Consider the following 55,284-nt stretch of genomic DNA (forward strand, 5'->3'; position numbering starts at 1 on the left):
TCGGATGACCTCGAGGTCGGCGGGCTCGCCGCCGCAGTCTCGGGCGACGGAGGCCACGAACTCGGCCGGGCGCTCGGTGCGCGACTCGCGCCGAGTGCCGTCGGGGTCGGTCCAGCGGACGATGGGCACCCGCGCCTCGGCACCGCCGAGCTCGTGCACGCGGCCGACGTCGACGAGCTTCCCGCCGATGATGATGCCCGCCCGGTCCCCGAGCTGCTCGGCCTCGTCGAGGTAGTGGGTCGTGAGCAGGATGGTCGTGCCATCGCGCTTCAGCGACCGGATCAGGTCCCAGAACTCGCGCCGGGCCTCGGGGTCGAACCCGGTCGTCGGCTCGTCGAGGAACAGCAGTTCGGGTTGTCCGATGATGCCGAGGGCGACGTCGAGGCGTCGCCGCTGACCGCCCGAGAGCTTCGCGACGCGCGTGCGCGCCTTCTCCTCGAGCCCGACCGCGGCGACCACCTCGTCGACGTCGCGTGGGCGCGGGTAGAGGCCCGCGAAGTGGGCGAGCTGCTCGCGCACGGTCATCGCGCCGCTCTCGGTCCCCGACTGCAGCACGATGCCGAGGCGCGACTTCCAGTCGAGGCCGCCCCGGGCGGGATCGACGCCGAGGACGCTGACCTCGCCCGCAGTGCGGAGGCGGTAGCCCTCGAGGATCTCGATCGTGGTCGACTTGCCCGCGCCGTTGGGGCCGAGCAGCGCGAACGTCTCGCCGTACGGGATGTCGAGGTCGATGCCGTCGACGGCGGCGACGCGGGCGTACTGCTTGCGGAGTCCGCGGATGCGCACGGCGGGCGCTTCGCGGGGGCTGCTGGTGTCCATGCCCTCGATGCTCCTCCTCGACGGGGCGAAGCGACAGCCGTGGAGCGGTCGATCTTCGCCTCCACCGATCGGTGGAGGGTGAGGTCATGGCTCGCGGAGCTCCGCGAGGCGGCGCTCGAGGAAGCGGCGCTCCGGCGCCGTGCGGGCGAGCGCGATCGCGTCGCGGTAGCGCGAGGCCGCGGCATCCGCCTCGCCCTGCCGGCGCAGCAGGTCGGCCTGGGCCGCCGGCAGGAGGTGGTAGCCGTCGAGCCGGCCGGATGCCTCGAGCAGGGCGAGATCGTCGAGGCCCGCCTGCGGCCCGAACGCCATGCCGCGTGCGATCGCGCGGTTGAGCGTCACGAAGGGCGAGTCGGCGAACATCGCCAGTGCGTCGTAGCGGGCGACGATCGCGAGCCAGTCCGTCTCGTCGGCGGTGCGCGCCTGCGCGTGGACCGCCTGGATCTCGGCCTGCAGGCGGTACGGCCCGGCGGGGGCGGGACCTGCGCCCCCCGCCGGGGTCGCGGTCGCGAGCAGCGCGAGGCCCTCGCGGATCTCGGCGGCGTCCCACGTCGCGCGATCCTGTTCGGGCAGCGGCACGAGGTCGCCGTCGGCGTCGATGCGCGCCGCGGAGCGCGCGTGCTGGAGCAGCATGAGCGCGAGCAGCGCCTGCGCCTCGTCGGCGTCGGGCAGCAGCCCCACGAGGAGCCGGGCGAGCCGGATGGCCTCGGCGGCGAGGTCGAGGCGCTGGAGGTCGTCGCCGTGCGAGGCGAGGTAGCCCTCGTTGGCGATCAGGTAGAGCACCGCCAGCACCCCGTCGAGGCGCTCGGGGAGCAGGTCGGCGGTCGGCACGCGGTACGGGATGCCGGCGTTCCGGATCTTGCGCTTCGCGCGCGAGATGCGCTGCCCCATGGTCGCCTCGGGCACGTGGAACGCGCGCGCGATCTCACCGGTGTCGAGGCCGCCGACCGCGCGGAGCGTCAGCGCGACGCGCGACTCCATGGGGAGCGAGGGGTGCGCGCACGTGAACACGAGGCGCAGCCGGTCGTCCCAGGCGGGCCCGTCGTCGGCGACGACGTCCGCCGGGTCGGGCGGGCCGTCGGCACCCCCGGAGGCCTCCTGCATCGCGATCCACTCCCTGACCTTGTCCGCCTCGACGCCGCGCCGACGCAGCCGATCGAGCGCGAGGTTGCGGGCCGCGGTCGTGAGCCACGCACCCGGGTTCCGCGGCACGCCGTCGCGCGGCCAGGTCAGCGCCGCGCGTTCGAACGCGCCCGCCGCGGCCTCCTCGGCGACGTCCCAGTCGCCCGTGACGCGGATCAGCGTCGCCACCACGCGCGCCCAGTCGGACCGGTACGCGTCGCGCAGGCCCGCGGAGACCCCGGGCGCGAGCGGGTCGGCCCCACCCGCGCCCGGCAGCGTCGGGCGGTCGTCGCCCGCGTGGCCCGCGTCGCCTGCCCGATCCGTCAGCGCGCGACCCCCGCGAGTGCATCGGCCGCGGCCGGCTCGAGTCGGAGGTCGCGCTCCGAGGCCTCTCGTTCGGCCCGGGCGACGTGGTCCTCGTGCACGTCGAACGGCCACAGCGGCCGGAGCTCGATCGCCCCGCCGCGCGCCATCGGATGCTTCGACGCGACCTCGATCGCCTCGGCGAGTCCGCCCTGCACCTCGATGAGGTCGAAGCCCGCGACCCACTCCTTCGCCTCGGCGAAGCCGCCGTCGGTCACGAGGACCTCGCCGTGACGACGGCGCACGAACGTGGCATCCGCCGGCGGGCGCAGCACCTCGCCGAAGAGCCGCACGCCGCGGCCGTCCATCTCGCCGACCCACGCCTCGGGACCGTCGTCCTCGGCCGAGCCGCCATCGGCCGCGGCGCGCTCGCCGCCGGGCTCGACGACGACGAGCATGAGGTACCGGCGCCCCTGCGCAGGTCGCTCGGCGAACCCGGCCGGCACGATGCGCGCGTCGGGGTCGGCGTCGGGCCACCGCACGAACGGGCGGATCTCGACGCGCCCGAACGAGGCCACGGGATGCCTCGACGCGATCTCGATCGCCTCGTCGAGGTCGCGCGCGTCGATGACGTCGAAACCCCCGATCGACTCCTTCGACTCGCTGAACGGCCCGTCGGCCACGAGCAGCTCGCCACCGCGCACGCGCACGGTCGTGGCATCCTGCTCGGGGCGCAGCCGTTCGCCGTACTCCGAGACGCCGCGCGCCTCGACGTCGTCCACCCACTCGCCCACGTTGTCGTCGGCGGGCACGTAGGGGAGCGCGTCGGCGCCCTCGGCGTAGAACAGTGCGTACTCCATGGCGGAATCCCTTCTCTCGGTCACGCTACGCACGTACGACGAACGGCGGAACCCGTGTTCGACACGGTGAGTGTCCGATTCCGGCGGGTCCGTTGCTGCACCACCGACATCGATCGGACACACGCGTGGCTCAGGCCCGCGAACGAGCGTGGTCGCGGAGGCGCTCGACCACCTGCTCGAGCGTCGGCAGGCCGGCGGGCCCGTCGGGCGTGGCGAAGACGCGGCAGGCGAGCTCGGTCACCGGCACCTCGGTCGGGAACAGGTCGTCGCCGTCGACGCTGATCGTCGGCGAGCCGGCGAACGCGGTGCCGGCGGCCTGTTCGGGCGACTCGATCAGGCGCGCGGAGACCGGCTCGGAACGCCCCAGGACCTCGAGCGCGTCCTGCACCAGGCGACCGGCGCCGCGCCAGTTGGGGCAGTCGTCGATGTGCAGGACCTCGATGCGCATCTCCCCATCATCCCGCGGTGCGGCGTCGCGCGGGCGGTCAGACCCCGACGAGCAGGCGCGGGTGCTGCGCCTCGACCACGTTCGGGTGCGCGCGCAGTCGGCTCTTCAGCCAGTTCTCGCCGAAGACCGCGTGCAGCGGGTTCGCCGGGTCGTCGGTGACGCCGGGCGCCTCGGCGGCGAGGGCCGGGGGCAGCTCGATCGTCGGGATCGTCGCGTCGAGCGAGGGACCGTGGAAGTAGGGGATCGAGATGCGCTCGGTGCCGGGCTCGGGCGAGACCACGCGGTGCAGCGTCGCCTTGAGGTAGCCGCCGGTGGCGATCTCGAGGAGCTCGCCGATGTTCACGACGAACGAGCCGGCCGGCGGGGTGACGTCGATCCACTGGCCGTCCTTCTCGACCTGGAGGCCGGCCTTGCCCTCCTCGACCGAGAGCAGCGTGAGCACGCCGAGGTCCTTGTGCGCGCCGACGCCCTGCGCCGGCTGCTCGGCCTCGACGCCCGGGTAGCGCACGACCTTCATGTACGGCGACGGCGTCGCGAACGCGGCATCGAACGCGTCGGACGGCGCGCCGAGCGCTTCGGCCCAGGCGCGGAGCAGTCGCGTGCCGACCTCGTCGAGGCGGGCGATCCACTCCTCGGCGACCTCGCGCAGCTCGGGCAGCGACTCGGGCCAGAGGTTCGGGCCCTGCAGGACCCAGTAGTCCGAGGTGTCCGGTCCGACGGGCACCGCGGGCCGCTCGGCGCCGATGTCGACCTGCTCCCGGATGTCGACGCGGCCGAGCGTGCGCTCGCCGCCCATGCGCGTGTAGCCGCGGAAGTGCGGGCTCTTCACGTTCTCGATGGCGAGCTTGTGCGACTCGGGCAGCGCGAAGAACGCGCGCGCGACCTCGTACGCGCGGTCGATGAGCTCGGCCGGCACGCCGTGGCCGACGAGCGAGAAGAAGCCGACCTCGTGGGTCGCGCGGCGCAGGTCGTCGCGGAAGGCCGCCTGCTGCTCGGGCGTGCCGTTCAGCAGGGAGAGGTCGAGGACGGGGATGCCGGACATGTGCTGGTCCTTTCGAGGGTGCCGGGAGGGTGGTGCGCCGACGATGCGGCCCCGGCATCCTTCGACGTCGGCCCGTGGCATCCGGTTCGGGTCCGGCCCCGGTGGTCGGGGGGCCTTCGAGACGGATGCCGCTGGGCTGACGCGGACGCGTCGGATGCGGCGTGAGCTGGGCTGCGGTCGGCGGCGCGTGAGGAATCGCGCCCTGGGATCGTCGGGGAGGACGATCGCCTAGCGGCGACAGCAGCGACAGGTGTGGGTGCTCACGATGGCGGACACGCTAGCACGGGTGGGGCCGTGATCCGCAATCCCCCGATCGGGAGGGAGGTCAGGCGGGGAGCACGAGCGAGACCGCGATCGCGAGCATCACGAGCGCGATGATCCCGTCGAGGACGCGCCAGGCGCGTGGGCTCGCGAGCAGGCCGCCGAGGAGTCGAGCGCCGTAGGCCAGGCCGAAGAACCAGGCGGCGCTCGCGATCGCGGCGCCGAGCGCGAACGTCCAGCGGGCGTCGCCGTGCGTGGCGCCGACGGAGCCGAGGAGCACGACCGTGTCGAGGTACACGTGGGGGTTCAGCCAGGTGAGCGCGAGGCACGTCAGCACGACGGGGAGCAGGGCGGTGCGGGCGGATGGCGTGGTGGCCGTCGTCAGGCTGCCGCCCGGGCGGGCCGGGCCGCCCGCGGTGGCGGCCGCGGGTGCGGTGCCGCCACGGGCTCCCACCTCGGCCTCCTCGACCACGAGCCCCTCGTCGGTGCCGCGCAGTGCGCGCCGGGCGGCGAGCACCGCGTACCCGAGGAGGAAGATCGCACCCGCCCACCGCGCGACGCCCACGAGCCACGGCATGGCCTGCAGCACCGCGCCCATGCCGCCGACGCCCGCGACGATGAGCAGCGCATCGGAGACGGCGCAGATCGCCGCGACGACGAACACGTGCTCGCGCCGGATGCCCTGGCGCAGCACGAACACGTTCTGGGCGCCGATCGCGACGATGAGGGAGAAGCCGAGGCCGAGGCCGGCGGCGAGCACGGAGAGGTCCACGTCCTCGAAGCTAGATCGAGGCAAGTCTGAAATCCAGCTCAGGATTCTTCATCGGCATTAGCATTCCTTCATGCAGATCCCGCTCGATCTCGCCCGGACGCTCGCGGCGGTCGTCGACCAGGGCACCTTCGAGTCGGCCGCCGCCGAGCTGCGCGTGACACCGTCGGCGGTGTCGCAACGCGTGAAGCAGCTCGAGCAGCGACTCGGTCGCGTGCTCGTCGTGCGCTCGAAGCCCGTCCGCCCCACCGAGGCGGGGGCCGCCGTGGTGCGCCTCGCTCGCCAGCTCGCGCTGCTCGAGCACGACGCGCTGGCCGCCTTCGGCGGCGACGACGCGGCATCCGCCCGCCCGACGACCGTGCCGCTCGCCGTGAACGCCGACTCGCTCGCCACTTGGTTCCTGCCCGCGCTCGCGCGCATCGCAGAGGACCACCCGGTCGTCTTCGACCTGCACCGGGACGACCAGGACTTCACTGCGGGCCTGCTCGAGTCCGGCGCCGTCATGGGCGCGGTGACCTCGCAGGCGACACCGGTCGCCGGATGCCTCGTCCGCCCGCTCGGCGTCATGCGGTACACGGCGGTCGCGACGCCGGCGTGGGTCGCCCGCTGGTGTCCCGGCGGAGCGGATGCCGCCTCGCTCGCCGCGGCGCCGCGCGTCGACTTCGACCGGCGCGACGACCTGCAGGGCGAGTACCTCCGGCTCGTCGGGGCGGATGCCGCGGACCCGCCGCGGCACTTCGTGCCCGCGTCGAACGACTTCGCGACCGCGATCAAGCTCGGACTCGGCTGGGGGCTCCTGCCGGGCTTCCAGGCCGACGACGAGCTCGCCGACGGGCGGCTCGTGGCGCTCGGCGGACCTCCCGTCGACGTGCCGCTGCACTGGCAGCAGTGGAACCTCGGGTCGCCCCTGCTCGACGCCATCGCCGACGGCCTGACGCGCGAGGCGCGACGCGCCCTCGAGCCGGCCGCCGCTGATCAGAGGTTCTGGCCGATGTCCCACAGCCGGTCGGGCCGGCCGTCGATCGCCTCGGAGACCGCGAGCGCCTGGTCGTCGGAGAGCGAGGCGACGTAGTCGACGACGCCGCGGCCCACGCCGAGCGCCCTGACCTCGGACGCATCCGGCACGGGCACGCCGGCGGGTCGCGTCGTGCGCAGCTGCGCGTACCCGTCCGTCGCGATCTCGACGAGCTCGCGGAGGCGCAGCGGCACCCGATCGCGGTCGTCCTCGTCGCGGAGCCATGCGGTGAGGCCCTTCACCGCGCGCGCGATCACGCGGCTGAGGCCGCGCTGGTACATCACGATGTCGGACCGGTCGAGGATGAAGTGCCGGTGCACGAACTTCAGGATCTCGACCTCGTGCCACGCACGCTCGTCGAGCGTCACGAGCCCGGCCCGGACGACGCCCTCGGGCGCCGGGACGACGGAGGACTGCAGGTGGTCGATCCACCGGTTCGTGAACGACGAGAGCGCCCGCTCGGCCGCGATCGAGCCGTCGAACGGGCTGGCGAGCAGGCCGTCGACGAGATCGTCGGCGACCACGCCGACCGCGGCGCGGAACGCCTCGTCGCCGGCGATCCACGGGTCGGAGGTGTGGAGCTTGCGGCGCAGCGCCTCGAGCGCGCTGCCCGGCGGCGCACTGCGCCGGGCGAGTTCCTCGTCGTCGAGGTCGCGCAGCTGCAGGCCCGACTCGATCCAGCCCCGGAACTCGCGCGCGACGGCGCCCTGCCCGAGCAGGCCGGCGCGGTGGAAGTCGTCGACGTCGTGGATCGAGTACGCGATGTCGTCGGCGATGTCCATGATCGAGCACTCGAGCGACTGCCGGAACGGCGGATGGCCGTCGCGCGCCTCGGACAGGTCGGCCGCGTCGATCCCGTACGCCGAGAACTTCAGCACCTCGACGCCGCGATCGGTGCGGCGGAACCCCCGCGGCAGCGGCCCGTCGCCGAGGACCGCGACGTCGACGTGGCGGGTCCAGGGGTACTTCGCCACGGCGCTCCGCACCGCGGCCGTGAGGTTGAGCCCACGCGGCGCGACCTCGCTCACGTCCAGCGTCGTGATGATCCGGTAGGTCTGCGCGTTGCCCTCGAACCCGTCGGGCAGGCCGAGCGTGTCGCGAGCGAGACGGTCGAGCACGCGTTCGCCGAGGTGCCCGAACGGCGGATGGCCGAGGTCGTGCGCGCTCGCCGCGGCCTGCACCACGACCGCGTCGCAGCCGTGCGCGAGCGCGAAGTCGCGCGTCGGCGACGTGGCATCCGTCATCTTCACCGAGATCGCACGCGCCACGGCCGTGACCTTGATCGAGTGCGTCAGCCGGTTGTGGATCAGCGGCCCCGCGCCCGGCTGGCCGATCACCTGGGTCACGGCCGAGAGCCGCGAGAAGTACGGCGAGAACCGGACCCGCTCGAGGTCGAGTCGGTACTGCGAGTGCTCGCCGACGACGTCCGCGCTGCTCCGGGGTTCGTGCGCGTGGCGCGCCGCGCGATCCATCGACGGGATCCCGGTCAGGAGAACAGCTCCTGCAGGCGCTGCACGCCCTCGAGGAGCGGTGCGTCGCCCAGCGCGTAGCTGAATCGGAGGAAGCCGCTCGGGCCGAACGCCTCGCCGGGGACCGCCGCGACCTCCGCGCGCTCGAGCATGAGGTCGGCGAGCTCGAGCGAGGTGGTCGGCGTCACGCCCGCCCACTCGCGGCCGAGCAGGCCCGAGACGTCGGGATAGACGTAGAAGGCGCCCTCGGGCACCGGGACCGACATCCCCTCGATCTTCGACAGCTCGGCGACGATGGTGCGCCGGCGCCGATCGAACGCCCGGCGCATCTCCTCCACGGGCTCCTGCGGGCCGGTCAGCGCCGCGATCGCGGCGCGCTGCGAGATGTTCGACACGTTCGACGTGAGGTGGGACTGCAGGTTGGCGGCGCCCTTCATGACGTCGGCGGGGCCGACCATCCAGCCGAGGCGCCATCCCGTCATCGCGTACGTCTTCGCGACGCCGTTGACGAGGATCGCCTGCTCGGCCAGGCCCGGCACGGCCTCGACGATCGAGATCGCGCGCGGGGGCACCGCCTCGGGGTCCTCCGCGTACGTGAGGTTCTGGTAGATCTCGTCGGTGACCACCCAGATGCCGTGCTCGAGCGCCCACTCGCCGATCGCGGCGACCTGCTCGGGCGGGTACACCGCACCGGTCGGATTCGACGGCGACACGAACAGCAGCGCGCGCGTGCGCTCGGTGCGCGCGGCCTCGAGCTGCTCGACCGTGACGAGGTAGCCCTGCTCCGAGCCGGCGAACACGTCGACCTGCCGGCCGCCGGCGAGCTTGATCGCCTCGGGGTAGGTGGTCCAGTAGGGCGTCGGGACGAGGACCTCGTCGCCCTCGTCGAGCAGCACCTGGAAGGCCTGGTAGACGGCCTGCTTGCCGCCGTTGGTGATCACGACCTGGTTCGCGCCGGCCTCGAGCCCGGAGTCGCGCCGGGTCTTCTCGGCGACGGCGGCGCGCAGGTCGGGCAGGCCGGCCGCCGGCGTGTACCGGTGGTTGCGCGGGTCGCGGACCGCCTCGAGCGCGGCCTCGACGATGTGCGGCGGCGTCGGGAAGTCGGGTTCGCCCGCCGCGTAGGAGATCACGGGCCGTCCCTCGGCCTGGAGGGCCTTGGCCTTGGCATCGACCTTGAGGGTCGCGGACTCGGCGATGGCGGAGATGCGGGCGGAGAGACGGCGCTGATCGGTCACGCCCCAAGCCTACGGCGCGGGCCCGCGCGCGTCAGCGGGGTAGCGGATGCTCGCGGACGCGCGTCCGGACGGATCGTCCGGATGCCGCCGATCGTCCGGCCCGGTGGCCGCGGTTCGACCGCGGCGCCCCAAGGCGACGCACGGAAGGGACGCCGCGGCGGTGTTCCCCCGAGCCGCGGCGTCCGGCGCCTGCCCCCACAGGCGCGCTCCCCGAAACCTGTCTGCACCCGCCGGAGCGGTTGCACCTGCCACGATACGCCGGTCCCGCGCGGAACGCTCGGGACGTACGTCCCGTGTCCTCCGGGTGCCGTTCGGCCACGGTTTGGCGCACCTTCCCGCGTCGCATACACTTGGTGAGGTTGTTGAAGTCAGCCAAGATCGAACGCGCCTTCGCAGCGGGTGAATCGCCCGTCGCGAACGCAGGTCGAGGCGGCTTCGACCCGAGGTGATCCGGTCAGACGGATCGCTTAGGGCGGTGGCTCAATTGGTAGAGCAGCGGTCTCCAAAACCGCAGGTTGCAGGTTCGAGTCCTGTCCGCCCTGCGAGCCGGCCGGCGAAGGCCGGCCCATGAAAGGTGTACGAGGTGGCCCGGAAAGTACTCGACGAACCCAGCGAGGATGTCGTCGCCAATGCCAGGCGCGAGAGCGCGGCGCGGCGCAACCCCTTCGCACGGATCGCCCTGTTCATCCGACAGGTCATCGGCGAACTGAAGAAGGTCGTCACCCCGACGCGCAAGGAGCTTGCGAGCTTCACCGCGGTGGTGCTGGTCTTCGTGGCCATCATGATGGCGATCGTCTGGGGGCTCGACCAGGTCTTCTCATGGCTGGTCGTGTTCGTCTTCGGAACGCCGGGGGTCTGATCGGGCCGTCGGCCCGACACCTGCCCGCCGGTACCCGGCGGCACGGCAGAAAGAAGGATTGAGGAAGTGTCGAAGAACGAGCGACAGGACGTCGACTGGGCGACCGCCGCCGAGCAGTCCTCCGAAGAGGACGAGGCGCAGGAGGGCAACTCGCTCGAGCGCGACGAGGATTCCGTCGAGCCCGCCGAGCACCGCGCCGTGCACGTGGTCGACGACGAGGGCAACGACGTCGACCTCGACGCCGTCCTCGACGCGATCGCCGAGGCGACCGACCCCGAGGCCGACGCGGTCGTCGACGACGCCCTCGAGATCGACTCCGCCGACGAGGCGGAGGCGGCGCTCGACGCCGTCACCGAGGAGGACGAGGACCACGACCCGTACGAGGCGTTCCGCAACGAGCTCCGCTTCCTGCCGGGCAAGTGGTACGTCGTGCACTCCTACGCGGGCTTCGAGCGCCGCGTGAAGGCGAACGTCGAGCAGCGCCGCGAGACCATGGCGATGGCCGACTACATCCACCAGGTCGAGGTGCCGATGGAGGATGTCGTCGAGATCAAGAACGGCCAGCGCAAGATGGTCACGCGCGTGCGCGTGCCCGGCTACGTGCTCGTCCGCATGGAGCTCAACGAGGAGAGCTGGTCGGTCATCCGTCACACTCCGGGCGTCACCGGATTCGTGGGCAACGCCCACAACCCGACCCCCCTCCGCTTTGAGGAGGCCTTCAACATGCTGAAGAGCCTCGTCGACATCAAGGACGTCGCGCCCGCCAAGGGTGCGAAGGGTGCCGCCAGCGGCGGCGCCGCGCGCCAGATCCCCGCCGAGGTCGACTTCGAGGTCGGCGAGACCATCACGATCAAGGACGGCTCGTTCGCGGGCCTGCCCGGCACGATCAGCGAGATCAAGCCCGAGAGCGGCAAGCTCACGGTCCTCGTCTCGCTCTTCGAGCGCGAGACCCCGGTCGAGCTCAGCTTCGACCAGGTCACCAAGCTCTAGGGGCTTTCAGGGCCCCCGCAGCAACCCTCCGGTATCATCGGAGGGTTGTGCTGCGTCACGGACACACCGCACACCGACCACCGCGACCGGAACCGCCGGAATCGCGGGAGAGTGCCCCGCTCGGGGCGTTCGAACAGAAAGAGAGAAATCATGGCACCGAAGAAGAAGGTCACTGGTCTGATCAAGCTTCAGATCAAGGCCGGCGCCGCCAACCCGGCCCCGCCGATCGGCCCGGCCCTGGGTCAGCACGGCGTGAACATCATGGAGTTCTGCAAGGCCTACAACGCGGCCACCGAGGCTCAGCGGGGCAACGTCATCCCCGTCGAGATCACGGTCTACGAGGACCGCTCGTTCACCTTCATCCTGAAGACCCCGCCCGCCGCCGAGCTCATCAAGAAGGCCGCCGGCGTCCCCAAGGGCTCGGGCGTCCCGCACACGACCAAGGTCGGCAAGATCACGCCCGCCCAGGTCCGCGAGATCGCCGAGACGAAGATGGCCGACCTCAACGCCAACGACCTCGACGCCGCGTCGAAGATCATCGCGGGCACCGCTCGCTCGATGGGCATCACGGTCGAATAAGGCCTTCCCACGGCTCGCCCGGCCGCCTCGTGCACCGGGTCCGGACCGTGACGGATGCCGCGCGGCATCCGTTCACCAGAACTCTCATTCGTGGCAGCGCCCGCCAGGCGCGATGACCACACTCTCGCAAGGAGAACCAACATGGCACAGAAGTCCAAGGCCTACCGGGCCGCGGCCGAGAAGATCGAGGCCGGCAAGTACTACACCCCGACCGACGCCGTCGCGCTCGCGAAGGCGACCGGCTCGGCGAAGTTCGACTCGACCGTCGAGGTCGCGCTGAAGCTCGGCGTCGACCCGCGCAAGGCCGACCAGATGGTGCGCGGCACCGTCATCCTCCCGCACGGCACCGGCAAGACCGCGCGCGTCATCGTGTTCGCGACCGGCGCGGCCGCCGAGGCCGCCATCGCCGCGGGCGCCGACGAGGTCGGCGGCGCCGAGCTCATCGAGAAGGTCTCCGGCGGCTACACCGCGTTCGACGCGGCCGTCGCCACCCCCGAGCTCATGGGCCAGGTCGGCCGTCTCGGCAAGGTCCTCGGCCCGCGCGGCCTCATGCCGAACCCCAAGACCGGCACCGTGACCCCCAACCCGGCCAAGGCCGTCGAGGACATCAAGGGCGGCAAGATCGAGTTCCGCGTCGACAAGCACGCCAACGTGCACTTCGTCGTCGGCAAGGCCTCGTTCACGCAGGAGCAGCTGAACGACAACATCTCCGCCGCGCTCGAGGAGGTCGTGCGCCTCAAGCCGTCGAGCGCCAAGGGCCGCTACATCCAGAAGGGCGCCGTGTCGACCACGTTCGGCCCCGGCATCCCGCTGGACGTCAACGCCATCTGAGTCGCCTGACTCGTCACGAGGGGCCCGCCGGTTCGCCGGCGGGCCCCTCGTCGTTCGCCCGGGCTTCCTTGCGGCCGCCACGAGTGCGGCGCTAGCTTGTGGCTCGGCGGTCGCATCGGACCGGACGGCTCACGGGGTCGGCCGCGAAGGAGCACGATGACGTCGCCGAGCGCGCTCGAGGCAGGCCGGATCGCGGCCCGGGAGTCGCGCTGGGCGGATGCGGTCGAGTACCTCGCGCGGGCCGACGCGAGCGGTGAGCTGGCGGCATCCGACCTCGAGCTGCTCTCGACCGCGGCGATCCTCCGCGGCGACCGGAGCTCGGCGTTCGACGCCGGGGGGCGCGCGTACGCCGGGTACCTCGAGGCATCCGACGGTGCCTCCGCGGCGAGGTGGGCGGGCTGGATGGCGCTCGAACTCGTCGAGGTCGGCGACTTCTCCGAATCGCTCGCCTGGTCCGCGCGGGCGATGCAGATCGCCGCCGGGAGTGATGATCCGCTGCTCTCCGCGACCGTGCGGCTCGGACCGGCCGTGGCCCAACTCGGCAGCGGCGACCTGGCGGAGGGTCGCCGCATGGGCGAGGAGATCCTCCGGATCGCCGAGCGCCACGGGGATGAGGCGCTCATCGCGATGGCCTCGCTGGTGCTCGCGAAGTCGCTCGTCGCCGCGGGCGACCTCTCCGAGGCGCTCGCGCTCCACGACCGCACGATGGCCGTGATCGAGGCCGGCGGGCTCGGACCGTTCCAGACCGGCGATCTGCTGTGCGCCATGGTGTCCGACGCGATCATGGCGAGCGACCTCGATCGAGCGACCGCGTGGGTCGCGTTCCTCGACCACTGGTGCCGTGCCCAGCCCTCGCTCATCACCTTCAGCGGCCAGCGCTCGGCGCTGCTGGCGCAGGTGCAGGTCATCCGAGGCGAGTGGGACGCGGCGGTGGCCTCGGCGGAGTCCGCGATGATGCGGTTCCGCGCGGGCGACTTCCGGGCGGCGCACGGCGCACCGTACGCGCAGGGCGAGGTGCAGCGGCTCCGAGGCGCCTTCCACTCGGCTGCGGAGTCCTACCGGCTGGCGGGTGAGTCCGGCTGGGAACCGCAGCCCGGCTCGGCGCTGCTCCTGCTCGCCACGGGCCGGATCGGGAAGGCGCGGTCCGAGGTCCGTCGCACGTTGGCGGGGAACGTGCCGTTCATGCGCCGATTCGTGCTCCCGGCCGCGGTCGAGATCGAGTCCGCGGCCGGCGACCTCGATGCCGCAGGCCGGGCACTCGAGGAACTCCGGGGCTGGGCCGACGCGATGCGGACGCCGCTGTTCGACGCGATCGTCGCCCTGGCCGGCGCGCGCGTGCGGTTCGCGGCAGGCGACGCCGTCGCCGCCCTCGCCGAAGCCGGGCGGGCGGCGGGCGGTTTCCTGGAGGCCGGTGCGCCCTACGGGCGGGCGCAGGCACGACTGGTCGCGGCCGGCGCGCACGCCGCGCTCGGCGACCGCGAGGCCGCCGACGGCGAGATCCGCGGCGCTCGCGAGACACTCCTGACTCTCGGAGCCGGGCCGGCGCTCGGCGAGGCGACGCGGCTGATGGGGGAGCGTCGGAGCGGTGCGCTCACCGAGCGGGAGATCGAGGTCCTGCGCCTCGTCGCGACCGGGTTGACGAATCGGGGCGTCGCCGAACGGCTCTCGCTCAGCGAGAAGACGGTCGCACGCCACCTGAGCAACATCTTCGGCAAGCTCGGCATCGCGTCGAGGGCGGCGGCGACGGCGTACGCATACGAGCACGGCCTCGTCTGAGTGCCGTCAACCTGCATCGTTCTGCCCACGCCGCGGGAGACCGTCCTCGACGTCGCGAACGTGATCTGGTGCACGGGGTTCGAGGAGGTGGTCGACGCGGAGGCCTTGCCGACCGTGGGGCCGCGCGGTACGGTGCGCGAAGGGGAGGGTCCCGACGGCCGGCGGGTCGCACGGGGGCGATCCGGTTGCGATGGTCGCTGCGACGAGTCTCGAGCAGGCGCGCACCGCATACGCGGAGCGCCGGTGGAGCGACGCCGTCGACTGGTTCGATCGCGCGGAGGGAGGCCCCGCCACGCTGTCGGGCGACGACCTCGACCGGTTCGCCATGGCGGCCGACCTCGTGGGTCTGGGCGAGCGGGTGATCGAGTTGGGAACGCTCGCCCACGAGGCGCACCTGGCCGCCGGTCACCCGGATCGCGCGGCCTACACCGCGACCTGGATCAGCCTCGAGTCGATGAACTCGGGCAACCCGTCGCAGGGCATGGGGTGGCTCGCCCGCGCGCAGCGGCTCATCGAGCGACTGGACGAGCCCGGGGCCGCCGCCGGATTCGTGCTCGTCCCTGAGGCGCTGGCCGCGCTCTACGCGGGAGAGGCGGGTCGGGCGATCGAGCTCTTCGGCCGGGCCGGCGAGATCGCCGAACGCACGGACGATCCGGACGTGGCCGCGTTCGCGCTCCTCGGCAGCGGCCAGGCCGCGATCATGGCGGGCGACCCCTCCCGAGGGATCCGGATGTTCGACGAGGTCATGGTCTCGGTCACCGCGGGCGAGGTGGGCCCCGTGCCATCCGGAATCGTGTACTGCGCCGTGATCGGCTACTGCCACCTGACGTTCGAGCTCGCGCGCGCGATCGAGTGGACGCGGGCGCTCGACCGATGGTGCGACGACCAGCCCTCGCTCGTCGCGTTCAGCGGGCAGTGCCACGCGCACCGGGCCGAGTTGTTCCGCTTGCACGGGGCGTGGGCCGACGCCCTGTCGGCGGCACGGCTCGCCGAGGAGCGACTCGTCGCCGGAGACCTCGGCGCGGCGTTCGGTGCGCACTACCAGCAGGCAGAGGTCCTGCGCCTCCGAGGCGAGTTCGACGCGGCGGAGGCGAGGTACGTGAAGGCCGCGGAGTCGGGCTGGGAACCGCAACCCGGGTTGGCTCTGCTCCGCCTGGACGAGGGTCGCGCGCCGCTCGCCCAGAGCCTGATCCGGCGCAGCGCCGAGGGCGCCGACCCCGCCACCCGATGCCACCTGCTGCCTGCCGTCGTGAGCATCGAGGTGGCGGCGGGCGACGTCGACGCCGCGCGAGTCGCTGCGGACGAGCTGGCCGAGATGCAGCGGTCGAACCCGTCGGCCATGCTCGGTGCGATCGCGGCGTACGCCGAAGGGGAGGTCCGCCTCGCCCACGGCGACGCCGCCGGGGCGTTCACGCGCCTCCGCATCGCCCGCGAGGCGTGGGTCGAGGCCGGAGCGCCGTACGAGGTCGCGCGATGCCGGGTCCTCATGGCGCGGGCGCGTCGCGCCCTCGACGAGGACGAGGCCGCGGAGTTGGAGGAGGGCCTGGCCGAGGCGGCGTTCGCGGAACTCGGTGCCGTCGTCGCACTCGCGGCACTCGCGCGGCAGCGGGGCGCGGGAGCGCACGGGGACGTGCCGCTGACCGATCGAGAGGTGGAGGTGCTCCGGGCTGTGGCGCGCGGGATCACGAATCGGGAGGTCGCATCCGAACTCCGACTCAGCGAGAAGACGGTGGCCCGGCACCTGAGCAACATCTTCGGCAAGCTCGGCATCGCGTCGAGGGCGGCGGCGACGGCGTACGCATACGAGCACGGGCTCGTGTGACCGCCGGGTGCGCGCATGGGTAGAACGACCCATCGGCGACCGGGATGAAGTTGCGTGCTTCTCCCGACGCGGCCGGGATCGTGCTGAGCGTAGCGTCGCGAACATGGATGTACCGGTGTTCGCAGGGATGGTCGCGGCCGTCGTGTTCGCGACCGCCAACCTGCCGATGGTGTGGAAGGCCCTTCGCACGCACGACGTGGGGTCGTACAGCCTCGGGAGCATCGTCATGATCAACGGCGCGAACGCCGTGTACTCGCTCTACGTGTTCAGCCTGCCGTTCGGACCGATCTGGCTGCTCCACTCGTTCTACCTGGTGGCTTCGGCGATCATGCTCGTGCTGTGCCTGCAGCAGTTCCACGCACGCGGGCGCACCGGAACCCCGGGCACGCCGACCTCGCGTCCCCGGAGCCGGATCGCGTCGGTCAGTGGGTGATCGCGTCGTGGTGCGCGCGCATCGCGGGGCGGATGGCGAGGGCGGCGACGACCACGACGATCGCGCCGCAGATCCACGACATCCACGCGGGCCCGAACGCACCCGTCTCCACGTAGCGGCCGACCCACGGCGAGATGATCAGGAGCACGCCCAGGCCGCCCTGCACGTACTCCATGGCCACCATGCCGGGCCAGGCGAGGTTCACGAGGCCCGAGACGACGAGCAGCACGCCGAGCACGAGCATGATCGACACGGATGCTCCCATCTGCGTGAGGAACATCGTCGACAGTGCGACTGCCAGACCGGCGGCGATCGCCACCCAGTCTTCCCATCGCGTCCACTTCTTCATGAAAACCAACCTCCTTCAGGTGGCGGCTCCCATATCTGGGTGTCACTTCAACGGTATTCCCGACCGACCGTCCGGTCAATGGGCAGTGGTGCGGCACGTCCGCCGCGGGGCCCCGGAGTGGTCGAGCCCGACGGCACGGCGTACGCTCGACGCGTGGTCCCGGCGCATCGCCGGCGGCCGCTGGCAGGCATGTCGGATGTCACCGCAGCACGCAGCATCGGAACCGACCCTCCTCGTGGTCGGGGGCCGGTGGGGAGGACGACGCCTCGCGATCCCACCGGGATCGACCACGGTCGGGCGCGATCCGTCCTGCGGGATCGTCCTGGAGGCGGACGGGATGAGCCGCCGGCACGCCCGGCTCCTGCGCGCCGGGGACCACGTGACCATCGAGGATGCCGGCTCCACGAACGGCACCACGGTCAACGGCGCCACCACCACGGAGCCGCTCGAACTCCACCACGGCGATCTCGTCCGGCTGGGCTCGCTCGAGATGTCGTACCTCGGCCCGCGGGAGCGGCCCGTGCCGCGCGTCGTGCCCCGCCGCGGCAGGGTGCGGATCGGTCGGGCCGTCGTCGTCGGCGGGCTGGTCACCCTGATGCTCCTCGGGGTCGGCGTCGTGGTGCAGCTCGCGACCGGCCTGACCGGGGTCGCGGGGTGGATCGCCGCACCGCTGGCGGGGATGGCGGCCGCGCTCGTCCAGCTCGCGAAGGACGCGTTGACCCGAGTCCCCGAACCGCCGCCGACGCCGGTCGTCGGCGGCGTGCCGGGCGCGGAGGTCGCGCCCCGCGACGCCGGGACCGATCCCCAGCCGGTCGGATCGGACGGCACCGCGCCGATGGGCTTCGAGGTCCCGAAGCGCACTCGCGGGCTGCCGGTGTCCGTCGCGGCGATCGTCACGGTCCTGGTGCTCGGCGTCGGGGGCGCCGCCCTTGCGTTCGGGGTCGCGACGTTGACCGGGAACCTCCCGTAGCCCGGAGCATCCAGGGGCCGCGACGCGCGACGGATGGCGTCCGCCCGCGGCATCCGCTCGCCGGCCTCAGCTCAGCACACGGAAGCCGCGCTCGCCGGTCGGGGCGAGGTCGGCGGTGCTCAGCGAGGTGACCTCGGCGCCCGGCGGGCCCTCGTCGAGCCACGCGAGCATCGCATCGACGGATGCCGCTTCCCCCTCGATCTCGGCCTCGACCGCGCCGTCGTTGCGATTGCGGATCCAGCCAGACACCCCGAGTCGCTGAGCCTCGACGCGCGCGCTGAACCGGAAGCCGACCGCCTGGACGCGGCCGTGGACGATGACGCGCTGCCGGATCATGCGACCCCCCTGCGACGAGGGTAGACCGCGCGCCACGCGACCGCACGGATGCCGCGCCCGCACCGCGCGCGTACGATGACCCGCATGGGGGAGGTCGCCGAATACGTCGCCGGGCTCCACGAGCCGGCCCGATCGGCCATCGAGGGCGTGTTCTTCATCGCGCGCGAGGTCGTGCCCGACGTCGAGGAGGGCCGGAGCTACGGGATGCCCGCGCTCCGGTACGCCGGCAAGCCGCTGCTCGCCGTCGTGGAGGCGAAGACGCACATCGGGCTGTACCCGTTCAGCCCGGCGGTGATCGAGGCGTCCGCCGACCTGCTCGAGGGCTTCGATCGCAGCACGGGCACGGTCCGGTTCACCCCGGAGCACCGGCTGCCCGAGGAGGCGGTGCGCCGCCTCGTGGGCCTGCGCCGCGACGAGATCGACGCGGCATCCGGCCGCCGGCGCGCGTGAGCGCCGAGGACCGGTCGCGCCTGCTGGGCGCCGCGGTCGACCGCGTCCTCGCCGACGCGCTCCGGGAGGTCGCCGCGAGGATCGCCGAGGGCAGCGTCGCCGACTACATCCCGGAGCTCGCCGACGCGGACCCCGAGGCCTTCGGCGTCTCCATCGCGAGCGTGCTCGGCCGGGCCTACGGGGCGGGCGACGCCGACGCCCCGTTCACGATCCAGTCGGCGTCGAAGCCGTTCGTGTACGCCTTCGCATGCGAGGAGCTCGGCGCCGAGGCGGTGCACGAGCACGTCGGCGTGGAGCCGAGCGGCGAGCCGTTCAACGCGATCAGCCTCGACGAGCGCGGGCGACCCGAGAACCCGTTCATCAACGCCGGCGCGATCGTCACGACCTCGCTCGTCCCCGCCGACGACGCCGACGACCGGTTCCGGAGGATCCGCGACGCGCTCTCCCGCTTCGCAGGGCGCGAACTCGACCTCGACGACGAGGTGCACCGATCCGAGGCCGAGACCGGCCACCGCAACCGGGCGCTCGCCGGACTCGCGCTCGCCGCGGGATCGCTCGCGACGGACGACGTCGACGCGGCGACCGATCCGTACTTCCGGCAGTGCGCGCTGCGCGTGACCACGGCCGACCTCGCCATCATGGGTGCCACGCTCGCCAACGGCGGCGTGAACCCGATCACGCGCGACCGCGTCGTCGGCGAACGGGCGGCCCGGAACACGCTGTCGGTGATGGCGACCTGCGGCATGTACGACCGGTCGGGCGACTGGGCGTTCCGCGTCGGGATGCCGGCGAAGTCGGGCGTCGGCGGCGGAATCGTCGCGGTGCGTCCCGGCGAGTTCGGCGTCGGCGTCTACGCACCGCCGCTCGACGAGGCGGGCAACAGCGTCCGCGGGGTGGCCATGCTCGAGGCGCTCTCGGACCGCTTCGGACTGCACATGTTCGACCACGTCGCCGAGCCCGTCTCGCCGGTCGCCGAGGTCGACGTCGACGCCGCGGCCGGGACGGTCACGTTCGACCTCCGCGGCGAGCTCGACTTCGTCGCTGCCGAGCAGATCGTGCACGACGTCGGGCGGGTGCTGGAGCACACGGACGCGCGGGTGGTGCGCCTCGACTTCGGCGACGTCACGGTGGTCGCCGGGGTCGCGGAGCAGTTGCTGGGCGCGACCGCCGCGGCCGCGGAAGCGGCGGGCGTCGAGGTCCACGCGATCGGAGCACCCGACGAGGTGCTCGAGCAGTTCGGGGTCGCCGAACGCGACTGAGCGCCCCGGGATCACCGCGATGGCGAGGCGTCGAGGGGAGCCACGCCGCATGCCGTTGCCGGCCGTGGACGCCGGGTCTAGCCTGAGATCGGCTCGGTCCACGTCGATCGCCGGACCGCCGTGCGGCCGCGCCGTCACCTCCGGGGAGGCGTCATGGACGCGTCGACCGCCCTCGACCGAGGACGTACCGCCTTCTCCGAGCACCGATGGGCAGACGCCGTCGCGGGCTTGGACGCAGCCGATCGTGCGACGGCCGCCACCGCACCCGACCTCGAGCAGCTCGCCACGGCGGCCGTCCTCGTCGGCCGATTCGACGAGAGCGTCGCCTGGCGGACACGCGCCCACGAGGCCTTCCTCGCCGGGGGAGACCTGGACGGAGCGATCCGCAGCGCGTCCTGGCTGGGCATGGAATTCGTGTACGTCGGCGACCTGGCCCAGGCCGGCGGCTGGTTCGCACGGGCGCAGCGACTCCTCCACGAGCGGCCGGATGCGCCCGCCGACCGCGGATTCCTCCTGATTCCCGAGGGGCTGGCAGCCCTCGACGACGGCGACGGGGAGCGAGCGGCCGCGGCATTCGCGCGAGCGACCGAACTCGCACGCGCGGCGAGGGACGCCGACCTGATCGCCCTCGGCGAGCTCGGCCGCGGCCAGGCGGACATCATGCTCGGCAGGCCGGCGGACGGGCTGGCCCGGCTCGACGAGGTCATGGTGGCCGTCACGGCAGGGGAGGTCTCGCCGGTTCCGTCCGGAATCGTCTACTGCGAAGTGCTGCAGTGCTGCAGGCAGGCGTTCGACGTGCGACGGGCCCACGAATGGACCCGCGCGCTCGATCGATGGTGCGCCGAGCGGCCCGACATGGTCGCCTTCAGCGGCCAGTGCCACGCACACCGGTCGGAGCTCTTCCTCCTCCACGGCGCCTGGGCGGACGCGCTCGCTGCCGCGCAGGAGGCCTCCGAGCGAGCAGCCACGGGGGACCCGAACGGGGTGTTCGCCGCGTGGTACCAGATCGGCGAGGTCCATCGGCTGCGAGGCGAGGTGGATGCCGCGGCGTCCTCGTTCGAGGAGGCCGGGCGCACCGGCTTCGAGCCGCAGCCCGGTCTCGCCCTCCTCCTGTCATCTCAGGGGGACCACGCCCGGGCGCGAGCGATGATCCTCGCCGCAGCGGAGCGCGCGGACCCAGCCGAGCACCGCTGGCTGCTCCCCGCCATGGTGGAGATCCTGCTCGCCGCGGGTGACGTCGTCGCCGCTCGCGGCGTGGCCGACGAATTGCGCGAGCTGGGCCGGGCGAGCCCCATGCCGATGCTCGCGGCGTTCATCGAGCAGGCCGACGGCGCCGTGCTGATCGCGGAGGGCGACGCCCGAGCTGCACTGGCCGCGTCGCGGCATGCGTGGGCCCGTTGGCGCGACCTCGACGTGCCGTACGAGGCGGCGAGGTGCCGGGTCATCGCTGCGAGGGCGTGCCGGAAGCTCGGGGACGAGGCGTCGGCCTCGATGGAGCTCGACGCCGCGCGGGTCGTGTTCGAGGAACTCGGCGCCCGACCCGCCCTCTCGGCGATGGAGGTCGGATGGTCCTCCGCCGGAACGCCGTCGAATCCGGACGGGCTCACGGGTCGAGAGGTCGAGGTCCTCCGGCTCGTGGCGGCAGGCCGTACGAATCGGAGGATCGCCGAGGAGCTCTACCTCAGCGAGAAGACGGTCGAGCGTCACCTCAGCAATATCTTCGGCAAGCTCGATCTTCCCTCGCGGTCCGCAGCGACGGCCTACGCCTTCCGGCACGGGCTCGCGGACTGACGTGCCGCTCAGTGAGAAGACGGTCGCCCGCCATCTGAGCAACATCTTCACCAAGCTCGGCCTCTCGAGTCGTGCCGGGGCGACCGCGTACGCCTACGAGCCGGCGTGGTCTGAGGACGCGAAGCGCCCCGGAGCGGATGCCCCGGGGCGCTTCGACGACGCGACGGCAGCTCAGCCGATGCGGATCATCTTCTTGTTGACGAACTCGTCGGCGCCGAAGCGGCCGAGCTCGCGGCCCGAGCCGGAGCGCTTGACGCCGCCGAAGGGCAGCTCGGCGCCGTCGGCGAGCACGAGGTTCACGAACACCATGCCGGCCTCGATCGAGTCGGCGACGCGCATCGCCTGCTCCTGGTCGGTGGTGTACACGTACGAGCCCAGGCCGAACGGGATGTCGTTCGCGAGGCGCACGGCCTCCGCTTCGTCGGCGGCGCGGTAGACCTGCGCGACCGGACCGAAGAACTCCTCCTTCGAGGCGGGGTTCTCGGGCGTGACATCCGTCAGCACCGTGGTCTGGAAGAACGCGCCGTCGCGCGAACCGCCGTGCACGAGCGTGGCGCCGTGCTCGACCGCGCGCTTGACCTGCTCGTCGAGGCCCTCGGCGGCCTTGAGCGACGACAGCGGGCCGAGGGCCGAGTCCGACGAGGTCGGGTCGGTCGCCTCGACCTCGGCGATCTTCGCCGTGAACTTCTCGAGGAACGGCTCGTACAGGTCGTCGATGACGATGAAGCGCTTGGCCGCGTTGCACGACTGCCCGTTGTTGTCGAGGCGGGCGTCGACCGCGTTCTGCACGGCCGCGTCGAGGTCGTCGGTCGAGAGCAGGATGAACGGGTCGGAGCCGCCGAGCTCGAGCACGACCTTCTTGAGGTGCTTGCCCGCGAGCTCCGCGACGGCCGCACCGGCGCGCTCGGAGCCGGTGAGCGAGACGCCCTGCACGCGCGGGTCGGCGATGACGGTCGCGATCTGGTCGTGCGACGCGTACACGTTGACGTAGACGCCCTCGGGCGCACCCGCATCGCGGAAGATCTGCTCGATCGCGGCGGCCGACTCGGGGCACTGCTCGGCGTGCTTCAGGATGATCGTGTTGCCGATGATCACGTTCGGGCCGGCGAAGCGCGCGACCTGGTAGTACGGGAAGTTCCACGGCATGACGCCGAGGAGCGGGCCGAGCGAGCTGCGACGGATGATCGCCGATCCCTCGCCGTCGAGCAGGGCGACGGACTCGTCCTTCAGGAACTCGGACGCGTTGTCGGCGTAGTACTCGTAGATCGCACCGGCGAAGTCGGCCTCGGCGAGGGCCTGCTCGATGGGCTTGCCCATCTCGCGCACGATGATCTCGGCGAGCTCCTGGCGGCGCTCGACGTGCAGTTCGCCGACGCGGCGGATCAGGGCGGCGCGCTCCTCGACCGTGGTCGACTTGGCCCACGTGCGGTGCGCCTCGTCGGCGCTCGCGATCGCGGCCTCGAGCTCGGCGTCGGTGATGGTCGGATACGTCTTGACCGTCTCTCCGGTGGCCGGGTTGACGACGGCGTAGTTCGTCATGGGACTCCTCTGGGTGATGGTGCACTCGTCAGCCCGGACGGCGACGACGGTGCACGCCGCCTCCAAGCCTAGGCGGATCGACGAGGAAGGCGATCGACGCGATGGCGCATCGCCGAGAACGGATGGACGTGCTGTACAACGGGGGTCCACGGGCCCGTGGGTATGGTGACCGGGGGACCCGCGCGGGACGGGTCCGAACGCCGAGGAGGGCGGATGGCAGACGCGGACCAGGCCCCGACCGGCGCGCTGCGCGGCATCCGCGTCGCCGACTTCTCGCGCGTGCTCGCCGGGCCCTACGCCACGATGATGCTCGCCGACTTCGGCGCCGACGTGATCAAGGTCGAGTCGCCCGCGGGCGACGACACCCGCCACTGGAGTCCGCCCGTCGACGCGACGGGCCGCGCCACGTACTTCGGTGGCGTGAACCGGAACAAGCGCTCGGTGGCCCTCGACCTGGCGGATGCCGCGGGGCTCGCCGAGGCGCGTCGGCTCGCGGCGTCCGCCGACGTGGTCGTCGAGAACTTCCGGCCCGGGGTCATGGCCCGGTTCGGCCTCGCCTACCAGGACGTGCGCGAGCTGAACCCCGGCGTGGTCTACTGCTCCATCACGGGCTTCGGCGCGCGCGAGGGTGCGGCCCTCGCCGGGTACGACCTGCTCGTGCAGGCCGTGGGCGGGCTGATGAGCATCACGGGCGACCCCGGCGGCGACCCGTCGAAGGTCGGCGTCGCGCTCGTCGACGTGCTCACCGGGCAGAACGCCGTCGCCGGGATCCTGCTCGCGCTCCGCGAGCGCGACCGGACGGGGCAGGGGCGCCTCGTCGAGGTGAACCTCCTGCAGAGCCTGCTCTCCGCCCTCACCAACCAGGCGTCGTCGACCCTCGCGACGGGCACGCCGCCACGCCGGCTCGGCAACCAGCACCCGAGCATCGCGCCGTACGCCGTGTTCCGCGCGGCCGACCGCGAGCTCGTCATCGCCGTGGGAAACGACCGCCAGTTCGCCGCTCTCGCGGGCGTCGTCGGGCTGCCGGGCCTCGCCGGGGACGCGCGATTCCTGACGAACGCCGACCGCGTCGCGCACCGCGACGAGTTGCGCGAGACGCTCGAGCGGGCGCTGGCCGCGGCATCCGCGGGGGTCTGGGTCGACGCGCTCACGGTGGCCGGCGTGCCGGCCGGACTCGTGAACGACGTGGCCGAGGCGATCGCGTTCGCCGACGCGCTCGGCCTCGACGTCGTCGCCGAGACCCGCGAGGAGGACGACGGGGCGGCGCCGCACCGGTCGATCGCGAACCCGATCCGACTGGGCGGCGACGGCGCGCGCTACCGCACCGCGCCGCCCGCACTCGACGCCCACCGAGGCGCCGACTGGCTGCCGCGCGACTGACCTCGACCTCCGCCCGCCGGGCCCACGACCACATGGAAGGACCGACATGACCGCCACCGAACCCGACGCGACCGCGACCGCGACCGCACCCCGCATCGACGCCGTCTTCGACCTCGACGCCCTGCTCACCGAGGACGAGCTGGCCTGGCGCGACCGGGCGCGACGGTTCGCGCAGGAGCGCATCGCGCCCGTCATCGAGCAGGACTTCGAGGACAAGCACTTCCGTCGCGAGCTCGTGCGCGAGGCCGGCGAGCTCGGCTTCCTCGGCATGCACCTGAGCGGGTACGGATGCGCCGGGGCCGGTGCCGTCGCGTACGGCCTGGTGTGCCTCGAGCTCGAGGCGGCGGACTCGGGCTGGCGCACGTTCGTCTCGGTGCAGGGCTCGCTCGCCATGAGCGCCATCCACAAGTACGGATCGGAGGCGCAGAAGGAGCGCTGGCTGCCGGGCATGGCCGCGGGCGAGCTCATCGGATGCTTCGCGCTCACCGAGCCGCAGGGCGGCAGCGACCCCGCGGCGATGACGACGACCGCGCGGCGCGAGGGCGACGAGTGGGTCGTCGACGGCGCGAAGCGCTGGATCGGCCTCGCCTCGCTCGCCGACGTGGCCGTCGTCTGGGCGAAGGTCGACGACGAGGGCGGCGACGACCACGGCGTCGTGCGCGGCTTCCTCGTGCCGACCGCGACGCCCGGGTTCACGGCGACGCCGATCGACGGCAAGCTCTCGATGCGCGCTTCGGTCCAGTGCGACGTGACCTTCGACGGCGTGCGGTTGGCCGCCGACGCGGTGCTGCCCGGTGCGCGCGGCCTGTCGGGGCCGTTCGGCTGCCTCAACGAGGCGCGCTACGGCATCGTCTGGGGCGCGATGGGCGCGGCCCGGTCGTGCCTGGAGTCCGCACTCGGGCGCTCGATCTCGCGCGAGGTGTTCGGCCGGCCGATCGGCGCGAACCAGCTGATCCAGGCCAAGCTCGCCGACATGCTCGTCGAGGTCGAGAAGGGCGTGCTGCTCGCGCTGCACCTCGGCCGGCTCAAGGAGCGCGGGGCGCTGACGCCCGCGCAGATCTCGGTCGGCAAGCTCAACTCGGTCCGCGAGGCGCTGCGCATCGCGCACGAGGCACGGGCGATCCTCGCCGGCGACGGCATCACGAACGAGTTCCCCGTGATGCGGCACGCCGCCAACCTCGAGTCGGTGCGCACGTACGAGGGCACCGACGAGGTGCACCAGCTCGTCATCGGCCGGGCCCTGACCGGCCTGAGCGCCTTCTAGGCGCGCCGGCCTCGCCCGCTCGGGCGCCGTGCGCTCCGCGAGGGGATGCCATTCGCACCGTTCGTCACGTCCAGCGGTGCAGTCGGCATCCTCTCGTCGCACGCTTCGACGGAAGCGCCGACGGGTGGGCGAGCGATTGTGGGGAAACCACGACGAACGAGCGGATGCCGCAACCGCGCGCCACACTGGTCCGATGCGCATGACCCCACGACGACTCGCGATCGGCATGAGCCTCTGGGCGCCCAACCTGTTCAGCGGCATCCGGGTTCGGCGCTTCGCGCCGGACTGGACGAGCGCCGAGGTGGCGCTGCACGTCAACATGTTCACGCGGAACTACGTGGGGACCGCGTTCGGCGGCTCGTTGTCGGCCATGACCGATCCGTACTTCTTCATGCTCGTGCGGCACCAGCTCGGCGGCGACTTCGTCGTGTGGGACACGCGCGGCGAGATCGAGTTCGTGAAGCCCGGCCGGGGCGTGCTCACGGCCCGGTTCGAGGTGCCGCGCGAACGCGCCGAGGAGCTGCGGCGACGCGCGCACGGCGGCGCGAAGGTGCTCGAGTGGTTCGAGTCCGAGGTCGTCGACGCCGACGGCGACGTGGTGGCCCGCGTCCGCCGCGAGGTGTACGTGCGCGAGAAGCGCCGCGTCACCGAGGCGCGCACGGCCTGAGGACGCCCGGCGAGCGAGCGAGGCCGGCACCCTGAGAGGGTGACGGCCTCGCTCGCGTCCGGCGCTCGGCGCCGGTCGGCGTCAGCTGTTGATGCCGGGGATGACGAGCCAGCGGTTCTCGAGCACGATCCAGATCGCGACGAGCACCAGGGCGATGATCGTGAGGGTCATGCCGAGGCGTCCGCGCATGATCAGCGCGACGACGAGCACGACGAGCGTCGCGATGCCGAGCACCAGCGATCCGAAGGGGATGCCGGTGAGGAACAGCGACAGCACGAAGAGGCCGGCGACGATGATCTCGATGATGCCGATCACCGTCGACCCGCCGCGGGCGCGCAGGCGCCAGATGCCGTCGACGATCGTGAGGACGCCGCCGGCGAGGGCGATGAGGAGGAGCCAGGAGAGCGTGATCATTCAGGTTCCTTCGGTTCTGCGGGGGCAGTGCGACGAGGGGATCCGCCCCTCGACCGCGCCAGCCTAGCCACGCCGGGACGGGCCACGCCGCCCATTGCGCACCGGGCCGCGGACCGTGTATGCCCGCGCGCGCATGCGCCGGAGATCGTCCGCCCGACCGCAGGCCGGCGACCTGTCGCGCGCGGATCCGGCCCGATCGGAAATGAAACGCGGCGTCGTCCGGTTTCACCTCGTGGCCCCGGCCGTGCTGGACTCGTTCCGCATCCGCCGGGCCCGACACCGTCCTCGGCGCTCGGCGCCGACCAGCCGGACCCCTTCCACGTCACGAACGGAGCACCATCCATGACTCGCACCCGCACCCTGCTCGGCCTCGCCGCCGCATCCGCCGCCGTCCTCGCGCTCGCCGCGTGCTCGACGAGCGGCGGCGCAACGGACGGGGCGGATGCCGCGGGCGACGAGTACGGCCTCGTGAAGGCCGGCACGCTCACCGTCGCGACGGAGGGGACGTACCGCCCGTTCAGCTACCACGACGACGGCTCGGGCGACCTGGTCGGTTACGACGTCGAGGTGGCCGAAGCCGTCGCCGACGAGCTCGGACTCGAGATCGCCTTCCAGGAGACGCAGTGGGACGCGATCTTCGCGGGCCTCGACGCGGGACGCTTCGACGTCATCGCGAACCAGGTCTCGATCACGCCCGAGCGCGAGGAGCAGTACCTCTTCAGCACCCCGTACACCGTCTCGCGCGGCGTCATCGTCGTGAACGAGGGCGACACGTCGATCTCGTCGTTCGACGACCTCGCCGGCAAGACCACCGCGCAGTCGCTCACGAGCAACTGGTACGAGCTCGCGACCGCGTCGGGCGCCAACGTCGAGGCCGTCGAGGGCTGGGCGCAGGCCGTGGCGCTGCTGCAGCAGGGCCGCGTCGACGCCACCGTGAACGACAAGCTCACGTTCCTCGACTACGTGAACACGACGCCGGATGCCGCGATCGAGGCCGCCGTCGAGACCGACGAGTCGTCCGAGAGCGCGTTCGCGCTCACGCAGGACAAGGACGCGCTCGTCGCTGCGATCGACGAGGCGCTCGCGGCGCTCGCGGCCGACGGCACGCTCGCCGAGATCGGCGAGAAGTACTTCGGCGCCGACGTCACCGAGTAGCCTGTCGCCGTCCCAGGAAGGCGGTGACCCGTGAACGAGGGCCTGCAACTGTTCCTCGAGTCGTTCTGGCCGATCGTGTGGGGCGGGATCACGGGCACGATCCCGCTCGCACTCGCGTCGTTCGCCATCGGACTCGTGCTCGCACTCGCCGTTGCCCTCATGCGGCTGTCGAGGAACCGGGTGGTGTCGGGCATCGCCCGGTTCTACGTCTCGGTGATCCGCGGCACCCCGCTGCTCGTGCAGCTGTTCGTGATCTTCTACGGCCTGCCCGCGATCGGGCTCGTCATCGACCCGTGGCCGAGCGCGATCATCGCGTTCTCGCTCAACGTCGGCGGCTACGCCGCCGAGGTGATCCGCGCCGCGATCCTGTCGGTCCCGAAGGGGCAGTGGGAGGCGGCGTACACGATCGGCATGTCGCCGTCGACCGCGCTGCGTCGCGTCATCCTGCCGCAGGCGGCGCGCGTGTCGGTGCCGCCGCTGTCGAACACGTTCATCTCGCTCGTGAAGGACACGTCGCTCGCGTCGCTGATCCTCGTGACCGAGCTGTTCCGCGTCGCGCAGCAGATCGCGGCGTTCAGCCAGCAGTTCATGCTCCTGTACCTCGAGGCGGCGCTGATCTACTGGCTGTTCTGCCTGGCGCTCTCCGGCGGGCAGACGCGCCTCGAGAGGAGGTTGGACCGCTATGTCGCCCACTGACGCCCCCGTGCTGCTCTCGGCACGCGGCATCCGCAAGTCGTTCGGGTCGAACGAGGTGCTGCGCGGCATCGACTTCTCGGTGCGGCGCGGCGAGGTCGTGACGCTCATCGGACCGAGCGGGTCGGGCAAGACGACCGTGCTGCGTTCGCTCAACGGGCTCGAGACGCCGGATGCCGGCACGCTCGAGTTCGACGGCGGGCCCGCGATCGACTTCGCCCGGGCACCCGCGAAGGCCGACCGCCTGGCGATGCGCGACCGGTCCGCGATGGTCTTCCAGCACCACAACCTGTTCCCGCACATGACCGTGCTCGAGAACGTGGTGGAGGGGCCGATCCGCGTGCAGCGGGTACCGAAGGCGCAGGCGCTCGCCGAGGCATCCGCCCTGCTCGAACGCGTCGGACTCGCCGAGAAGCACGACCAGTACCCCCACCAGCTCTCGGGCGGCCAGCAGCAGCGGGTCGGCATCGTTCGGGCCCTGGCGCTGAAGCCCGACCTGCTGCTCTTCGACGAGCCGACGAGCGCGCTCGACCCCGAACTCGTCGGGGAGGTGCTGCACGTCATCAAGGAGCTCGCGGACGAGGGCTGGACCATGGTCGTCGTGACCCACGAGCTGCAGTTCGCGCGGCAGGCCGCCGACGAGGTGCTGTTCATGGACGGCGGGGTCGTCGTCGAGCGCGGCGCGCCGCGCGAGATCTTCACGAAGCCGCGCGAGGAGCGCACGCGGCGCTTCCTCGACCGGATCCTGCGGCCGCTCGACTGACCTCGCCGGGCGACCGGCCGGCCACCGGCGTATCCCCGACGAGCGTGGAGCCGGGGCGACTACCGTGAGGGCATGTCCGCGCGCGTCCTCGGCTCCGGTGTCGGGGCGGGGAGTGCCGCGACGCGGGCGGCACCGCGGGCCGGGGCCGACGACGTCCGCCCGCCGGGCGACGCCGCCGTGGCGGAGACCTCGGCGTCGCTCGCACGCACGACCGTGTCGCGGCGCGCGCTGGGCGCGTTCCGCCTCGCGATCGCGGCGGTCGAGATCGTCGCGCTGGTCGGCAACTACCAGTACGTGCTCGAGTTCCCGCTCTTCGCGTCCGTCAACTTCTTCAGCTACTTCACGATCCAGTCGGCGATGCTCGCGGTCGTGGTGCTGCTCGTCGCCGCCGGGTACGCCCTCACGCAGCACCGGGACCCGCCCGCGCTCGCGGCGTTCCGGACGGTCGTCACGGTGTACCTGCTCGTTTCCGGGATCGTGTTCGGGTTCATCGCAGTGCAGGCGTCGACGCGCGACTACCGGCTCGACGTGCCGTGGTCGGACACGCTCCTGCACTTCGTCGTGCCCGTCCTCGCGCTCGTCGCGTGGACCGTCGACGCGATCATCGCCGTGAACCCGCCGGTGCCGTGGGCGACGCTCGGGCTCGTGCTCGTGTTCCCGAGCGGATGGCTCGCGTACACGCTCATCCGCGGCGCCGACATCGGCTGGTACCCGTACTTCTTCCTCGACGCCAGCCAGGTCGGCGGACCCCTCGGCGTGGCCGTCTACTGCCTGCTCATCCTCGTCATCTTCGTCGGGTTGACCTCGGTGCTGGTGGGCGTGCACCGGCGGCTCGCGCTCCGCGGGGTGCGCCGGCGCATCGCGGCGCGGAATCGGGCGGGGAGCCGGGCCGCGGCGCTCGCCGAGCGCTGACCGCCGACCCGCTACCGCGCCACGAACGGCGCGAGCGCGGCCAGCAGCTCCTCGAGGACGTCGTCGTCGTCGAGCTCCGCGATGCGGCGCGCGTGCTCGGCCGCGAGGATGCCGAGGAGCAGCGGGCGCCGCGGATCCACGCCGACGTCGAGCCACGCGGCGACGGTCGGGGTGGCGCCGACGAGCGTGAACACGTTCGCGTCGGCATCGGTGTCGGTGTCGGCGTCCGTCCCGGCGGTCTCGTCGGCGACGGCGCCCGTCGCGGCCGGCGCCTCGGTCGCGCCGTCCGCGTCTCCGTCCGCGCCGCCCGCCGACGCCGCGGCATCCGCCCGCCAGAACGGTTCGTCGAAGGCGAGCCACACGACGTCGGAGGCGCCCATCCCGAGCACGCCGATGGCGCGCTGGTGCAGGAGGGGGAGCGGCGGGTCGAACGCGATGGTGTCGGTCTTCAGCACGCCGATCGACGCGGTCAGCACGACTCGGTGCATGCGCAGCGACTCGCCCGTGTCGAGGCGCAGGCTCACGCCGTCGTCGTCGACCGTGATCGTGGTGACCACACTCGATCCCGCGATGCGGAGGCCGTCGGCGAGGCGGTCGACGAGGGCCGTCCAGCCGCTCACGACGCGCGAGGTCGGCCGCCAGACCAGGTCGGGGTCGAACCGCTGGGCGGAGACGCGGGTCGGCGCCGCGCCGGTCGTGGGCTCGACGCCGGTCGAGATCGCGTTCACGAGCCAATCCCTCGGGCTCAGCCCGTCGGGCCCCGGCTCGCCCGAGATCGGCACCGCGCCCGAGCGGAGCAGCGCGTTCGTGAGCGACACGTCGGCCGAGTTGCCGGCGGCCCACTCCTGCGCGGTCGCGATGGCGTCCCAGCCCGCCGGCGAGGGTTCGGCGACGGTGCCGTCGGGTGTGCGGGCCTCGACCACCGGCGTGAAGGGCCGCGTCGCCACGCCCGCCTCCGCGAGGACCGGGCGCAGCTCGGCCCCGTCGGATGCGAACACGCTGCCCAGCACGACGGGGCCGCCGAACGCGTCGTCCTGGATCGTGCGCAGCCTCCCGCCGAGGGTCGTGCCGGCCTCGACCACGACGACGTCGTGTCCCGCGTCGGCGAGCGTCCGTGCGGCGGCGAGCCCGGCGATGCCGGCGCCGATGACGGCGATGCGGTCGCCCTCGTCGGCGAGGTCGGCGATCGTGCGCGCGGCACGGATGCCCTCGGCGTAGGCGCCGTGGACGGTTCCGGGCGCGTCGGCCGAGGTGCCCTCGCCCGCGATGACCAGCCGGTCGGCGATCGGTTGCGCGAGCGCGGAGCGCAGTTCGGGCGTGGAGCCGACCGCGTCGAAGCTGAAGGCTCCGCGCGTGAACGGGTCGCGGCTCCACCGCGAGCGGAGGAACGCCTCGGGGGCGGGCACGCCGCCCGGGGTCGGCGTCGGCGACGGACTCGGCGTGCGTGTCGGCGTCGGAGTGGGCGTCGGGCGGCCGTCGGTGCACGCGGCGAGCGTCACGGCCAGCCCGCCGAGGCTCGCGGCGAGGAACGCGCGCCGCGGCATCCCCCCTGCGGGCCCCCGTGCGTCCATGTGCCTCAGGCTAGCCGCTCGGCATCGGGCAGCCCGGCACGCGGCGGCCGTGCCCGGGAACGCAGGGAATCCGGGGAACCGGCCCCGGTGAGGCCGTGAACCCCGGATTCCCGCGGCGTTCCGGGCGGGGATGCGGACCGCTACGCGGCGAGCTCGGCGTCCGCGACGTCGAGCGCCGCGTCGATGATGTCGAGCCCGCGGACGAGGTCCTCCTCGCTGATCACGAGCGGGGGCGCGACGTGGAGCCGGTTGAAGTGCACGAACGGCCAGAGGCCCGCCTGCTTGCAGGCCGCGGCGACCCGGCCCATCGGCGCAGCATCGGCTCCGGCGGCGTTGAACGGCACGAGCGGTTCGCGGGTCTCGCGGTCGCGGACCAGTTCGATCGCCCAGAACAGCCCGAGTCCGCGGACCTCGCCGACCGACGGGTGCTTCTCGGCGAGCTCGGCGAGGCGCGGGCCGACGACGCGGGCGCCCAGGTCGCGGACCCGCTCGAGGATGCCGTCGCGCTCGAACACCTCGAAGGTGGCGACGCCGGGCGCGCACGCGAGGGGGTGCCCCGAGTACGTCAGGCCGCCCATGAACGCCACGGTGTCGAAGTGCGAGGCGATCCGCTCGGAGATCACGACGCCGCCGAGCGGTGCGTAGCCCGAGTTCACGCCCTTGGCGAAGGTGATGAGGTCGGGCGTCACGCCGAAGTGGTTCACCGCGAACCACTCGCCGATGCGGCCGAAGCCGACCATGACCTCGTCGGCGATGTAGACGATGCCGTACTTGTCGGCGAGCGCGCGCACGCCCTGGAGGTAGCCGGGCGGCGGCACGAGCACGCCGTTGGTGCCGACGACGGTCTCGATGATGATCGCCGCGATCGTCGACGCGCCCTCGAGCGTGATGACCTGCTCGAGGTGCGCGAGGGCCCGCTCGGTCTCCTGCTCGGCCGACTCGGAGTGGAACGACGAGCGGTACGGGTACGGCCCGAGGAAGTGCGCGACCGAGCCGTCGGACGGCTCGTTCCGCCAGCGGCGCGGGTCGCCCGTGAGCGAGATCGCGGTGGCGGTGCCGCCGTGGTAGCTGCGGTACATCGAGAGCACCTTGCGGCGCCCGGTCACCTCGCGCGCCATGCGCACGGCGTACTCGTTCGCGTCGGCGCCGCCATTGGTGAAGAACACCTTGTCGAGGTCGCCGGGCGCGACCTCGGCGATGCGCCGGGCGAGCTCGCCGCGGACGTCGTTCGCCATCGACGGCTGGATCGTCGCGAGGCGCCCGGCCTGCTGCTGGATGGCCGCGACGAGGTCGGGGTGCTGGTGGCCGAGGTTGAGGTTCACGAGCTGCGACGAGAAGTCGAGGTACGCGTTGCCCCGGTAGTCCCAGAACGTGGCGCCCTCGCCGGCGGCGACGGGCAGCGGGTCGATCAGCGCCTGCGCGCTCCACGAGTGGAACACGTGGGCGCGGTCGTCGGCGCGGACCTGCGCCTCGGCGGCGGTGTCGGTCAGCGGGCGCCGTGCACCGGAACGGTCGACGTACGACGCCGCGGTCGCGGCATCCGCCGTCGCCGCGGCATCCGTCGTCGCCTCGTCGGCCTCGGTCGGGATCAGCGTGTCGGTCATGAGGGTCCTTTCGACCGGGTGAGGTGACGCGAACGGTCGTTCCCGGGCGCGGGATCGACCGTTCGCGTCATTTCGCGGAGCGGAGGGGAGGAAGGAGAGGAGAGGGTCAGTGGTTCTGGGGGAAGCCGAGGTTGATGCCGCCGTGGGTGGCGGGGTCGAGCCAGCGGCTGGTGACGGCCTTCTCGCGGGTGAAGAAGTCGAAGCCGTGGACGCCGTAGGCCTTCGCGTCGCCGAACAGCGACTGCTTCCAGCCGCCGAAGGAGTGGTACGCGACGGGGACGGGGATCGGCACGTTGATGCCGATCATGCCGACCTGCACCTCGTTCTGGAAGCGGCGGGCGGCTCCGCCGTCGTTGGTGAAGATCGCGGTGCCGTTGCCGAACTGGCCGGAGTTGATGAGGTCGAGGCCCTCGTCGTACGAGGCGACGCGGACGACCGAGAGCACGGGCCCGAAGATCTCCTCGGTGTACGCCCGGCTCGTGGTCGGCACCTGGTCGAGCAGGGTGGGGCCGAAGAAGAAGCCGCCATCGTGGCCGTCGACGGCGAACCCGCGGCCGTCGACCACGACGCGGGCCCCGTCGGCCTCGGCGATGTCGACGTAGGAGGAGACCTTGTCGCGGTGCACGTCGGTGATGAGCGGGCCCATGTCGGGCTCGACGCCGTCGGTGCCCGCACCGTTGCCGATCCTGAGCCGGCCGATGCGCTCGGTGATCTTCTCGATCAGCTCGTCGGCGACCGGCTCGACGGCCAGCACGACCGAGATCGCCATGCAGCGCTCGCCCGCGGCGCCGTAGCCGGCGTTCACGGCCTGGTCGGCGACGAGGTCGAGGTCGGCGTCCGGGAGGACGAGCATGTGGTTCTTCGCGCCGCCGAGCGCCTGGACGCGCTTGCCGTGCTTGGACGCGGTCTCGTAGATGTACTGGGCGATCGGCGTCGAGCCGACGAACGAGATCGACTGCACGACCGGGCTGGTCAGCAGTCCGTCGACGGCGAGCTTGTCGCCCTGCAGCACGGTGAACACGCCGTCGGGCAGGCCGGCCTCCTTCCAGAGCTCGGCGAGCCAGAGCGCGGCCGACGGGTCCTTCTCGGAGGGCTTGAGCACCACCGCGTTGCCCGCGGCGATCGCGATGGGGAAGAACCACATCGGGACCATCGCGGGGAAGTTGAACGGCGAGATGACGCCGACGACGCCGAGCGGCTGCTTCAGCGAGTACACGTCGATGCCGTTGGAGGCGTTCTCGGAGAACGCGCCCTTGATCAGGTGCGGGAAGCCGGTGGCGAGCTCCACGACCTCCTGGCCGCGGAGGATCTCGCCCATCGCGTCGGAGAGGACCTTGCCGTGCTCGCGCGTGATGATCTCGGCCAGCTCGCCCTTCCGCGAGTTCAGCAGCTCGCGGAACGCGAAGAGCACGCCCTGGCGCTTGGCGATCGAGTAGCCGCTCCACGCCTCGAACCCGCGCTGCGCAGACGCGATCGCCGCGTCGATCTCGGCCTGGTCCGCGAGGCCGACCTCGGCCTGCACGGCACCCGTCGCCGGGTTGAACACGGGTGCGGTCCGCCCCGACGTGGACGCGCGCAGCGCCCCGTCGATCCAGTGTCCGAGCTGCGGCACGTCGGTGGTCGCGGCGGGCGATGAGGCGGTCTCGGTGAGGCTCATGGCAGTCCTTCGGTGGGTCGTGACGACGGATGCCTCGGCACCGCGTCGCAGGGTGGCGTGCCAGGCTCGAACCTCGGGATCGGACAGATCGACCGACGTCGTCTAAGCTGGCGTTTCCCCAGTCTTACAGAGGCAGAGAGGCCGAACCGATGCCAGAGCGTCGCGAAGACGAAGCAGATCGAACGGATCGTCCGAGCCTGGCCCCGACGGCTCAGGCCACGGATGACGCGCTGCCCACGGTCCGCGAGATCCTCGCGCTCGACGCGGTCGCGGCGGGTGTGCCGGAGGTCCTGGTCGGCGACGCGGCGCTCGACGCGCGCGTGCGCTGGGTCCACGTCTCGGACAGCGCGGGCGTGGCGCGCCTGCTCGACGGCGGCGAGCTGCTGCTCTCCACCGGGTCGGGCTGGCCGACCGAGCCCGAGGAGTTGCGAGCGTTCATCGCGGGGCTCGTCGAGGTCGGCGTCTCGGGTCTCGTGCTCGAGCTCGGCGCGCACTACCGGTACGTCCCGGCGGTCGTGCACCGGGCCGCGGCCGAGCACGGGCTGGCGCTCGCGGCGCTCCACCGCGAGGTGAAGTTCGTCGGGCTGACGCAGGCGGTGCACCGGCGGATCATCTCCGAGCAGACCGCGGCGCTGCACGCCCGCGACGAGGTGCGGGAGCGCTTCACGGCGCTCGCCCTGCGCGGAGCGCCGGCGGACTACATCGTGCAGCAGCTCGCGCAGACCCTCGCGGCGCCGGTGCTGCTCGAGAACCTCGCGCACGAGGTCGTCGCGGCCGACCTCCCGCCGGAGTCGGAGGAGGAGGTGCTCTCGGGCTGGCAACTGCGCTCGCGCGACGCGCACCGTCGGTCGACGCGCGGCTCCGCCGGCGTGCACGGCGCCGACGACTGGCTCATCGTGCCCGTCGAGGCTCGCGGCATCCGCTGGGGTCATCTCATCGCGCTGCCCGGGCCGACGCATCCGGCCGGGCGGACCAGCGTGCTCGAGCAGGGCGCGATCGCGCTCGCCCTCGGGCGCCTCGCGGACGGGGACGACGACACGTGGGGGCGCATCGGACGGCAGCGGCTCGTCGAGCACCTGCTGGGCGGCCGGTTCGCGGCGCTCGGCGGCGCGGTCGCGCGCATGGAGGCGGCCGGCCTGCCGGTGCACGGTGCCGACCTGTACGGCGTGGTCGTGACCGGGCGCGGCGCCGACGGCGATGCGGATGCCGCGGCGAGGGGGCTCGGCGGGCGGGCGCTCGACGGGCGGCCGGTCGGCGCGGGCGCCCCGGCATCCGCTCGGGTGCTGCTCGTCTCGCTCCCCGGCGGGACGCGTCTCGACGACGATGCGGCGCGCGCGTTCGCGGGGCGGCTCGCGACGCGTTCCGAGGGGGCGCCGACGGATGCCTCGGGGGTCGTGCTCTCGATCGGTGCGGCGGCCCGCGACCTCGACGGGCTGCTCGTGTCGGTGCAGGAGGCCCTCGACCTGTCGCGCACGCCCGTTCCGCGCGCGGCGCGGGGGCCGGTCGTGCGACGGTCGCAGGACCGGCCGCTGGTCCGGCTGGTGACCGCGCTCCGCGACGACCATCGGCTGCAGGAGCTCGGCGAGCGCATGCTGGCGCCGCTCATCGAGCACGACCTCGCGCGCGGCGGCGACCTGCTCGACGTGCTCGCGGCGATGCTCGCGCACCCGGGCAACCGGACGGCGGCGGCCCAGGCGAGCCATCTCTCGCGCTCGGTGTTCTACCAGCGACTGGCCCTCATCGGCGACCTGCTCGGGGCCGACCTCGACGACGGGGAGACGCTCACCGCGCTGCACCTCGCGTTGCTCGTGCGGCGGAGCGGGGTGCGCTGAGCGCCGGCTCGCACCATCCGTTACTTGCTCTTGACAAGTACACTTGCGAAGAGCAAGCTGACGGATGACGGCCGACCGGCCGGACCAGACGACCAGCCGACATGGGGGAGACCATGGCCACCAGCATCTTCGTCAACATCCCGACGTCCGACCTCGACCGCTCGAAGGCGTTCTACCAGGGCCTCGGCTACCGCATCAACCCGATGTTCTCCGACGACAACGCGGCCTGCGTCGTGCTCGACGAGAACGTCTACTTCATGGTGCTGACCAGGGAGTTCTTCCAGACGTTCACCGCCAAGCAGGTGACCGAGCCGAAGACCCACGCGCAGGCCCTCATCGCGCTCACGTGCGACTCGCGCGAGGAGGTCGACGCGGTCCTCGCGAAGGGGCTCGACGCCGGCGGAAGCGAGCCGCGACCGGCCACCGACCTGGGATTCATGTACACGCGCGACATCGAGGACCCCGACGGCAACATCCTCGAGTTCTTCTTCATGGAGCCCGCCGCCGTCGAGAAGGGTCCCGACGCGTTCCTCAGCGAGCAGGGGGCCGGCGCCGCGGCGACCGGCGCCTGACGGTTCCGTCGTGGCGGCACGCGCCCGCGGGTTCGGCCAGTACAGCGGCGTGGCCCGCGCGATCGAGCGGGTCGGGGAACGGTGGGCGCTGCTCATCGTCCGCGACCTGCTCGTCGGGCCGCGCCGGTACGGCGACCTGAAGGCGAGCCTGCCGCGGATCCCGACCAACATCCTCGCCGACCGGCTGCGCGAGCTGCAGGAGTCGGGTGTCGTCCGGCGCGTGCCGACGGTCCGGGGCGGCTACGAGCTCACGCCGCTCGGGCGCGAGCTCGAACCGGTCGTCCTCGCGCTCGAGCGCTGGGGCTGGTCGGTCCTCGGCGACCCCGGCGAGGAGGAGCGCGTGAGCCACGAGGCGCTGGCCGTCGCCCTGCGGTCCGCGTTCCGGCCCGAGGCCGCGGCGATCGAGCCGGCGACCGAGTACGTGCTGCACGTCGGGCCCGCCTCGGTCGCGGCCGTCGTCGACGGGTCGGCCCTCGAGGTCGTGCCCATCGGACCCGATGCCGTGCCGCAGCCCAGGCCGTCGGAGCCGGCGGATGCCGCAGGCGCGAGCGTCGAGTTCGCGCTCGAGCCGTCGCAGCTCCGCGACCTCATCGCGGGGCGAGCGGATGCCGCGGCCGTCCCGGTGCTCGCGGGCGACGCCGACGGGGTGGCGCGCTTCGCGCGCACCTTCCACATCGAGGCCGCCGATCCGCCGGACGACGCGGCCGGCGGGCTCGCGGCATCCGCCGCCTGACCGCGTCGGTGCCCGGTGTCGGCCCGCGACTGCGGCATCGGGGCTCCCCTCCGTGCCACCGATCCTCCCAGCACCCCCGGCGGCCCGGGAGGGGTTGACCGCCGCCGCTCGGTGCGCCCACCGCGGCATCCGTCGCCTGTCGTGTTCCTGCGTCGTCCGCAACCCCGTGACGCGGGGCGGGAAGGCGGGGTAGAACGAGGTGATGACCTCCCCGCTGATCCTCGGTCCGATGCTCCGCCACGTCGACGAGACGTCGGCGACGATCTGGGTCGAGACCGAGGGCGCCGCGACCGTGCGCGTCCGGGCCGACGGCCGCAGCTGGCAGGGGCGCACGTTCGCCGTGCACGACCACCACTACGCGCTCGTCGAGCTCGACGGGCTCGAGCCGGGGTCGGTGCTGCCCTACGAGGTGGACGTCGACGGCGAGCAGGCCTGGCCCGAGCCGGACTCGGAGCTCCCGGCATCCGTCGTCGCGACCTGGGAGCAGGGCAGGCGACTGCGCCTCGCGTACGGGTCGTGCCGCACGAGCGTGCCGCACGACCTCGAGGGCAACCTCACGCACGGCGTCGACGCGATGCGCGCGTTCGCGCTCGCGCTCGCCGCGGGCTACGCCGAACGCCCCGACCTCATGATGTTCCTCGGCGACCAGGTCTACGCCGACATCACCTCGGACGAGATGCAGGAGTTCATCCGGAACAAGCGCGACATCGACGAGGAGCCCGGCGAGGAGCTGAAGGACTACGAGGAGTACGCCCACCTGTACCGGCTCGCCTGGTCGGACCCGGCCAACCGCTGGCTGCTCTCGACCGTGCCGACCGCGATGATCTTCGACGACCACGACGTGCGCGACGACTGGAACGCCTCGCACGACTGGAAGCAGAAGATGGAGGCCACCTCCTGGTGGCACGGCCGCATCGTCGCCGGACTCGGCTCGTACTGGGTGTACCAGCACCTGGGCAACCTCACTCCGGCGGAGCGCGCCGCCGACGAACTCTGGCAGCGCATCGCCGGGCACGACGGCGACGACGAGCTCGACCTCACCGACGAGGTCGACGCGTTCGCCGACCGCGCCGACCAGGAGCCGACGAGCGTGCGCTGGAGCTACACGCGCGACTTCGACGACATCCGCCTCGTCGTCGTCGACTCCCGCGCCGCGCGGCAGCTCGACCCGGACGCCCGGGCCCTGCTCGATCCCGAGGAGCTCGACTGGTTCGACGCGCAGCTGCGAGGGGACTTCCGGCACGTGCTCATCGCGACCTCCCTCCCGTTCCTCCTCCCGATGGGGCTGCACAACGTCGAGGCGTGGGACGAGGCGATCTCGCAGGGCGCCTGGGGCCGACGGGCGGCGAGCGTGGGCGAGGTGCTCCGCCAGGCCGTCGACCTCGAGCACTGGGCGGCCTGGGAGGACACGTTCCAGAAGGTCGCGCGGATGGTTCGGGAGCTCGCCGCCGGCGAGCGCGGCGCGGCCCCGCAGAACGTGCTGTTCCTCGCGGGCGACGTGCACTACTCCTACCTCGCCCAGGTCGACCGCGACGACGTTCCGGGGTCGCGGATCCTCCAGGCGGTGTGCTCGCCCATCCGGAACCCGCTGCCGCGCGTCATGCGCTGGTTCTCGGTCGTGATGTCGTACGGCGCGGCGACGCCGATCGGCCGCCTCGCCGCGCGTTCGGCCAAGGTCCCCGATGCGCCGTTCCGCTGGCGCACCGTGAAGGGGCCGTGGTTCGCGAACAACCTCGCGATGCTCGTCGATCGCCCCGACGAGCTGAGGCTGACGTGGCACACGGGCGTCGTCGACGACGGCGACCAGCGGCATCCGCACCTCGAGCAGGTCGCCGATGTGCGGGTCCCGGCGGATCCGCGCGCGCGGGTGACCTCGGGCTGACGCGCCGAGCGTTCGCCGGTCCCGGCAGGCTCAGGCCGCCGGGTGCTCCGCCCGGCCGCCGAAGGCGGCGCGCACCTCGTCGTGGGGCAGGGCGACGTTCGCGTGCCCGTCGCGGCCGACCATGTCCCGGGCCGCGACCAGGACGTTCGCGACGGCCTCCTCGGTCGCCTGCACGACCGCCTCGAAGTAGGGGTCGATCCGGCCCCACGGCACGAAGCGCGCGGTCTCGTAGGGATCCTCGCCCGGTTCGGCGGTCGGGATGCTCGAGGTGAAGGCGCCCGCGTTGGCGGTCGAGCATGACAGGAAGATGTCGCCCGAGAAGTGGCTCCCGCTCGTCCCCGTGCGGGCGAGTCCGAGCGGCACCCGGCGGGCGAGGGCCTCGCACTGGCCCGGCAGGAGCGGGGCGTCGGTGACCACGATGCCGATGACGCTGCCCGATCCGGCGCGCACGCGGGCGCGCTGCCCGTCGCGCACGAACCATTCGATGTCCTCGTACGGGTTCGGAGCAGCCGACTCCCGGCCGAGGGGGACGCCGGCGAGCCGCAGCTCGTCGCGGGTGCCGAAGTTGGCCTGCAGGAACACGCCGACGGTGTGGGTCTCTGCGCCGAACCGCACGACGCGCGATGCCGTGCCGGACCCGCCCTTGAAGCCGTAGCAGTTCATGCCCGTGCCGCCGCCGACGTTGCCCTCGGCGAGGGGCCCGCTCGCCGCGGAGTCGATCGCGGCGATCGCGTGCTCGGGGCGCACGTGGCCGGCGTTGATCTGGTTGAGGTAGCCGTCCCACGTCTCGCCGACCACGGGGAGCATCCACTCCGCGGAGAGCTCGGGGTGCTCGCGGTCGGTCCACTCGTCGATGCCCGCGTGGACCGCGCCGACGGAGTGGCTGTTGGTGATGCCGATCGGCAGGGTGAGGGCGCCGGACTCCTCGATCCAGCTGCGCCCGGTCAGCTCGCCGTTGCCGTTGAGCGAGTGGATGCCGGCGGCGCACGGCACGCCGACGCCGTCGCGACCACGGGGGAGGATCGCGGTCACGCCCGTCCGCGCGATCGACGGGTCGCCGGGCGCGCCCTCGATGATCGTCGCGTACCCGACCTCGACGCCGGGGACGTCGGTGATCGCGTTCCATCGGCCGGGAGTGCCGTCGAACGGCACGCCGAGGTCGCGGGCGCGGGTGGGGGGCTGCGGCGTGGTGGTCATCGTCGACTCCAGTACTCGAACAATCGTTCAGATGTTTCGAGTTCCGACGATAACAGTCTTGACAGGAGCCGTCGACAGAAAGTTGAATGCATGTTCAAGTTCATTCCCCCGACCAGCGCCCAGCGCGTGAGGAGACCTTGCAATGACGCAACAGATCCCGGAGACGATGGAATCCGGCACCTCGCCGGCCCGGCAGGCCGCCGGAGCCGGCAGGCTCGCCGGTGGCCGGCTCCGCGTGTGGGACATCGTGTTCTTCGTCGTGTCCGCGGCCGCCCCGCTGACGGTGGTCGCGAGTGCCGCGCCCACCACCATGCGGCTCGGCGGCGTCGGCGCTGCGGGCGCGATCCTCATCTGCGGCGCCATCCTGGTCTTCTTCGCGGTCGGCTTCACCGCGATGTCGCGGCACGTCCGCAACACCGGAGCCTTCTACGCGTACGCCTCACGCGGGCTCGGCAAGCCCGTCGGCATCGGGACGGCCCTGGTCACGGTGTTCGCCTACATCGTCCTCTCGGTCAGCTTCTACGGGTTCCTCGGGTTCTTCGCCCAGCTGACGTTCGCCAACCTGGTCGGCCTCGACCTGCCGTGGCCGATCTGGTCGCTCATCGCCGTCGCGTGCGTCGCCTTCCTCGGCTACCGCAAGGTGGACGTCGGTGCGAAGGTGCTCGCCGTGCTCCTCACGGCGGAGGTGGGCATCCTGCTCGTGCTGTCGATCTCGGTGCTCGTGAACGGCGGCCCGGAGCCGTGGAGCGCGGCGCCGTTCGCACCCGAGGCCGTCTTCCTCGCCCCGGGCGTTGCGGCCCTGTTCGTCACGGGCTTCGGTGCGTACATCGGCTTCGAGGGCACCGCGATCTACTCGGAGGAGGCGAAGGACCCGTCGCGCACGGTCCCCATCGCGACCTACATCGCCATCGGCTTCCTCGCGGTGTTCTACGCGTTCACGTTCTGGATGATCACGGTCGCCTTCGGAATCGATGGCGTCGTCGACCTCGTGGCGAGCGACGACTTCGAGTCGACGATCTTCATCGCGGGCGAGCAGTACCTCGGCTCGTGGGCCGGCGCCGCACTCCAGGTGCTCATCGTGACGAGCTTCTTCGCGTGCCTGCTCGCCTTCCACAACGCCTCGAGCCGCTACGTCTACTCGCTGGCCCGCGAGGGACTGCTTCCCAAGCCGCTCGCCCGTACCCACGCGAAGAGCCGGTCGCCGCACGTCGCCAGCACGACGATCGCCCTCGTCGCCGTGGTCGCGATCCTCGTGGCCGCGGCGACGAACGCCGACCCGATCCTGCAGCTCGGCATCTGGTCGTACGGCGCCGGCGTGGCCGGGCTCGTGTTCGCCCAGGCCGTCGCGGCCGTCTCGGTCATCGGGTTCTTCGCCCGCGACCGGCGCGGCTACGGCCGGTTCCGCGTGGTCGTCGCTCCCGTGATCGGCGCGCTCGGACTGATCGGCGGGTTCCTGCTCATCGTGCTGAACTTCCAGTACGTGACGGGCCTCGAGCCGGGCGCGAACGCCCTGCTGATCATGCCCACCCCGGTGCTGTTCGTGGCCGGTATCGTGTGGGGACTGGTGCTGCGCCGCCGCAACCCGGCGCAGTACGCCGAACTGGCGGAGCCCAGGACGGACTGATCCCCGAGGAACCGCACACGTGAACCCGAGCACCAAGCAGGCGCAGCGCCGCGACGCACTCGTCGCGGCGCTGCGCCGCGTCGCGGGCGAGCGCGGCATCCTGCAGGCCAACGTGCGCACCGTCGCGGCCGAGGCCGAGGTCAGCGCGGGCAGCGTGCTCTACTACTTCCCGACCTTCGACGACCTCGTCGCCGCGGCGGTCGAGGGCGTGCTCGAGGAGTTCTACGAGCGCCGCCGCCGGATCGCCGAGGAGGTCGCCGATCCGCGCGAGCGACTCCGCGCGATGATCGAGGCCGGCATCCCCGACGAGATCAGCGACGACCTCCGGATCGTCTACGAGAGCATCGCGCTGCTCCCCGAACGCCCGCAGCTGCGTCCGCTGCACCGGTCGATCGTCGAGCGCCAGGTGATGCTGTACCGCACGACGCTCGAGATCGGGGCTGGCATCGGCGCCTTCCGCCCGCGCATGCCGGTCGCCGCGATCGCGCGGAACCTCGTCGCGCTCGAGGACTCGTACGACCTGTACCCGCTGCTCGGGCTCGGCCTCGACCGCGCCGAGTGCCGGCGAGCGGTGCTCGACTACGCGGCGCTGGCGCTCGACTGCGAGCTCTGACGGCGGGTCCGCCGGCCGCCGACGGCGGTCAGCGGGCGATGAAGAGCTTGCGCAGCGTCTCCGTGACGGTCCAGACCGTCGACATGCCCGCGTCGAGGCGCACGATCGACCCGGGTCGGAGCTCGATCGCCGGCAGCGCCGGCTCGACGAACTCCACCGTCGCGCGGCCGGCGATCACGAGGAACACCTCGGCCACCTCGACGTCGCGCATCGTGCCCGGCGTCATCTCCCACACGCCGAGCTCGCCCGCCCGCCCGCCGTCGGCGGGCTCGTCGAGGGGGGCGTAGCCGGTCTCGGGCGCGCCGGCGACGACCTGGTCGGCCGGGACGGGCTCGTGTGCGAGCGGCAGGGCCGCGGCATCCGTCATCGCACCCGCGGCGAGGCGCGCGAACGCGGGCTCGGACGCGCTCACGAGTCGAACCCGAGGCCGAGGGCGTCGAGGGTCTTCAGCAGCATGTTGCGTCGTCCTCCGTCGTGATCGGCGCGGTCGAGGGACCAGCGCGTGGCGTTGATGCCGAGGGATGCCGCGGGCTCCGGCGGGAACGGCAGCGGCCGCGTCTGCACCATCTTCAGTCGGGTGCGCTCGGTGTCGCGACCCGCGAGCAGGTCGAGCATGGTCTCGGCCATGAAGCGCGTCGAGGCGACGCCGAGTCCGGTGAACCCGGACGCGTAGGCGACGCGGCCGTCGCGCGCGAGCCCGGTGAACGCGGTGAACTGCGTCGACGTGTCGATCGCGCCGGCCCACTTGTGCGTGAAGCGCAGGCCCTCGAGTTGCGGGTAGGTCGTGAAGAAGTGGCTCGCGAGCTTCTCGAAGCTCTCGGGCCGGTCCTCGTAGGCGTCGCGGACGCGCCCGCCGAAGTGGTAGATCGCGTCGTAGCCGCCGTAGAGGATCCGGCCGTCGCGGGTCGGCCGCGAGTAGTGGAACTGGTTGGCCATGTCGCCGATGCCCTGGCGGTTCGCCCAGCCGATCGAGGCGCGCTGCTCATCGGAGAGCGGCTCGGTCATGAGCACGTAGTCGTAGACCGGCACGGTCATCAGGCGGTTGCGCTTGAGCAGCGACGGGAAGACGTTCGTCGCGAGCACCGCGCGCGTCGCGTCGACGCGGCCGTGCTCGGTGACGAGCTGCACCGCGCCGGTCGAGCCGGGGGTGTCGAGGCGGGTCACGGGCGAGCCCTCGAAGATCTCGACGCCGGCCTCCTCGGCGACGCGCGCGAGCTCCGCGGCGAGCTTGGCCGGGTGCAGGATGGCGCTCGTGCGCGTGTTCCAGATCGCGCCGAGGTAGGTGGGGGAGTCGACCTCCTCGCGGACCTGGTGTTCGTCGAGCAGCTTCACAGTGTCGTCGCCGCGGGACGCGGCATCCGCGGCCGCCTCGTGCAGCCACTCGACCTGGTGCGGCTCGATCGCGACGTCGAGGGCGCCGTTGCGCTCGAACTCGAAGTCCATGCCGAACTCGGCCTCGGACGCCTCGATCGCGTCGAGGTTGGCCAGGCCGAGCCGGTCGAGCTCGTCGATCTCGTCGGGCCAGCGGTTCACCCCGTTCTCGCGGCCGTGCGTGAGGCTCGCCTCGCAGAAGCCGCCGTTGCGGCCGGATGCCGCCCAGCCGATGCGCCTCGCCTCGAGGAGCACGACGTGCAGGTCGGGGTTCGCGCGCTTGGCGAGCACCGCCGTCCAGAGGCCCGTGTAGCCGCCGCCGACGACGGCGAGGTCGGCGACGATGGTGCCCGCGAGGCGCGGCCGTGCGCGCGTCGCGTCGGCGGGGAGGTCGTCGAGCCAGAACACGCTCGCCCTGGTGTCGGCGAGGCTGCGGTCGATGACGGATGCGCCGGGGCGGCGGCGTTCGAAGACGGTCGTTCCCATGGGTGGGATCACTCCAAGTCGGTCTGGTGGCATCCATCCTGCCCTATATTGCACAGTTGGACAATAGACAGGCCGTCGGGATGACGCGCAGCGATCGGACACCCTGCGCGACGTTCCACGAGGGCTGTGGATGACGGATCCTCGTGTCGGAGGCGTCGGGCAGTATCGAGCGCATGCCCGCAGTGCCGCCCGCTCCTCCCGTGCCGCCGCCCGCCCCCGACCTGCTGGAGTTCGACGCCGACCTGACCGGCCCCGAGCTCGACCTCGAGCAGTGGATCCCGCACTACCTGCCCCAGTGGTCGAGTCGAGAGCGCACGCGCGCACGGTACGACGTGGTCGACGGCGTGCTGCGGCTGCGGGTCGACGCCGACCAGCCCGCATGGTCCGTCGAGTACGACGGGTCGACCCAGGTGTCCAACCTGCAGACCGCCGTGCGGTCGGGGCCGGTCGGCTCCGGGTCGGGGCAGCATCCGTTCCGCGAGGGGCTCGCGGTCCGCGAGGCCCAGGCCGACCGCCGGCTCTTCACGCCGCACTTCGGCCGCGTCGAGATCGTCGCCGCCATCGACGGCATCGACGAGCACGCGATGGCCGCGCTCTGGATGATCGGAATCGAGGACGAGCCGGAGCGCTCCGCGGAGATCTGCGTGTTCGAGATCTTCGGTCGGGACATCGCCGACGACGGCAGCGCGCTCGTCGGCATGGGCGTGCACCCGTTCAACGACCCCGCCGTCACCGACGACTTCGAGCAGGTGCGCCTGCACGCCGACGTGCGCGAGCCGCATCGCTACGCCGTCGACTGGCGCCCGGACGAGGTGGTGTTCTCGATCGACGGCCTCGTGCGCAAGCGCGTCGCGCAGTCGCCGCAGTACCCGATGCAGCTCATGCTCAACGTCTACGCGTTCCCGCCGGAAGCGCCGGCGACGGCCGCGTATCCGGAGTCGTTCGCGGTGCACGCGGTGCGGGGGTACCGCGCGGAGTGAGCTGGGGCCGACGGGCCGTTCACTCCTTCGCGGCGCTCTGCAGCGCGCGCTCGACCTCGATGAGGGTCATGAAGCTGCGGCGCATCTCCCGGGTCGACGCGAAGTTCAGCACGATGTCGGCGTCGTGCACCGGATCGTGGAAGGCGTGCGTCGCGAGCACGCCGATGTGGCCCGTCGGGCGGGGCAGGGCGGCGAGGAAGGGCGAGAACCCGCCGAAGCGGATCTCCATCATCCCCGCGCCGTACCTGATGCCGGGACGGAAGCGGTTCCGCGGCTCGGCGAGGCGCGCGAACGTCGCCGGTGCGAGCAGGCTGCCGTCGTGCAGGCCCCTGCTGAAGGCGGCCAGGTCGTCGAGCGTGCTGACGATGCCGCCGCCCGCCCAGTCGCAGCTGAGGCTCGCGAACCCGCTCGCCTCGACGCGGCCGAGTCGGAGCGGCGCGATCCTCGGTCGTGTCGCCGCCGCGCTCGCGGCGCCGGCGGCGGTCGTTCCGTCGGACGTGATCGGCGCGCGGTCGCGGTCGGGCACCGAGTGGAAGAGCAGGGCGCTGTCGCCCATGCCGAGCGGGCGGAAGATGCGCTCGTGCAGCACCTCGTGGAACCGCCGCCCCGTGGACTCCTCGACGATGCGACCGAGGAGGACGAACCCCGTGTCGGAGTAGCGGAATCGCTCGCCGGGCCGACCGACGGGGCGCTGTCGTTCGCGGCTGAAGGCGATCAGGTCCGCCGGAGTCCACGTGCGGTCCGGCTCGGCGAGGACCAGCTCGCGCAGGCGCGGCCCAGCGGTGACCGGGCCGTCGAAGTAGTCGGCGACGCCCGCGGTGTGGGTCAGGAGGTGCTCGACGGTCGCGCCGCCGCCGGCATCCGTCGCCGGGTCCGTCACGAAGAGGCCGGCGACCTCGTCGTGGGGGAGGAGTTCGGCGACCGGCGTGTCGAACGCGAGCGCACCGCGCTCGACCAGCTGTGCGACGAGCGTCGCCGTGGCGAGCTTGCCGACGCTCGCGACGTGGAACCGCGCGTCGGCGTCGCCGAACCGGTAGTCGATGCCGAGCGCGGGCGCCCGGACGGCGACCTGGGGCGGCCCGAGCTCTCCGCGTCGCCGCGCCGCGCGGGCGAGGTGTCGATCCAGGCGTGTGGCGAACGACTCGGCGCGCGTCATCTGCGAGAATCCTCTCGTCTCGATTCGTGATATCCCGGTTCGGGATATCACGGATAGGAATATACGAGATTCGCGCTTCGCCGACAAGGGCCGGCGTGCAGGGCGGATGTCGCGGAGGGAGCACGGTGTGGGCAACGTGATCCTCGGGCTGCTCATGCTGCTCGGGCCGCAGACGCTGTACTCGCTCAACGCGCAGTTCCAGCGGGGGCCGTCGCTCTTCTACCGCGCGAGCTTCGGAAGCCTGCAGAGTGCGCTGCGCGGCCTGGTCGCGTCGGGGTACGTGACGGTCGAGGGGGTCGTCGAAGGCGGGCGCAGCAAGAAGATCCACACGATCACCGACGAGGGCGTCACGGCGTTCCACGGCTGGATCCGGTCGCCGCTCGCCGGCGGCGACCTCGAGGTCGCGGCGCTCAGCCGGCTCTTCCTGCTCGGACTCGTCGACGACGCCGGCGAGCGACGCGACATCCTCGACCACATCGTCGCGGAGGTCGAGCGCGAGCTCGCGCGACTCGAGGAGTTCGCGGCGACGCTGGACGAGCAGGCCGACGCCGTGCCCGACGAGTACCGCGAGGTGTTCCGTTACCAGCGCGCGACGCTCGACTACGGGCTCACGGCCCATCGCGCCGGCCTCGCCTGGTTCCGCGACCTCGCCGCCGGCGAGACCTGAGCCGCCCCGCCGTGCGGGCTCACCCGCGAGGCGCGTGCGCCTCGAGGAACTGGTAGACCTCGGTCTGGTCCACGCCCGGGAAGGTGCCCGTGGGCAGCGCGGCGAGGAGCGAGGTCGGCGTGCGCGCGGCCGGCCACGAGGCATCCGCCCACTTGCCCGCGAGCTCGTCGGGCGCGCGGCGGCAGCACGACTCGTCGGGACAACGCGACACCGCACGGTGCGGTGTCTCGCGCCCGCGGAACCACTTCACGTGCTCGAACGGCACCCCGACCGACACCGAGTACTCGCCCTCCTTGGCCTTCTCGATGCGCGACGTGCACCAGAACGTGCCTGACGACGTGTCGGTGTACTGGTACCAGGGGCTGAAGCGGTCCTCGACGTCGAACACCGTGCGGGCCGTCCAGTTGCGGCACACGGTCGTGCCCTCGACCGCGCCGAGCGCGTCGGAGGGGAAGCGCACCGAGTCGTTCTCGTACGCCTTGATGATCGTGCCCGACTCGTGCACCTTCATGAAGTGCACCGGGATGTCGAGGCGCGCCGTCGCCAGGTTCGTGAACCGGTGCGCGGCCGTCTCGTACGACACCGCGAAGTGGTCGCGAAGCTCCTCCATCGAGATGCGGCGCAGGTTCTTCGCCTCCGAGAGGTAGCGGACGGCGGCCTGCTCGGGCAGCAGGATGGCTGCCGTGAGGTAGTTCGTCTCGATGCGCTGGCGCAGGAAGTCGCCGTAGTTGCCGGGCTCCTCGTGGCCGAGCAGGTGCGAAGCGAGCGCCTGCAGGATCGGCGAGCGCGAGTCGCGCGACGGCGACTGCTGCGTGGGCAGGTAGATGCGCCCGTTGCGCTTGTCGGTCACCGACCTGGTCGAGTGGGGCAGGTCGCCGACGTAGTGCAGCGAGTAGCCGAGGTGGCTCGCCATGTCGGCGACCAACTGGTGGGAGACCGGGCCGCCGGCGTGGCCGACCGCCTCGAGGAGCTCCGCCGCCTTCGCCTCGAGCTCGGGGTAGAAGTTGTCGCGGGCGCGCATCTCGGCGCGCAGCTGCGCGTTCGCGCGCCGCGCCTCCTCCGGGGTCGCCGCGCGTTCGCGGTGCAGTCGGTCGATCTCGTTGTGCAGCGCGAGGATGGTCTGCAGCGTCTGGTCGTTCATGGTCTTCGCCACGCGGAACGGGTCGAGTCCGAGTGCGGCGAAGACCGGCCCGCGCTGCGCGCGCTCGACGGCGATCTCGAGCGCGGCGCGTTCGGATGGGGCATCCGGCCGCAGCAGCTCGTCGGCCGTGGTGCCGAGTGCGAGGGCGATCGTGCGGAGCATCGACAGGCGGGGTTCGCGCTTGCCGTTCTCGATCGCGGAGACCTGGCTCGGCGCTCGGTCGATCGCCTCGGCCAGGCGGCCCAGGGTCATGCCCGCTGCGAGGCGGCGCTCGCGGATGCGTCGACCGAGCGTCAGCGCGTCGACCTCGTCGGGCCCGGGCTCGGGCGGAGCCCCGACCGCGCCGACCGTCGTGGCGGGCGCGGCGGCGTACGCGGCGTGCGGGACCCGGGTGCGGGTTCGATCGGCGGTGACCATGCCCCATGCTCACACGGGCACCCGGATGGCGCAAACCGAACAACCACGGAAGTTCTGCTTCTTCGAAGGCGATTCGGCCGTCCGGTCGGAAATGCGTGGTGATCAACGCCGAAGAACATGACGACTTCTGTTCCTCGGACGACGGAGCGCGCGAAGTTGGGACCGACGGTCCCGTGCGGCCGGGACATCGGGACGGGCAGCGTGGAGGCATCGAATCCTCACGGAAGGAGCCCGCCATGTCCACGCGAGCCGACGACCCCGCCATCCCGACGACGCGGACCCGGAACCGATTCCAGCCGGCACGGCTGCTCGGCGCCGCGTTCCTCGTCATGTTCGGCGCCGGCGCCGTCATCTTCACCCTGCCGCCCTACGTCTACGAGGGCAGCACGCTCGACGACTTCGCCGCGGCCCATTCCGACGACGTGCGGCTCAACCTGACGTCGCTGGTCGGCGTCGTGCTCTTCCCACTCGCCGGCGTCCTCGTCGCCTGGGCCGCGGCGTTCCTGCGACGATCGGTCGACGTCGGACGCACCTCGCCCTCGATCGGCGGGCAGCTCGGCGTCGTCGGTGCCGCGATCGTGGCGGTCGGGTCGCTCGTGGCCGGGGCCGCCTCGTCCGCCGGCGCGCACGTCGCCGCCGGCACCGTCGACGGCGGCTTCGCGCCGGTGCCCGAGGTCGGGTACGGCCTCGAGATGCTCGCGAGCCAGGTGTTCAACGTGAGCACGATCGGACTCTCGGTGCTGCTGGTCGCGTTCGGCGTGACCGCATGGCGCTCGCGACGGCTGCCGAGGTGGCTCGCGTGGGCCGGGTTCGTGGTCGCCCCGCTCGTCCCCGTGGCATGGATGCTGGGCATGTTCCCGCTGCTGTTCGCGGTGGCCTGGGTCGCCGTCGCCACGGCCGTGGTGGATACTGAGCCTCAGGGCTGAGGCCGCGTCCAGCGTGGGAGGCGTCGATGCGATGAACGTGCTCCGGTCGCCCAGCACGTGGGCGTGGGTCGTGTGTGCGATCGCGTTCGCGTCGGGCGTCGCCCTCGCGGTCCTCGTCTTCCTCGAGCGCGACGACCTGCCCGTCGCCATCGTCGACCAGCTGCCGTTCTACGTCGGCGGCGCGGTGTTCGTCCCGTTCCTCGGGGTCACGGCCGCGATCATCCTCCGACGCCTGCCGCGGCACCCGCTCGGCTGGATCATCATGGTCGCCGCAGGCAGCATCATCCTGGACACCGCCGCGAGGTGGATCGTGATCGAGGGGTGGTACCTCGCTCCCGGGAGCCTGCCCGGCGTCGAGGTCGCGGCCTGGTTCGCCGAGTGGAGCTGGTACCCGGCGATGATGGCGCTGCTCACCTTCGTGCCGCTGCTCTTCCCCGACGGCCGGCCGCCGAGCCCACGGTGGCGGCCGGTGGTGATCATCCTCATCGTGTGGCTCGTCCTCGCCACCGTCGGATACGCGGTCTACCCGTCCGAGCCCGCCGACTTCGTCGACGTCCCTCGGGCGATCGCCTCCGATGCCGCCTTCCCCCTCGCCGTGCTCATGGTGCTGACCCCGGTCGCGATCGGGACCGGCTGGGCTGCGGTCCTCGTGCGACGGCGCCGTGCCCGCGGCGACGAGCGCGAGCAGCTGCGGTGGATGCTCTGGGCGGCGGCGATCGCGGTCGTCGGATGGGCCGTGCTGTTCGCGACGGGTGTCGCCGGCGTGGGGTGGGGCGACTGGTCGCCCGTCGTCGCGATCCTCCTCGGTTGGGGGCCGCTCGCGCTGGTCTTCCTCGCGGTCACGATCGCGATCGTGAAGTACCGGCTCTACGACATCGACCTCGTCATCAATCGGACGCTCGTCTACGGCGCGCTCACGATCACCTCGCTCGCCGTGTACGGCGCGGTCGTCCTCGCCGTGGGATCGATCGCGCCCGCGTCCGCGGACTGGCGGGTCTCGGTGCTCGTCGTGCTGGTGGTCGCGATCGCCGCCTACCCGCTGCGCGAGTGGCTGCAGCGCATCGTCAACCGCCTCATGTACGGCGACCGCGACAACCCGGCCCGCGCGATGTCGCGCCTTGCCCGCCAGGTCGCCGACACGGCGCTCGCCGAGGACCTGATGCCCGCCGTGACCGCCGGCGTCGGCGAGGCGCTGCGCGTGCCGTACGTCGCGGTCGTCCCGGCCGGGTCCGCACGGCCGATCGCGGCGTACGGAACCCGGACGAGCGAGGCGCAGGCGTTCCCGCTCGTGCACCAGGGCGAGGCGATCGGCACGCTCGAGGTGGGGCTCCGCGCCCGGGGCGAGGCGTTCTCCGCCGCCGACCGCCGGGTGCTGGAGGATCTCGCCAGGCAGGTCGCCGGGACCGTGCGGGCCGTGCAGCTCGCGGAGGACCTCCAGGCGTCGCGCGAGCAGCTCGTACTCGCCCGCGAGGAGGAGCGGCGGCGGCTCCGGCGGGACATCCACGACGGCATCGGATCGGCGCTCGCCGCGCTCGCGCTCCAGGCGGGGAACCTCCGGCGCTCGCTGCCGCCCGACTCGAACGGCGCCGAGGAACGCGTGACGAGGCTCGAGGGCGGCATCCGGGACGCCGTGCTCGACATCCGGCGGATCGTCGACGACCTCCGGCCGCCCGCGCTCGACGACCTCGGCCTCGCGGGCGCCATCCACGAGCGCGCCGACTCGCTCCTGCCCGGGCGGACCACGCTCGACCTCCGGACGCGCGGGGCGGTGCTGCCTGCCGCGCTCGAGGTCGCCGCCTACCGCATCGCGACCGAGGCGATGACCAACGCCGCCCGGCACAGCGGCGCGTCCTCGGTGCTCGTGCGCCTCGACGCCGGCGACGGCGCCCTGCGGATCGAGGTCTCGGACGACGGCGACGGGATGGCCGACACCGACGCCGCCGGCGCAGGCGCCGGCGCGGGCATCGGGCTCCGGTCGATGCGCGAACGCGCCGGCGAACTCGGCGGATCGTTCGAGGTCGTGACGCGGCCGGGCGGCGGGACGACCGTCCGCGCCGCGCTCCCGATCCCGCCAGAAGGGGAGGGCGCCGGTCATGACCGATGACCAGATCCGCGTGCTCGTCGTCGACGATCACCCCGTCTACCGGGAAGGGCTCGTCGGCGTCTTCGCCGAGGCGCCCGCACTCGTCGTCGTCGGGACCGCGGCCGACGGCCCCGACGCCGTGCGGGAGGCCGAGCGACTGCAGCCGGACGTCGTGCTCATGGACGTCAACCTGCCCACACTGAGCGGCATCGAGGCGACGCGGACGATCGTTCGGGCGAGCCCGCACATCGCGGTCCTCGTCCTGACGATGGTCGATGATCACGACGCCGTGTTCGCCGCGATGCGGGCGGGGGCTCGCGGGTACCTGCTGAAGGGGGCCACGCCCGAGGAGATCGTGCGCGCCACCGCCGCCGTGGCCGCCGGCGACGCCGTGTTCGGGTCGGGGATCGCGGGCCGCGTCCTCGCCTACTTCTCCGCCGAGCGGACGCGGGGGGCCTCGGCGGCGGCATTCCCGACGCTCACCGCTCGGGAGCGCGAGGTCCTCGAACTGATCGCCTCCGGCGCCCGCAACCAGGAGATCGCGCGCGAACTCTACGTGAGTCCGAAGACCGTCCGGAACCACATCTCCAACATCTTCACCAAGCTCCACGTCGCCGACCGCGACGAGGCCATCGCCCTCGCGCGCGACGCGGGCGTCGGCCGCGAGGATCAGCGCTGACCGCCCCGTCACCGTCGCGGGCTCCGGGCACGACCGCGGCCGATGCGCGAGGCCTTCTCGCGCCCGGACTGGGCGCTCGAGGTCGAGGGGCTGGACGACGACGTGCGCGCACAGCTCGGCGCCTGACGCCGGACGCTCAGTCCGGACCGGCGACCTCCCCGTCGACCGCGGCGCGGTGCCGCTCGCGGGAGGCGAGCACCTCGGGCACGTGGGCCTCCGCCCAGGCCCGCATGGCCTGCATCGGCTCGAGCAGCGACCGGCCGAGCCCGGTCAGGGAGTACTCCACGCGGGGCGGCGAATCGGCATAGGCGCGCCGCTCGACGAGTCCGTCGGCCTCGAGCGCGCGCAGGGTCTCGGTGAGCACCTTCGGCGTGACGACGCCGACCCGGGCGCGGAGCTGCGTGAAGCGCATGGTGCCCTCGGCGAGTGCGAGGATCACGAACATCGACCACCGCTCGCCGATCCTGCCGAAGACCACTCGGCTCGGGCAGTTCGGGTCGAGCACGTCCTGCGTGTCCGGATCGAACGGCGCGCCGAGCGGCGCCGCGTCGGCCGAACGGCGACGGGCGATCTGTGCGCTGCTGGTGGTGGGCATGTCGTCTCCGATGTTCGATTCGACGTGGTTCCCCCGAGGGAACTTCCGTTGAAGTAACCGGTATCCGATCCATACCGTACGTCATATGAGAACACTTCTGACCGGGGGAACCGGATTCATCGGATCGGCCGTCCTGGACGTGCTCGTCGCGGCCGGGCACGACGTGGTCGCCGCGGTGCGCAGCGACGCGGCGGCGGCGGATGTCACGGCGCGCGGCGCCGCCGCGGTGCACCTCGACCTCTTCGACCCCGACGCCGTCGAATCCGCGCTCGCCGACGTCGACGCCGCCATCCACGCGGCCGCGGCCGACCAGGGAGCGGCCGACCTCGACCGAGCGGTGGTCGACGGCGTCCTGCGGGCCTTCGCCGAACGCGGCCGGTTCGTGCTCACGAGCGGCATCTGGGTCCACGGCTCGGGGGACGACCTCGTCGAGGGCGACCCGCTCGACCCGGTCGACCTGGTCGCCTGGCGCGTGGCCCTCGAGGAGCGCGTGCGCGCCTCATCCGTCGACGCGCGCATCATCCGGCCCGGCGTCGTCTACGGCAGGGGGCGCGGGCTCGTGCCGATGCTGCTCGACGGTCCGCGCACCGACGACGGCTTCGTCCCGCTCATCGGCGACGGCCGGCAGCGGTGGTCGCTCGTGCACGTCGACGACCTCGCGCGGCTCTACCTCGCCGTGCTCGAGCACACGGGCCCGATCCCGCGGGTCATCGCCGTGGACGGCGCGCCGACCTCGGTGCGGGCGATCGCCGAGCGCATCGGCGGACGCATGGTCGCGCCCGAGAGCGCGGATGCCACGCGCGCACGCCTCGGCGACGCGTTCGCCGGTGCGCTCCTGCTCGACCAGGCCGCGACCGGGGCGTTCGCGCGGTCCCTCGGGTGGGAGCCCGAGCACCGGAGCGTCCTCGACGAGCTCGACGCGGTCA

At 72.6% G+C, this 55,284-nt stretch carries 52 protein-coding genes, 1 tRNA gene and 1 pseudogene (2 of these 54 only partly in view); 33 read left to right on the forward strand and 21 right to left on the reverse strand.

Translation table 11 applies throughout. The features are described from left to right. From ACFVHK_RS08355 to ACFVHK_RS08380, 6 genes are all read right to left on the reverse strand, one after another. Nucleotides 1–819 carry the 5' portion of an ABC transporter ATP-binding protein gene (locus ACFVHK_RS08355; protein WP_376928410.1) on the reverse strand. 81 nt of this gene lie to the left of the window's left edge, so 819 of the gene's 900 nt are visible here — the first part of the coding sequence; it begins with the start codon at nt 817–819; the stop codon falls past the left edge of the window. 84 nt (nt 820–903) lie between these two features. Beyond that, entirely contained in the window at nt 904–2,127 is a 1,224-nt protein-coding gene (locus ACFVHK_RS08360; protein WP_376928411.1) for an RNA polymerase sigma factor, read from the reverse strand. 134 nt (nt 2,128–2,261) lie between these two features. Continuing rightward, nucleotides 2,262–3,101, reverse strand: coding sequence for a YciI family protein (locus ACFVHK_RS08365; RefSeq protein WP_376928412.1), 840 nt, complete (start codon nt 3,099–3,101; stop codon nt 2,262–2,264). A 130-nt stretch (nt 3,102–3,231) separates the two neighbouring features. After that, nucleotides 3,232–3,549 (reverse strand): thioredoxin family protein, encoded by a 318-nt coding sequence (locus ACFVHK_RS08370; RefSeq protein WP_129235730.1) that lies wholly within the window; start codon nt 3,547–3,549, stop codon nt 3,232–3,234. Nucleotides 3,550–3,586: 37 nt separating this feature from the next. After that, on the reverse strand, nt 3,587–4,591 hold the full coding sequence (locus ACFVHK_RS08375; protein WP_376928413.1) for an isopenicillin N synthase family dioxygenase: 1,005 nt from the start codon (nt 4,589–4,591) through the stop codon (nt 3,587–3,589). Between the two features lie 325 nt (nt 4,592–4,916). Continuing rightward, complete coding sequence (locus ACFVHK_RS08380; RefSeq protein ID WP_376928414.1) at nt 4,917–5,624, reverse strand: LysE/ArgO family amino acid transporter; 708 nt, start codon at nt 5,622–5,624, stop codon at nt 4,917–4,919. A gap of 70 nt (nt 5,625–5,694) precedes the next feature. Here ACFVHK_RS08380 and ACFVHK_RS08385 point away from each other — a divergent pair, with 70 nt between their 5' ends. Then, nucleotides 5,695–6,693 (forward strand): LysR family transcriptional regulator ArgP, encoded by a 999-nt coding sequence (locus tag ACFVHK_RS08385; protein WP_376928415.1) that lies wholly within the window; start codon nt 5,695–5,697, stop codon nt 6,691–6,693. Here ACFVHK_RS08385 and dgt read toward each other — a convergent pair. Further along, on the reverse strand, nt 6,597–8,108 hold the full coding sequence (gene dgt / locus ACFVHK_RS08390; protein WP_376928416.1) for a dGTP triphosphohydrolase: 1,512 nt from the start codon (nt 8,106–8,108) through the stop codon (nt 6,597–6,599). The genes ACFVHK_RS08385 and dgt overlap by 97 nt on opposite strands. A 14-nt stretch (nt 8,109–8,122) precedes the next feature. Beyond that, the gene (locus ACFVHK_RS08395; RefSeq protein WP_376928417.1) at nt 8,123–9,340 is read right to left on the reverse strand and encodes a pyridoxal phosphate-dependent aminotransferase; all 1,218 of its coding nucleotides are present in this window, start codon (nt 9,338–9,340) and stop codon (nt 8,123–8,125) included. Nucleotides 9,341–9,809: 469 nt separating this feature from the next. Between ACFVHK_RS08395 and ACFVHK_RS08400 the strand changes: the two genes are divergently transcribed. The 8 genes from ACFVHK_RS08400 to ACFVHK_RS08435 all read left to right on the forward strand — a co-directional run bounded on the left by ACFVHK_RS08400 (nt 9,810) and on the right by ACFVHK_RS08435 (nt 16,630). Further along, nucleotides 9,810–9,882, forward strand: a tRNA-Trp gene (locus ACFVHK_RS08400). 41 nt (nt 9,883–9,923) lie between these two features. Further along, complete coding sequence (secE, locus tag ACFVHK_RS08405; protein ID WP_376928418.1) at nt 9,924–10,199, forward strand: preprotein translocase subunit SecE; 276 nt, start codon at nt 9,924–9,926, stop codon at nt 10,197–10,199. 66 nt (nt 10,200–10,265) lie between these two features. Further along, complete coding sequence (nusG, locus tag ACFVHK_RS08410; RefSeq protein WP_376928419.1) at nt 10,266–11,189, forward strand: transcription termination/antitermination protein NusG; 924 nt, start codon at nt 10,266–10,268, stop codon at nt 11,187–11,189. A 150-nt stretch (nt 11,190–11,339) separates the two neighbouring features. Continuing rightward, a complete protein-coding gene (gene rplK / locus ACFVHK_RS08415; RefSeq protein ID WP_129233776.1) occupies nt 11,340–11,768 on the forward strand; it encodes a 50S ribosomal protein L11 in 429 nt (142 codons plus the stop codon). A 141-nt stretch (nt 11,769–11,909) separates the two neighbouring features. Next, a complete protein-coding gene (gene rplA / locus ACFVHK_RS08420; RefSeq protein WP_129233777.1) occupies nt 11,910–12,599 on the forward strand; it encodes a 50S ribosomal protein L1 in 690 nt (229 codons plus the stop codon). 156 nt (nt 12,600–12,755) lie between these two features. Continuing rightward, nucleotides 12,756–14,375: a helix-turn-helix transcriptional regulator gene (locus ACFVHK_RS08425; RefSeq protein ID WP_376928420.1), complete on the forward strand. Its 1,620-nt coding sequence runs from the start codon at nt 12,756–12,758 to the stop codon at nt 14,373–14,375. A 190-nt stretch (nt 14,376–14,565) separates the two neighbouring features. Then, a complete protein-coding gene (locus ACFVHK_RS08430; RefSeq protein ID WP_376928421.1) occupies nt 14,566–16,197 on the forward strand; it encodes a LuxR C-terminal-related transcriptional regulator in 1,632 nt (543 codons plus the stop codon). 103 nt (nt 16,198–16,300) lie between these two features. Further along, a complete protein-coding gene (locus ACFVHK_RS08435; protein ID WP_376928422.1) occupies nt 16,301–16,630 on the forward strand; it encodes a hypothetical protein in 330 nt (109 codons plus the stop codon). Here ACFVHK_RS08435 and ACFVHK_RS08440 read toward each other — a convergent pair. Beyond that, nucleotides 16,620–16,979, reverse strand: a complete 360-nt coding sequence (locus ACFVHK_RS08440) for an SPW repeat domain-containing protein (protein WP_129235872.1) — start codon at nt 16,977–16,979, stop codon at nt 16,620–16,622. The genes ACFVHK_RS08435 and ACFVHK_RS08440 overlap by 11 nt on opposite strands. Nucleotides 16,980–17,175: 196 nt before the next feature. Here ACFVHK_RS08440 and ACFVHK_RS08445 point away from each other — a divergent pair, with 196 nt between their 5' ends. Then, nucleotides 17,176–17,949, forward strand: coding sequence for an FHA domain-containing protein (locus ACFVHK_RS08445; protein ID WP_376928423.1), 774 nt, complete (start codon nt 17,176–17,178; stop codon nt 17,947–17,949). Nucleotides 17,950–18,015: 66 nt separating this feature from the next. On the opposite strand, the gene ACFVHK_RS08450 is transcribed toward ACFVHK_RS08445, so the two are convergent. Continuing rightward, nucleotides 18,016–18,285 (reverse strand): acylphosphatase, encoded by a 270-nt coding sequence (locus tag ACFVHK_RS08450; RefSeq protein WP_129236018.1) that lies wholly within the window; start codon nt 18,283–18,285, stop codon nt 18,016–18,018. Between the two features lie 84 nt (nt 18,286–18,369). Between ACFVHK_RS08450 and ACFVHK_RS08455 the strand changes: the two genes are divergently transcribed. The 4 genes and pseudogenes from ACFVHK_RS08455 to ACFVHK_RS08470 form a co-directional block, all read left to right on the forward strand. Further along, nucleotides 18,370–18,735 carry an iron chaperone gene (locus ACFVHK_RS08455; protein WP_376928424.1) on the forward strand — a complete coding sequence of 122 codons (366 nt, stop codon included), beginning with the start codon at nt 18,370–18,372 and terminating at the stop codon, nt 18,733–18,735. Beyond that, nucleotides 18,732–19,994, forward strand: coding sequence for a glutaminase A (glsA, locus tag ACFVHK_RS08460; RefSeq protein ID WP_376928425.1), 1,263 nt, complete (start codon nt 18,732–18,734; stop codon nt 19,992–19,994). The genes ACFVHK_RS08455 and glsA overlap by 4 nt, the downstream gene beginning before the upstream one ends. A 153-nt stretch (nt 19,995–20,147) precedes the next feature. Continuing rightward, entirely contained in the window at nt 20,148–21,785 is a 1,638-nt protein-coding gene (locus ACFVHK_RS08465; RefSeq protein ID WP_376928426.1) for a LuxR C-terminal-related transcriptional regulator, read from the forward strand. A gap of 1 nt (nt 21,786) precedes the next feature. Further along, nucleotides 21,787–21,867: pseudogene (locus ACFVHK_RS08470) on the forward strand (LuxR C-terminal-related transcriptional regulator); the annotation flags it as partial. Between the two features lie 89 nt (nt 21,868–21,956). Here ACFVHK_RS08470 and ACFVHK_RS08475 read toward each other — a convergent pair. Further along, nucleotides 21,957–23,324: an NAD-dependent succinate-semialdehyde dehydrogenase gene (locus ACFVHK_RS08475; protein ID WP_376928427.1), complete on the reverse strand. Its 1,368-nt coding sequence runs from the start codon at nt 23,322–23,324 to the stop codon at nt 21,957–21,959. A gap of 213 nt (nt 23,325–23,537) precedes the next feature. Between ACFVHK_RS08475 and ACFVHK_RS08480 the strand changes: the two genes are divergently transcribed. From ACFVHK_RS08480 to ACFVHK_RS08490, 3 genes are all read left to right on the forward strand, one after another. Further along, entirely contained in the window at nt 23,538–24,704 is a 1,167-nt protein-coding gene (locus ACFVHK_RS08480) for a CaiB/BaiF CoA transferase family protein (protein ID WP_376928428.1), read from the forward strand. Nucleotides 24,705–24,750: 46 nt separating this feature from the next. Further along, the gene (locus ACFVHK_RS08485) at nt 24,751–25,968 is read left to right on the forward strand and encodes an acyl-CoA dehydrogenase family protein (RefSeq protein WP_376928429.1); all 1,218 of its coding nucleotides are present in this window, start codon (nt 24,751–24,753) and stop codon (nt 25,966–25,968) included. A gap of 199 nt (nt 25,969–26,167) precedes the next feature. Continuing rightward, the gene (locus tag ACFVHK_RS08490) at nt 26,168–26,635 is read left to right on the forward strand and encodes a PaaI family thioesterase (RefSeq protein ID WP_376928430.1); all 468 of its coding nucleotides are present in this window, start codon (nt 26,168–26,170) and stop codon (nt 26,633–26,635) included. 81 nt (nt 26,636–26,716) lie between these two features. Here ACFVHK_RS08490 and ACFVHK_RS08495 read toward each other — a convergent pair whose 3' ends face one another. Next, nucleotides 26,717–27,049, reverse strand: coding sequence for a hypothetical protein (locus ACFVHK_RS08495; RefSeq protein ID WP_129234992.1), 333 nt, complete (start codon nt 27,047–27,049; stop codon nt 26,717–26,719). 342 nt (nt 27,050–27,391) lie between these two features. On the opposite strand from ACFVHK_RS08495, the gene ACFVHK_RS08500 reads away from it, so the two are divergent. From ACFVHK_RS08500 to ACFVHK_RS08515, 4 genes are all read left to right on the forward strand, one after another. Beyond that, a complete protein-coding gene (locus ACFVHK_RS08500) occupies nt 27,392–28,204 on the forward strand; it encodes a transporter substrate-binding domain-containing protein (RefSeq protein WP_376928431.1) in 813 nt (270 codons plus the stop codon). Between the two features lie 30 nt (nt 28,205–28,234). Then, nucleotides 28,235–28,900: an amino acid ABC transporter permease gene (locus ACFVHK_RS08505; RefSeq protein ID WP_207207098.1), complete on the forward strand. Its 666-nt coding sequence runs from the start codon at nt 28,235–28,237 to the stop codon at nt 28,898–28,900. Continuing rightward, a complete protein-coding gene (locus ACFVHK_RS08510) occupies nt 28,887–29,660 on the forward strand; it encodes an amino acid ABC transporter ATP-binding protein (RefSeq protein ID WP_129234996.1) in 774 nt (257 codons plus the stop codon). The genes ACFVHK_RS08505 and ACFVHK_RS08510 overlap by 14 nt, the downstream gene beginning before the upstream one ends. A gap of 72 nt (nt 29,661–29,732) precedes the next feature. Further along, a complete protein-coding gene (locus ACFVHK_RS08515; RefSeq protein ID WP_376928432.1) occupies nt 29,733–30,572 on the forward strand; it encodes a Pr6Pr family membrane protein in 840 nt (279 codons plus the stop codon). Nucleotides 30,573–30,583: 11 nt separating this feature from the next. On the opposite strand, the gene ACFVHK_RS08520 is transcribed toward ACFVHK_RS08515, so the two are convergent. The 3 genes from ACFVHK_RS08520 to ACFVHK_RS08530 all read right to left on the reverse strand — a co-directional run bounded on the left by ACFVHK_RS08520 (nt 30,584) and on the right by ACFVHK_RS08530 (nt 35,404). Further along, the gene (locus ACFVHK_RS08520; protein WP_376928433.1) at nt 30,584–32,143 is read right to left on the reverse strand and encodes a flavin monoamine oxidase family protein; all 1,560 of its coding nucleotides are present in this window, start codon (nt 32,141–32,143) and stop codon (nt 30,584–30,586) included. Between the two features lie 140 nt (nt 32,144–32,283). Next, nucleotides 32,284–33,747, reverse strand: a complete 1,464-nt coding sequence (locus tag ACFVHK_RS08525; protein WP_376928434.1) for an aspartate aminotransferase family protein — start codon at nt 33,745–33,747, stop codon at nt 32,284–32,286. 106 nt (nt 33,748–33,853) lie between these two features. After that, complete coding sequence (locus tag ACFVHK_RS08530) at nt 33,854–35,404, reverse strand: CoA-acylating methylmalonate-semialdehyde dehydrogenase (protein WP_376928435.1); 1,551 nt, start codon at nt 35,402–35,404, stop codon at nt 33,854–33,856. Between the two features lie 149 nt (nt 35,405–35,553). On the opposite strand from ACFVHK_RS08530, the gene ACFVHK_RS08535 reads away from it, so the two are divergent. The 4 genes from ACFVHK_RS08535 (at nt 35,554) to ACFVHK_RS08550 (ending at nt 40,423) form a co-directional block, all read left to right on the forward strand. Beyond that, nucleotides 35,554–37,236, forward strand: coding sequence for a PucR family transcriptional regulator (locus ACFVHK_RS08535; RefSeq protein ID WP_376928436.1), 1,683 nt, complete (start codon nt 35,554–35,556; stop codon nt 37,234–37,236). Nucleotides 37,237–37,349: 113 nt separating this feature from the next. Continuing rightward, entirely contained in the window at nt 37,350–37,808 is a 459-nt protein-coding gene (locus ACFVHK_RS08540; protein ID WP_129234024.1) for a VOC family protein, read from the forward strand. 10 nt (nt 37,809–37,818) lie between these two features. Beyond that, nucleotides 37,819–38,541 (forward strand): winged helix-turn-helix transcriptional regulator, encoded by a 723-nt coding sequence (locus ACFVHK_RS08545; protein ID WP_376928437.1) that lies wholly within the window; start codon nt 37,819–37,821, stop codon nt 38,539–38,541. 202 nt (nt 38,542–38,743) lie between these two features. Beyond that, nucleotides 38,744–40,423: an alkaline phosphatase D family protein gene (locus ACFVHK_RS08550; protein WP_376928438.1), complete on the forward strand. Its 1,680-nt coding sequence runs from the start codon at nt 38,744–38,746 to the stop codon at nt 40,421–40,423. Nucleotides 40,424–40,453: 30 nt separating this feature from the next. Here ACFVHK_RS08550 and ACFVHK_RS08555 read toward each other — a convergent pair whose 3' ends face one another. Then, complete coding sequence (locus tag ACFVHK_RS08555) at nt 40,454–41,620, reverse strand: DmpA family aminopeptidase (protein ID WP_376928439.1); 1,167 nt, start codon at nt 41,618–41,620, stop codon at nt 40,454–40,456. A 142-nt stretch (nt 41,621–41,762) separates the two neighbouring features. On the opposite strand from ACFVHK_RS08555, the gene ACFVHK_RS08560 reads away from it, so the two are divergent. Both ACFVHK_RS08560 and ACFVHK_RS08565 read left to right on the forward strand, forming a co-directional pair. Then, nucleotides 41,763–43,244, forward strand: a complete 1,482-nt coding sequence (locus ACFVHK_RS08560) for an APC family permease (protein ID WP_376928440.1) — start codon at nt 41,763–41,765, stop codon at nt 43,242–43,244. A 19-nt stretch (nt 43,245–43,263) separates the two neighbouring features. Then, the gene (locus ACFVHK_RS08565; protein ID WP_376928441.1) at nt 43,264–43,857 is read left to right on the forward strand and encodes a TetR/AcrR family transcriptional regulator; all 594 of its coding nucleotides are present in this window, start codon (nt 43,264–43,266) and stop codon (nt 43,855–43,857) included. A 28-nt stretch (nt 43,858–43,885) separates the two neighbouring features. Here the strand turns inward: ACFVHK_RS08565 and ACFVHK_RS08570 are convergent, their stop codons facing one another. Both ACFVHK_RS08570 and ACFVHK_RS08575 read right to left on the reverse strand, forming a co-directional pair. After that, on the reverse strand, nt 43,886–44,269 hold the full coding sequence (locus ACFVHK_RS08570; RefSeq protein ID WP_376928442.1) for a cupin domain-containing protein: 384 nt from the start codon (nt 44,267–44,269) through the stop codon (nt 43,886–43,888). Next, nucleotides 44,266–45,714 (reverse strand): NAD(P)/FAD-dependent oxidoreductase, encoded by a 1,449-nt coding sequence (locus ACFVHK_RS08575; RefSeq protein WP_376928443.1) that lies wholly within the window; start codon nt 45,712–45,714, stop codon nt 44,266–44,268. The genes ACFVHK_RS08570 and ACFVHK_RS08575 overlap by 4 nt, the downstream gene beginning before the upstream one ends. A gap of 173 nt (nt 45,715–45,887) precedes the next feature. Here ACFVHK_RS08575 and ACFVHK_RS08580 point away from each other — a divergent pair, with 173 nt between their 5' ends. Further along, nucleotides 45,888–46,694, forward strand: coding sequence for a glycoside hydrolase family 16 protein (locus tag ACFVHK_RS08580; RefSeq protein ID WP_376928444.1), 807 nt, complete (start codon nt 45,888–45,890; stop codon nt 46,692–46,694). Between the two features lie 19 nt (nt 46,695–46,713). Here ACFVHK_RS08580 and ACFVHK_RS08585 read toward each other — a convergent pair whose 3' ends face one another. Beyond that, nucleotides 46,714–47,850, reverse strand: coding sequence for a serine hydrolase domain-containing protein (locus ACFVHK_RS08585; RefSeq protein WP_376928445.1), 1,137 nt, complete (start codon nt 47,848–47,850; stop codon nt 46,714–46,716). Nucleotides 47,851–47,977: 127 nt separating this feature from the next. Between ACFVHK_RS08585 and ACFVHK_RS08590 the strand changes: the two genes are divergently transcribed. Then, nucleotides 47,978–48,517, forward strand: a complete 540-nt coding sequence (locus ACFVHK_RS08590) for a PadR family transcriptional regulator (protein ID WP_376928446.1) — start codon at nt 47,978–47,980, stop codon at nt 48,515–48,517. A 19-nt stretch (nt 48,518–48,536) separates the two neighbouring features. Here the strand turns inward: ACFVHK_RS08590 and ACFVHK_RS08595 are convergent, their stop codons facing one another. Continuing rightward, the gene (locus ACFVHK_RS08595) at nt 48,537–50,075 is read right to left on the reverse strand and encodes a helix-turn-helix transcriptional regulator (protein WP_129234836.1); all 1,539 of its coding nucleotides are present in this window, start codon (nt 50,073–50,075) and stop codon (nt 48,537–48,539) included. 236 nt (nt 50,076–50,311) lie between these two features. On the opposite strand from ACFVHK_RS08595, the gene ACFVHK_RS08600 reads away from it, so the two are divergent. The 3 genes from ACFVHK_RS08600 to ACFVHK_RS08610 are packed head-to-tail and all read left to right on the forward strand — an operon-like array spanning nt 50,312 to nt 53,763. After that, nucleotides 50,312–51,001 carry a hypothetical protein gene (locus ACFVHK_RS08600; protein WP_376928447.1) on the forward strand — a complete coding sequence of 230 codons (690 nt, stop codon included), beginning with the start codon at nt 50,312–50,314 and terminating at the stop codon, nt 50,999–51,001. A gap of 31 nt (nt 51,002–51,032) precedes the next feature. Continuing rightward, complete coding sequence (locus ACFVHK_RS08605; protein WP_376928448.1) at nt 51,033–53,105, forward strand: sensor histidine kinase; 2,073 nt, start codon at nt 51,033–51,035, stop codon at nt 53,103–53,105. Further along, nucleotides 53,095–53,763 carry a response regulator gene (locus ACFVHK_RS08610; protein ID WP_376928449.1) on the forward strand — a complete coding sequence of 223 codons (669 nt, stop codon included), beginning with the start codon at nt 53,095–53,097 and terminating at the stop codon, nt 53,761–53,763. The genes ACFVHK_RS08605 and ACFVHK_RS08610 overlap by 11 nt, the downstream gene beginning before the upstream one ends. A 136-nt stretch (nt 53,764–53,899) precedes the next feature. Here ACFVHK_RS08610 and ACFVHK_RS08615 read toward each other — a convergent pair whose 3' ends face one another. Further along, the gene (locus ACFVHK_RS08615) at nt 53,900–54,358 is read right to left on the reverse strand and encodes a winged helix-turn-helix transcriptional regulator (RefSeq protein ID WP_376928450.1); all 459 of its coding nucleotides are present in this window, start codon (nt 54,356–54,358) and stop codon (nt 53,900–53,902) included. 85 nt (nt 54,359–54,443) lie between these two features. Between ACFVHK_RS08615 and ACFVHK_RS08620 the strand changes: the two genes are divergently transcribed. After that, nucleotides 54,444–55,284, forward strand: partial view of an NAD-dependent epimerase/dehydratase family protein gene (locus tag ACFVHK_RS08620; protein ID WP_376928451.1) — the 5' portion only. The gene runs 14 nt beyond the window's last position; 841 of the gene's 855 nt are visible here — the first part of the coding sequence; its start codon is at nt 54,444–54,446; its stop codon lies beyond the right edge, outside the window.

Source organism: Agromyces binzhouensis (assembly GCF_042672355.1).
In the GTDB taxonomy this organism is placed as follows: Bacteria; Actinomycetota; Actinomycetes; order Actinomycetales; family Microbacteriaceae; genus Agromyces; species Agromyces binzhouensis.

Coding starts and splice junctions, on each gene's coding strand:
- ACFVHK_RS08365 (WP_376928412.1), bottom strand. CDS start 3,101: ATGGAGTACGCACTGTTCTACGCCGAGGGCGCCGACGCGCTCCCCTAC.
- ACFVHK_RS08370 (WP_129235730.1), bottom strand. CDS start 3,549: ATGCGCATCGAGGTCCTGCACATCGACGACTGCCCCAACTGGCGCGGC.
- ACFVHK_RS08375 (WP_376928413.1), bottom strand. CDS start 4,591: ATGTCCGGCATCCCCGTCCTCGACCTCTCCCTGCTGAACGGCACGCCC.
- ACFVHK_RS08385 (WP_376928415.1), top strand. CDS start 5,695: ATGCAGATCCCGCTCGATCTCGCCCGGACGCTCGCGGCGGTCGTCGAC.
- dgt (WP_376928416.1), bottom strand. CDS start 8,108: ATGGATCGCGCGGCGCGCCACGCGCACGAACCCCGGAGCAGCGCGGAC.
- rplK (WP_129233776.1), top strand. CDS start 11,340: ATGGCACCGAAGAAGAAGGTCACTGGTCTGATCAAGCTTCAGATCAAG.
- rplA (WP_129233777.1), top strand. CDS start 11,910: ATGGCACAGAAGTCCAAGGCCTACCGGGCCGCGGCCGAGAAGATCGAG.
- ACFVHK_RS08425 (WP_376928420.1), top strand. CDS start 12,756: ATGACGTCGCCGAGCGCGCTCGAGGCAGGCCGGATCGCGGCCCGGGAG.
- ACFVHK_RS08430 (WP_376928421.1), top strand. CDS start 14,566: ATGGTCGCTGCGACGAGTCTCGAGCAGGCGCGCACCGCATACGCGGAG.
- ACFVHK_RS08435 (WP_376928422.1), top strand. CDS start 16,301: ATGGATGTACCGGTGTTCGCAGGGATGGTCGCGGCCGTCGTGTTCGCG.
- ACFVHK_RS08440 (WP_129235872.1), bottom strand. CDS start 16,979: ATGAAGAAGTGGACGCGATGGGAAGACTGGGTGGCGATCGCCGCCGGT.
- ACFVHK_RS08445 (WP_376928423.1), top strand. CDS start 17,176: ATGTCACCGCAGCACGCAGCATCGGAACCGACCCTCCTCGTGGTCGGG.
- ACFVHK_RS08450 (WP_129236018.1), bottom strand. CDS start 18,285: ATGATCCGGCAGCGCGTCATCGTCCACGGCCGCGTCCAGGCGGTCGGC.
- ACFVHK_RS08455 (WP_376928424.1), top strand. CDS start 18,370: ATGGGGGAGGTCGCCGAATACGTCGCCGGGCTCCACGAGCCGGCCCGA.
- ACFVHK_RS08465 (WP_376928426.1), top strand. CDS start 20,148: ATGGACGCGTCGACCGCCCTCGACCGAGGACGTACCGCCTTCTCCGAG.
- ACFVHK_RS08475 (WP_376928427.1), bottom strand. CDS start 23,324: ATGACGAACTACGCCGTCGTCAACCCGGCCACCGGAGAGACGGTCAAG.
- ACFVHK_RS08480 (WP_376928428.1), top strand. CDS start 23,538: ATGGCAGACGCGGACCAGGCCCCGACCGGCGCGCTGCGCGGCATCCGC.
- ACFVHK_RS08485 (WP_376928429.1), top strand. CDS start 24,751: ATGACCGCCACCGAACCCGACGCGACCGCGACCGCGACCGCACCCCGC.
- ACFVHK_RS08490 (WP_376928430.1), top strand. CDS start 26,168: ATGACCCCACGACGACTCGCGATCGGCATGAGCCTCTGGGCGCCCAAC.
- ACFVHK_RS08495 (WP_129234992.1), bottom strand. CDS start 27,049: ATGATCACGCTCTCCTGGCTCCTCCTCATCGCCCTCGCCGGCGGCGTC.
- ACFVHK_RS08500 (WP_376928431.1), top strand. CDS start 27,392: ATGACTCGCACCCGCACCCTGCTCGGCCTCGCCGCCGCATCCGCCGCC.
- ACFVHK_RS08510 (WP_129234996.1), top strand. CDS start 28,887: ATGTCGCCCACTGACGCCCCCGTGCTGCTCTCGGCACGCGGCATCCGC.
- ACFVHK_RS08515 (WP_376928432.1), top strand. CDS start 29,733: ATGTCCGCGCGCGTCCTCGGCTCCGGTGTCGGGGCGGGGAGTGCCGCG.
- ACFVHK_RS08520 (WP_376928433.1), bottom strand. CDS start 32,143: ATGGACGCACGGGGGCCCGCAGGGGGGATGCCGCGGCGCGCGTTCCTC.
- ACFVHK_RS08525 (WP_376928434.1), bottom strand. CDS start 33,747: ATGACCGACACGCTGATCCCGACCGAGGCCGACGAGGCGACGACGGAT.
- ACFVHK_RS08530 (WP_376928435.1), bottom strand. CDS start 35,404: ATGAGCCTCACCGAGACCGCCTCATCGCCCGCCGCGACCACCGACGTG.
- ACFVHK_RS08535 (WP_376928436.1), top strand. CDS start 35,554: ATGCCAGAGCGTCGCGAAGACGAAGCAGATCGAACGGATCGTCCGAGC.
- ACFVHK_RS08540 (WP_129234024.1), top strand. CDS start 37,350: ATGGCCACCAGCATCTTCGTCAACATCCCGACGTCCGACCTCGACCGC.
- ACFVHK_RS08550 (WP_376928438.1), top strand. CDS start 38,744: ATGACCTCCCCGCTGATCCTCGGTCCGATGCTCCGCCACGTCGACGAG.
- ACFVHK_RS08555 (WP_376928439.1), bottom strand. CDS start 41,620: ATGACCACCACGCCGCAGCCCCCCACCCGCGCCCGCGACCTCGGCGTG.
- ACFVHK_RS08560 (WP_376928440.1), top strand. CDS start 41,763: ATGACGCAACAGATCCCGGAGACGATGGAATCCGGCACCTCGCCGGCC.
- ACFVHK_RS08575 (WP_376928443.1), bottom strand. CDS start 45,714: ATGGGAACGACCGTCTTCGAACGCCGCCGCCCCGGCGCATCCGTCATC.
- ACFVHK_RS08580 (WP_376928444.1), top strand. CDS start 45,888: ATGCCCGCAGTGCCGCCCGCTCCTCCCGTGCCGCCGCCCGCCCCCGAC.
- ACFVHK_RS08585 (WP_376928445.1), bottom strand. CDS start 47,850: ATGACGCGCGCCGAGTCGTTCGCCACACGCCTGGATCGACACCTCGCC.
- ACFVHK_RS08595 (WP_129234836.1), bottom strand. CDS start 50,075: ATGGTCACCGCCGATCGAACCCGCACCCGGGTCCCGCACGCCGCGTAC.
- ACFVHK_RS08600 (WP_376928447.1), top strand. CDS start 50,312: ATGTCCACGCGAGCCGACGACCCCGCCATCCCGACGACGCGGACCCGG.
- ACFVHK_RS08605 (WP_376928448.1), top strand. CDS start 51,033: ATGAACGTGCTCCGGTCGCCCAGCACGTGGGCGTGGGTCGTGTGTGCG.
- ACFVHK_RS08610 (WP_376928449.1), top strand. CDS start 53,095: ATGACCGATGACCAGATCCGCGTGCTCGTCGTCGACGATCACCCCGTC.
- ACFVHK_RS08615 (WP_376928450.1), bottom strand. CDS start 54,358: ATGCCCACCACCAGCAGCGCACAGATCGCCCGTCGCCGTTCGGCCGAC.